This window comes from Delftia sp. Cs1-4, from assembly GCF_000214395.1.
In the GTDB taxonomy this organism is placed as follows: Bacteria; Pseudomonadota; Gammaproteobacteria; order Burkholderiales; family Burkholderiaceae_C; genus Comamonas; species Comamonas acidovorans.
Genome location: NC_015563.1, coordinates 6,429,942 through 6,484,516 on the forward strand (window position 1 = coordinate 6,429,942; position 54,575 = coordinate 6,484,516).

Annotated in this window: 52 protein-coding genes and 1 pseudogene (2 of these 53 cut by a window edge); 29 read left to right on the top strand and 24 right to left on the bottom strand. The window is 68.8% G+C overall.

What is annotated here, in order from left to right; all coding sequences use genetic code 11:
• From DELCS14_RS30285 to DELCS14_RS28270, 5 genes are all read left to right on the top strand, one after another.
• Window positions 1-297: the 3' portion of a helix-turn-helix transcriptional regulator gene (locus DELCS14_RS30285; RefSeq protein ID WP_013804623.1), read on the top strand. It extends 24 nt beyond the left edge of the window; the window shows 297 of its 321 coding nt (coding positions 25-321); its start codon lies beyond the left edge, outside the window; the stop codon is at window positions 295-297.
• Window positions 281-1,534, top strand: coding sequence for a type II toxin-antitoxin system HipA family toxin (locus DELCS14_RS28255; RefSeq protein ID WP_013804624.1), 1,254 nt, complete (start codon window positions 281-283; stop codon window positions 1,532-1,534). Before DELCS14_RS30285 ends, DELCS14_RS28255 begins: the two co-directional genes overlap by 17 nt.
• Before the next feature lie 341 nt (window positions 1,535-1,875).
• The gene (locus DELCS14_RS28260; RefSeq protein WP_227472475.1) at window positions 1,876-3,330 is read left to right on the top strand and encodes a SulP family inorganic anion transporter; all 1,455 of its coding nucleotides are present in this window, start codon (window positions 1,876-1,878) and stop codon (window positions 3,328-3,330) included.
• Window positions 3,331-3,726: 396 nt separating this feature from the next.
• Complete coding sequence (locus tag DELCS14_RS31375) at window positions 3,727-4,035, top strand: hypothetical protein (protein ID WP_228676829.1); 309 nt, start codon at window positions 3,727-3,729, stop codon at window positions 4,033-4,035.
• A 2-nt stretch (window positions 4,036-4,037) separates the two neighbouring features.
• The gene (locus tag DELCS14_RS28270; protein ID WP_013804627.1) at window positions 4,038-4,730 is read left to right on the top strand and encodes a hypothetical protein; all 693 of its coding nucleotides are present in this window, start codon (window positions 4,038-4,040) and stop codon (window positions 4,728-4,730) included.
• 33 nt (window positions 4,731-4,763) lie between these two features.
• Here the strand turns inward: DELCS14_RS28270 and paaE are convergent, their stop codons facing one another.
• From paaE to paaK, 6 genes are read right to left on the bottom strand one after another with little or no spacing between them, the layout of a single operon-like run.
• Window positions 4,764-5,861, bottom strand: coding sequence for a 1,2-phenylacetyl-CoA epoxidase subunit PaaE (paaE, locus tag DELCS14_RS28275; protein ID WP_013804628.1), 1,098 nt, complete (start codon window positions 5,859-5,861; stop codon window positions 4,764-4,766).
• The gene (gene paaD, locus DELCS14_RS28280; RefSeq protein WP_013804629.1) at window positions 5,858-6,427 is read right to left on the bottom strand and encodes a 1,2-phenylacetyl-CoA epoxidase subunit PaaD; all 570 of its coding nucleotides are present in this window, start codon (window positions 6,425-6,427) and stop codon (window positions 5,858-5,860) included. Before paaD ends, paaE begins: the two co-directional genes overlap by 4 nt.
• Window positions 6,427-7,215, bottom strand: coding sequence for a 1,2-phenylacetyl-CoA epoxidase subunit PaaC (gene paaC, locus DELCS14_RS28285; protein ID WP_013804630.1), 789 nt, complete (start codon window positions 7,213-7,215; stop codon window positions 6,427-6,429). The genes paaD and paaC overlap by 1 nt, the downstream gene beginning before the upstream one ends.
• A gap of 13 nt (window positions 7,216-7,228) precedes the next feature.
• Window positions 7,229-7,534 carry a 1,2-phenylacetyl-CoA epoxidase subunit PaaB gene (gene paaB / locus DELCS14_RS28290; protein ID WP_013804631.1) on the bottom strand — a complete coding sequence of 102 codons (306 nt, stop codon included), beginning with the start codon at window positions 7,532-7,534 and terminating at the stop codon, window positions 7,229-7,231.
• Window positions 7,531-8,553, bottom strand: a complete 1,023-nt coding sequence (gene paaA, locus DELCS14_RS28295; RefSeq protein WP_012202742.1) for a 1,2-phenylacetyl-CoA epoxidase subunit PaaA — start codon at window positions 8,551-8,553, stop codon at window positions 7,531-7,533. Before paaA ends, paaB begins: the two co-directional genes overlap by 4 nt.
• A 45-nt stretch (window positions 8,554-8,598) precedes the next feature.
• Window positions 8,599-9,918, bottom strand: a complete 1,320-nt coding sequence (paaK, locus tag DELCS14_RS28300) for a phenylacetate--CoA ligase PaaK (protein ID WP_013804632.1) — start codon at window positions 9,916-9,918, stop codon at window positions 8,599-8,601.
• Window positions 9,919-10,066: 148 nt separating this feature from the next.
• Between paaK and paaN the strand changes: the two genes are divergently transcribed.
• Window positions 10,067-11,725, top strand: a complete 1,659-nt coding sequence (gene paaN, locus DELCS14_RS28305) for a phenylacetic acid degradation protein PaaN (RefSeq protein WP_013804633.1) — start codon at window positions 10,067-10,069, stop codon at window positions 11,723-11,725.
• Window positions 11,726-11,740: 15 nt separating this feature from the next.
• On the opposite strand, the gene DELCS14_RS28310 is transcribed toward paaN, so the two are convergent.
• Window positions 11,741-12,376, bottom strand: a complete 636-nt coding sequence (locus DELCS14_RS28310) for a TetR/AcrR family transcriptional regulator (RefSeq protein ID WP_013804634.1) — start codon at window positions 12,374-12,376, stop codon at window positions 11,741-11,743.
• Window positions 12,377-12,567: 191 nt separating this feature from the next.
• Here DELCS14_RS28310 and DELCS14_RS28315 point away from each other — a divergent pair, with 191 nt between their 5' ends.
• Both DELCS14_RS28315 and DELCS14_RS28320 read left to right on the top strand, forming a co-directional pair.
• The gene (locus DELCS14_RS28315) at window positions 12,568-13,251 is read left to right on the top strand and encodes a response regulator transcription factor (RefSeq protein WP_013804635.1); all 684 of its coding nucleotides are present in this window, start codon (window positions 12,568-12,570) and stop codon (window positions 13,249-13,251) included.
• Window positions 13,252-13,256: 5 nt separating this feature from the next.
• Window positions 13,257-15,260: an ATP-binding protein gene (locus DELCS14_RS28320; RefSeq protein ID WP_013804636.1), complete on the top strand. Its 2,004-nt coding sequence runs from the start codon at window positions 13,257-13,259 to the stop codon at window positions 15,258-15,260.
• Here the strand turns inward: DELCS14_RS28320 and DELCS14_RS28325 are convergent.
• On the bottom strand, window positions 15,229-16,788 hold the full coding sequence (locus tag DELCS14_RS28325; RefSeq protein WP_013804637.1) for a serine hydrolase: 1,560 nt from the start codon (window positions 16,786-16,788) through the stop codon (window positions 15,229-15,231). The genes DELCS14_RS28320 and DELCS14_RS28325 overlap by 32 nt on opposite strands.
• Before the next feature lie 141 nt (window positions 16,789-16,929).
• Entirely contained in the window at window positions 16,930-18,048 is a 1,119-nt protein-coding gene (gene mnmA / locus DELCS14_RS28330; protein ID WP_013804638.1) for a tRNA 2-thiouridine(34) synthase MnmA, read from the bottom strand.
• A gap of 102 nt (window positions 18,049-18,150) precedes the next feature.
• On the opposite strand from mnmA, the gene DELCS14_RS28335 reads away from it, so the two are divergent.
• A complete protein-coding gene (locus tag DELCS14_RS28335) occupies window positions 18,151-19,077 on the top strand; it encodes a LysR substrate-binding domain-containing protein (RefSeq protein ID WP_013804639.1) in 927 nt (308 codons plus the stop codon).
• Between the two features lie 2 nt (window positions 19,078-19,079).
• Here DELCS14_RS28335 and DELCS14_RS28340 read toward each other — a convergent pair whose 3' ends face one another.
• The 6 genes and pseudogenes from DELCS14_RS28340 to DELCS14_RS28365 all read right to left on the bottom strand — a co-directional run bounded on the left by DELCS14_RS28340 (window position 19,080) and on the right by DELCS14_RS28365 (window position 25,538).
• A complete protein-coding gene (locus tag DELCS14_RS28340) occupies window positions 19,080-19,862 on the bottom strand; it encodes an enoyl-CoA hydratase (RefSeq protein ID WP_013804640.1) in 783 nt (260 codons plus the stop codon).
• An 11-nt stretch (window positions 19,863-19,873) separates the two neighbouring features.
• Window positions 19,874-20,878 carry a tripartite tricarboxylate transporter substrate binding protein gene (locus DELCS14_RS28345; RefSeq protein ID WP_013804641.1) on the bottom strand — a complete coding sequence of 335 codons (1,005 nt, stop codon included), beginning with the start codon at window positions 20,876-20,878 and terminating at the stop codon, window positions 19,874-19,876.
• Window positions 20,879-20,914: 36 nt separating this feature from the next.
• The gene (locus DELCS14_RS28350; RefSeq protein ID WP_013804642.1) at window positions 20,915-22,081 is read right to left on the bottom strand and encodes a CoA transferase; all 1,167 of its coding nucleotides are present in this window, start codon (window positions 22,079-22,081) and stop codon (window positions 20,915-20,917) included.
• Window positions 22,082-22,129: 48 nt separating this feature from the next.
• Window positions 22,130-22,915, bottom strand: coding sequence for a citryl-CoA lyase (locus DELCS14_RS28355; RefSeq protein ID WP_013804643.1), 786 nt, complete (start codon window positions 22,913-22,915; stop codon window positions 22,130-22,132).
• A 31-nt stretch (window positions 22,916-22,946) separates the two neighbouring features.
• Window positions 22,947-24,446, bottom strand: a complete 1,500-nt coding sequence (locus tag DELCS14_RS28360) for an AMP-binding protein (RefSeq protein ID WP_013804644.1) — start codon at window positions 24,444-24,446, stop codon at window positions 22,947-22,949.
• A 56-nt stretch (window positions 24,447-24,502) separates the two neighbouring features.
• Window positions 24,503-25,538: pseudogene (locus DELCS14_RS28365) on the bottom strand (tripartite tricarboxylate transporter substrate binding protein).
• A 153-nt stretch (window positions 25,539-25,691) separates the two neighbouring features.
• On the opposite strand from DELCS14_RS28365, the gene DELCS14_RS28370 reads away from it, so the two are divergent.
• The 5 genes from DELCS14_RS28370 (at window position 25,692) to DELCS14_RS28390 (ending at window position 31,304) form a co-directional block, all read left to right on the top strand.
• Window positions 25,692-26,498, top strand: a complete 807-nt coding sequence (locus tag DELCS14_RS28370) for an IclR family transcriptional regulator C-terminal domain-containing protein (RefSeq protein WP_013804645.1) — start codon at window positions 25,692-25,694, stop codon at window positions 26,496-26,498.
• Window positions 26,499-26,598: 100 nt separating this feature from the next.
• On the top strand, window positions 26,599-27,561 hold the full coding sequence (locus tag DELCS14_RS28375; RefSeq protein ID WP_012202727.1) for a LysR substrate-binding domain-containing protein: 963 nt from the start codon (window positions 26,599-26,601) through the stop codon (window positions 27,559-27,561).
• Window positions 27,562-27,648: 87 nt separating this feature from the next.
• The gene (gene tcuA, locus DELCS14_RS28380) at window positions 27,649-29,073 is read left to right on the top strand and encodes an FAD-dependent tricarballylate dehydrogenase TcuA (RefSeq protein WP_013804646.1); all 1,425 of its coding nucleotides are present in this window, start codon (window positions 27,649-27,651) and stop codon (window positions 29,071-29,073) included.
• A gap of 5 nt (window positions 29,074-29,078) precedes the next feature.
• Window positions 29,079-30,281 carry a tricarballylate utilization 4Fe-4S protein TcuB gene (gene tcuB / locus DELCS14_RS28385; RefSeq protein WP_013804647.1) on the top strand — a complete coding sequence of 401 codons (1,203 nt, stop codon included), beginning with the start codon at window positions 29,079-29,081 and terminating at the stop codon, window positions 30,279-30,281.
• 42 nt (window positions 30,282-30,323) lie between these two features.
• Window positions 30,324-31,304, top strand: coding sequence for a tripartite tricarboxylate transporter substrate binding protein (locus DELCS14_RS28390; protein WP_012202724.1), 981 nt, complete (start codon window positions 30,324-30,326; stop codon window positions 31,302-31,304).
• A 15-nt stretch (window positions 31,305-31,319) separates the two neighbouring features.
• Here the strand turns inward: DELCS14_RS28390 and DELCS14_RS28395 are convergent, their stop codons facing one another.
• From DELCS14_RS28395 to DELCS14_RS28405, 3 genes are all read right to left on the bottom strand, one after another.
• Complete coding sequence (locus DELCS14_RS28395; protein ID WP_012202723.1) at window positions 31,320-31,823, bottom strand: carboxymuconolactone decarboxylase family protein; 504 nt, start codon at window positions 31,821-31,823, stop codon at window positions 31,320-31,322.
• Window positions 31,824-31,970: 147 nt separating this feature from the next.
• Window positions 31,971-32,957: a tripartite tricarboxylate transporter substrate binding protein BugE gene (locus DELCS14_RS28400; RefSeq protein WP_013804648.1), complete on the bottom strand. Its 987-nt coding sequence runs from the start codon at window positions 32,955-32,957 to the stop codon at window positions 31,971-31,973.
• A gap of 51 nt (window positions 32,958-33,008) precedes the next feature.
• A complete protein-coding gene (locus tag DELCS14_RS28405) occupies window positions 33,009-34,238 on the bottom strand; it encodes an alpha-hydroxy acid oxidase (RefSeq protein WP_013804649.1) in 1,230 nt (409 codons plus the stop codon).
• Between the two features lie 111 nt (window positions 34,239-34,349).
• Between DELCS14_RS28405 and DELCS14_RS28410 the strand changes: the two genes are divergently transcribed.
• Together DELCS14_RS28410 and DELCS14_RS28415 are read left to right on the top strand one after the other, a co-directional pair.
• Window positions 34,350-35,267, top strand: coding sequence for a LysR family transcriptional regulator (locus tag DELCS14_RS28410; protein ID WP_013804650.1), 918 nt, complete (start codon window positions 34,350-34,352; stop codon window positions 35,265-35,267).
• A gap of 34 nt (window positions 35,268-35,301) precedes the next feature.
• A complete protein-coding gene (locus DELCS14_RS28415) occupies window positions 35,302-35,649 on the top strand; it encodes a helix-turn-helix transcriptional regulator (RefSeq protein ID WP_157158324.1) in 348 nt (115 codons plus the stop codon).
• A gap of 91 nt (window positions 35,650-35,740) precedes the next feature.
• On the opposite strand, the gene DELCS14_RS28420 is transcribed toward DELCS14_RS28415, so the two are convergent.
• Window positions 35,741-36,775: a LacI family DNA-binding transcriptional regulator gene (locus DELCS14_RS28420; protein WP_228676830.1), complete on the bottom strand. Its 1,035-nt coding sequence runs from the start codon at window positions 36,773-36,775 to the stop codon at window positions 35,741-35,743.
• A 178-nt stretch (window positions 36,776-36,953) separates the two neighbouring features.
• On the opposite strand from DELCS14_RS28420, the gene DELCS14_RS28425 reads away from it, so the two are divergent.
• The 6 genes from DELCS14_RS28425 to DELCS14_RS28450 are packed head-to-tail and all read left to right on the top strand — an operon-like array spanning window position 36,954 to window position 43,021.
• Window positions 36,954-37,943, top strand: a complete 990-nt coding sequence (locus DELCS14_RS28425; protein ID WP_013804653.1) for a substrate-binding domain-containing protein — start codon at window positions 36,954-36,956, stop codon at window positions 37,941-37,943.
• Window positions 37,944-37,956: 13 nt separating this feature from the next.
• Complete coding sequence (locus DELCS14_RS28430) at window positions 37,957-39,456, top strand: sugar ABC transporter ATP-binding protein (protein ID WP_013804654.1); 1,500 nt, start codon at window positions 37,957-37,959, stop codon at window positions 39,454-39,456.
• A complete protein-coding gene (locus tag DELCS14_RS28435) occupies window positions 39,449-40,483 on the top strand; it encodes an ABC transporter permease (RefSeq protein ID WP_013804655.1) in 1,035 nt (344 codons plus the stop codon). The genes DELCS14_RS28430 and DELCS14_RS28435 overlap by 8 nt, the downstream gene beginning before the upstream one ends.
• Window positions 40,480-41,517 carry an ABC transporter permease gene (locus tag DELCS14_RS28440; RefSeq protein ID WP_013804656.1) on the top strand — a complete coding sequence of 346 codons (1,038 nt, stop codon included), beginning with the start codon at window positions 40,480-40,482 and terminating at the stop codon, window positions 41,515-41,517. Before DELCS14_RS28435 ends, DELCS14_RS28440 begins: the two co-directional genes overlap by 4 nt.
• Window positions 41,514-42,383 (top strand): sugar phosphate isomerase/epimerase family protein, encoded by an 870-nt coding sequence (locus DELCS14_RS28445; protein ID WP_013804657.1) that lies wholly within the window; start codon window positions 41,514-41,516, stop codon window positions 42,381-42,383. Before DELCS14_RS28440 ends, DELCS14_RS28445 begins: the two co-directional genes overlap by 4 nt.
• Window positions 42,380-43,021, top strand: coding sequence for a nucleoside/nucleotide kinase family protein (locus DELCS14_RS28450; RefSeq protein ID WP_013804658.1), 642 nt, complete (start codon window positions 42,380-42,382; stop codon window positions 43,019-43,021). Before DELCS14_RS28445 ends, DELCS14_RS28450 begins: the two co-directional genes overlap by 4 nt.
• Before the next feature lie 22 nt (window positions 43,022-43,043).
• Here DELCS14_RS28450 and DELCS14_RS28455 read toward each other — a convergent pair whose 3' ends face one another.
• A complete protein-coding gene (locus tag DELCS14_RS28455) occupies window positions 43,044-44,645 on the bottom strand; it encodes a gamma-glutamyltransferase family protein (RefSeq protein ID WP_013804659.1) in 1,602 nt (533 codons plus the stop codon).
• A gap of 18 nt (window positions 44,646-44,663) precedes the next feature.
• Window positions 44,664-45,671 carry a tripartite tricarboxylate transporter substrate binding protein gene (locus DELCS14_RS28460; protein WP_013804660.1) on the bottom strand — a complete coding sequence of 336 codons (1,008 nt, stop codon included), beginning with the start codon at window positions 45,669-45,671 and terminating at the stop codon, window positions 44,664-44,666.
• A gap of 153 nt (window positions 45,672-45,824) precedes the next feature.
• Between DELCS14_RS28460 and DELCS14_RS28465 the strand changes: the two genes are divergently transcribed.
• The 4 genes from DELCS14_RS28465 (at window position 45,825) to DELCS14_RS31070 (ending at window position 48,526) form a co-directional block, all read left to right on the top strand.
• The gene (locus DELCS14_RS28465) at window positions 45,825-46,745 is read left to right on the top strand and encodes a LysR family transcriptional regulator (RefSeq protein WP_013804661.1); all 921 of its coding nucleotides are present in this window, start codon (window positions 45,825-45,827) and stop codon (window positions 46,743-46,745) included.
• A 453-nt stretch (window positions 46,746-47,198) separates the two neighbouring features.
• Entirely contained in the window at window positions 47,199-47,858 is a 660-nt protein-coding gene (locus DELCS14_RS28470; RefSeq protein WP_013804662.1) for a hypothetical protein, read from the top strand.
• Window positions 47,851-48,399, top strand: a complete 549-nt coding sequence (locus DELCS14_RS28475) for an ATP/GTP-binding protein (protein WP_013804663.1) — start codon at window positions 47,851-47,853, stop codon at window positions 48,397-48,399. Before DELCS14_RS28470 ends, DELCS14_RS28475 begins: the two co-directional genes overlap by 8 nt.
• Complete coding sequence (locus DELCS14_RS31070; protein WP_013804664.1) at window positions 48,389-48,526, top strand: hypothetical protein; 138 nt, start codon at window positions 48,389-48,391, stop codon at window positions 48,524-48,526. Before DELCS14_RS28475 ends, DELCS14_RS31070 begins: the two co-directional genes overlap by 11 nt.
• 56 nt (window positions 48,527-48,582) lie before the next feature.
• Here DELCS14_RS31070 and DELCS14_RS28480 read toward each other — a convergent pair whose 3' ends face one another.
• On the bottom strand, window positions 48,583-49,296 hold the full coding sequence (locus tag DELCS14_RS28480) for a Crp/Fnr family transcriptional regulator (RefSeq protein WP_013804665.1): 714 nt from the start codon (window positions 49,294-49,296) through the stop codon (window positions 48,583-48,585).
• 87 nt (window positions 49,297-49,383) lie between these two features.
• Here DELCS14_RS28480 and DELCS14_RS28485 point away from each other — a divergent pair, with 87 nt between their 5' ends.
• The gene (locus tag DELCS14_RS28485) at window positions 49,384-51,417 is read left to right on the top strand and encodes an alkyl sulfatase dimerization domain-containing protein (protein ID WP_013804666.1); all 2,034 of its coding nucleotides are present in this window, start codon (window positions 49,384-49,386) and stop codon (window positions 51,415-51,417) included.
• On the opposite strand, the gene DELCS14_RS28490 is transcribed toward DELCS14_RS28485, so the two are convergent.
• Complete coding sequence (locus DELCS14_RS28490; RefSeq protein WP_013804667.1) at window positions 51,411-52,142, bottom strand: uracil-DNA glycosylase; 732 nt, start codon at window positions 52,140-52,142, stop codon at window positions 51,411-51,413. The two genes, DELCS14_RS28485 and DELCS14_RS28490, sit on opposite strands and share 7 nt — an antisense overlap.
• A 233-nt stretch (window positions 52,143-52,375) precedes the next feature.
• Between DELCS14_RS28490 and DELCS14_RS28495 the strand changes: the two genes are divergently transcribed.
• Together DELCS14_RS28495 and DELCS14_RS28500 are read left to right on the top strand one after the other, a co-directional pair.
• A complete protein-coding gene (locus DELCS14_RS28495) occupies window positions 52,376-53,704 on the top strand; it encodes a HipA domain-containing protein (RefSeq protein WP_013804668.1) in 1,329 nt (442 codons plus the stop codon).
• Window positions 53,705-53,709: 5 nt separating this feature from the next.
• On the top strand, window positions 53,710-54,033 hold the full coding sequence (locus DELCS14_RS28500; RefSeq protein ID WP_013804669.1) for a helix-turn-helix transcriptional regulator: 324 nt from the start codon (window positions 53,710-53,712) through the stop codon (window positions 54,031-54,033).
• On the opposite strand, the gene trpC is transcribed toward DELCS14_RS28500, so the two are convergent.
• A protein-coding gene (gene trpC / locus DELCS14_RS28505; protein WP_013804670.1) for an indole-3-glycerol phosphate synthase TrpC crosses the window boundary here: on the bottom strand, window positions 54,030-54,575 show its 3' portion. Its footprint extends 258 nt past the window's final position; only the last 546 of its 804 coding nucleotides appear in the window; its start codon lies beyond the right edge, outside the window — the gene reads right to left on this strand; the stop codon is at window positions 54,030-54,032. The genes DELCS14_RS28500 and trpC overlap by 4 nt on opposite strands.

Below are 54,575 nucleotides of genomic sequence, written 5' to 3' on the forward strand. Positions count from 1 at the left end.
TCACAAATCGCGGCAGAGCTATCGTCACGGCTGCGCAAGCATCGCATCGCCCAAAAGTTCACTCAGGCGGAACTGGCCAGCCGTGTAGGCGTATCCAAGGCCACCATCGTCAACATGGAGGCAGGCAAGAACGTCTCATTCGAGACCGTGATCGCCGTTGTACAGGTGCTGGGCCTTGCCATTCAGCTTGAAGAGCTGTTTCTTTATCAACCACGCACGATTGAAGAGCTTGAAAGGATTTCAACTCTTCCTCAGCGGGTGCGTTCCCCGAAAGCTTCACATGGTTCAGAAGATTAATGTCTACTACGAAGGCTGGGGCGACAAATTCCATTGGGCTACCCTGGGTGCAGCCGACGCCAGAAGCAGCATTATTTTTGAATATACCGACGAGGCTTTTTCCAAGGGACTGGAGCTATCACCCTACCTTTTCCCGCTTGTAAAGGGACGCGATTTCTCCAGATCTCTACCAAGACACCAATTAGGTCTGCCAGGCCCTGTCTACGATTCTTTGCCGGATGGATGGGGTTTGCTCCTGATGGACAAACTATTCCAAAAGCGTGGTTTGGATCCTGCTCGGTTATCTGCGCTGGATCGATTGGCATATGTTGGCGACAGCGCACTAGGTGCAATGACATTTGCACCTGCTGATAGTTTCATGAAACAGCCTCAAGCAGATATTCCTATGGCAATGCTTGCACAAGAAGTGCAACAAGTGCTTGAGGACAAGGACACAGCTCTGCTCGCGCAACTTGCCCTGGTGGGTGGTTCGCCTCATGGGGCTCGGCCCAAGGCGCTGGTCTATCTGAATAGCGAGACACATCGCGCGAGCACCGTACCCATGGAGGGCGCTGAACCTTGGCTGGTGAAATTTCCCGCAATGAATGAACACTCCGAGGTTTGTGCCATTGAGGACCTCTACGTCAAGTCTGCCAGTGCATGCGGGCTTGAGGCGCCGCCTACCGTCAGCTTGGATCTGGGACAGGGGCTGTCTGCCTTTGGCATCAAACGCTTCGACAGAGAAGGCGATTACCGCGTTCCTGTCCACACCTTGGCTGCATTTGTTGGCGCTGATTTCCGGGTTGCCGGGTCCATCGGCTATATCACCTTGATGCAGGCAACACGATTCCTGACCAGAGATTCAAGGGAAGTGAAAAAAGCCTTTGAACGCGCTGTGTTCAACGTGATTTTCAACAATCGGGATGACCACGGAAAGAATTTCTCCTTCAGGATGGGAAAGGATGGCCATTGGAAGCTTGCCCCGGTTTATGACATAACCTTCAATCGAGGGCCGGGCGGCTACCATCAAATGGACGTAGCAGGCGAGGCATCCATTATTAGATTGGCGCATCTGCACCAGCTCGGCAAGGAAGCTGGAGTCAGCAAAAAAGAAACAATGGAAGTCATTTCGAGAGTTGCGCAGGAGGCATCTTTATTCTCTGCACGAGTGCAGGAATACGATGGCGCCATCCGCAGGCAAACAGAACAGAATATCTCGAGAATTCTTCAAGCGAATATCAAAGCGGCCACATCATAGGCGCCGCATCCATGGCGCCTTCATGATCGGCGCGGCGCTTCCCTCCCTCGCACACCCTCGTACAATCGCGCCCGTGATTTCAGTCCACCGGCACCGTCAACCAGGGGCTCGCCATGCGCGCAGCCGCGATGCCACGCGCCTTCACAGCTTCACGCTGGCCCGCATCGCGCGCGGCTCGCAGAGCCGGCGCTCGGGCTGCACCCGCCTGGCGCCGCCGTAGCACGGTCGAACCGTACAAGCCGCCAGGTTTCGGGCATCGCCCGACGCCCGGCATGTTCATTCCCGTCTACAAAATCCTGCCCCGCCCTGTCACATCCAGCGCGGCGGGGCTGGCCATTTCCATGTCGAAGCATCCCCATCCCTTTCGCGCCGAGTGGGCGCCCAGCATTCCGCGCGAGCTCATGGCCGGCGCCGTGGCCACCTTTGCGCTGATCCCCGAGGTCATCGCCTTTTCCTTCGTGGCTGGCGTCGATCCTGCCGTCGGGCTGTTCGCCTCCTTCATCATCAGCATCGTCATCGCCTTCACGGGCGCGCGCCCGGCCATGGTGTCGGCGGCTGCGGGCTCGGTCGCCCTGGTGGCGGCGCCGCTGGTGCATGCCCATGGCGTGCAGTATCTTTTTGCGGCCGGCATTCTTGCGGGGGCCGTGCAGATCCTGTTCGGCCTGCTGCGCCTGGGCGTGCTGATGCGCTATGTGTCGGGCTCGGTGCGCACGGGCTTCGTCAATGCGCTGGCCATCCTGATCTTCTCGGCCCAGATGCCGCACCTGATCGGCGCCAATGCCGCCACCTGGGCCATGGTGGGCGCCGGCCTGCTGATCATCTACGGCCTGCCCCGGCTGACCACGGCCGTGCCCTCGCCCCTGGTCTGCATCGTGGTGCTGACGGTGGCGGCGAATTGGCTGGACCTGCCCTTGAAGACGGTCGCCGACCTGGGCCTGCTGCCGGACGGCCTGCCCAGCTTCGGGCTGCCGCAGGTGCCGTGGTCGCTGGAGACGCTGCGCCTGATCGCCCTGCCCGCGCTGGCGATCGCCATGGTGGGATTGCTGGAGTCCATGATGACGGCCAGCGTGGTCGATGAACTCACGGACACGCCCAGCTCCAAGAACCGCGAGTGCAGCGGCATCGGCGTGGCCAACATCGCGGCCAGCCTGTTCGGCGGCATTGCCGGCTGCGCCATGATCGGCCAGACCGTGGGCAATGTGCGCTACGGCGGCCGGGGCCGGCTGTCCACGCTGTTCGCGGGCGCCTTCCTGCTGATCCTGATGGTGCTGCTCAAGCCCTGGGTGTCCCAGGTGCCGGTGGCGGCGCTGGTGGCCATCATGGTAATGGTGTCGGCCTCCACGCTGGACTGGGGATCGGCCCGCGCCCTGCTCAGGCATCCCAAGCTGTCCAGCGCCGTCATGCTGGCCACCGTGGTGGTCACCGTGGCCACGGACAACCTGGCCGCCGGCGTGGGCGTCGGCGTGCTGCTCAGCGGGGTGTTCTTCACCTTCAAGGTCTCAAGGCTGCTGTCCGTCGAGAAGACGCAGGACGGCGCAGGCCTGACCTACCGCGTATCGGGCCAGGTCTTCTTTGCCTCGGCCGACCAGCTGGTCGATGCCTTCGACGTGCGGGACATCGAAGGCCGGCCGGTGCGCATCGAACTGACCAACGCCCATTTCTGGGACATCACGGCCGTCAATGCGCTGGACAAGGTCTGCCAGCGCCTGCGCAAGCACGGCAGCACGGTCGAGGTGACGGGCTTGAACGAACACGGCCGGGCATTGGTGTCGCGGCTGGATATCGGCATCGAGTAGGAAACCTGTCCCGGGCATGGTTTCCCTGCGCTGGCAGACCGCTTGCTTTCCTGGGGCAGACGCGGTCTGCTCTTTCGCAAAGAGAAATCCGTCAAATATCAAATGGGGCATTCAGAAAGTTCTCTATTTCAAAGAGTTACTCTTTTGAAATAAAGATTTCAGCCCGCTCATTTAGGATCTGGACCGCTGTCACCTCCCCGAACCCGTCCCACCTCTTCCATGCGAATCAGATCCGTTATCTTGGGCCTTGTCCTCCTGGTCTTTGCCGCATCCGCATCCTGGTTGGCCGTGTATGGGTTTCTCATCTCCCAGGAGGACTACTCGCCTGAGCGGGGATCGCTCAGATATTACGTAGGCATCTCTTCCCTGATACGCAATGCGCCAGCAACAGGGACGATGGCGGAGCCCGCCTACTTCGGCTCCGTCGGTGATGGCAACAAGCCCCCGCAGTCCGAGATGACCTTCGAGACCAGCGCCAAGGACATCACCGAGGCCACTGCGGCCATCAACAGCTACCTGCGCCAGAAGGATTTCCACCAGAGATCCATCGATGCCGAAAATGCCGCCGCATCGTTTGTCCCCGAGGGAGAGCGCCTTGTCCAATACGCGCAATACGCGTCATCGGCCGGCGAAGTTGCCGTACTGGCGGTCACCCAGGCAATCGCAACAGGCCTGTGCAAGGTCACGCTCACCCATTACGACTGAACATGTCCAGCAGATCCCACATACCCCGAAGACTCATCTATACCTGCAACTGCGGATGGATTGACCTGGGCCACCTCCAATCGGTCGAGAGCCATCGCAATCGCTACGCCAGTGCGGCCTATCTCTGGAAAGACATACTGCATGAGCGCGGCATCGGGATTCCCGGTCACTCCGACAGCCATCTGATTCAATACAAGCAATCCATGGGGCGCTTTGGCCTGGCCCAGGAATTTGCCAAGTTCTATCTCGTCAAGAAAGGCCTGTCTCTTTCAGCGAAGCGCTCCGTGGCCCTGGCCATATTCATGGAGGTTTCCATGGGCTTCGAGAGCCTGCAGGCATCCATGTCGCTCCTCACAGACAGTGGATTCAGCCAGGAAGACCTCGTTTCCAACCTGATTGGCTTCTACATGGTCGTGCACGGGGCACTGGACTGGAAGAATCTGTGCAAGCCGGTTTCCACCGAGGCATCGCTGGCCGTCTGGGACGCCAACGGTCCCGTGGGAAGCCATAAAAACAAAGTCTTCCAGCCGCAGTTCCACGCCTGCGAGGAATGCAAGAGCAAGCACCATGTGCAGCTGCCGCGCTTTCCTTCCGCGTTTCAGTCCATACAGCCCGCATCCAAGGGTCTGCACTTCATCGAAGCATCTGATGGGCTGCCAGTGCCAAAGCACATGCTTTCGACACTGTTTCCCTGAGTCTTCCTGCCCTGCGCCAGAACGCAGGCGCCCTCACCGCTCATCGAACGACAGCACCACGCGCTCGGTCAGCGGATGCGCCTGGCAGGTCAGCACGAAGCCGCAGGCGACTTCGTTCTTGTCGAGGGCGAAGTTGCGCTCCATGCGCACTTCGCCCTCGACCACCTTGGCGCGGCAGGTGCCGCAGACGCCCGAGGTGCAGGAATAGGGAACTTCCAGCCCGGCCGAGGAGGCCGCGTCCAGGATGCTGGCCTGGCCGCGCGTGAAGGGGATCTCGCGCGAGAGGCCGTCGCGCACCAGGGTGATGCGTGCGGTGGCGGCGTCGCCGGGCTGGGCTTCGTGCACCACGGCGCCCACCGTGCCCTGGCCTGCGGCCGGCAGGGCCACGCCGAAGCGCTCGATGTGGATGCGTTCCTCGGCCACGCCGGCGGCCAGCAGGGCGGCCTCGGCCTCGTCGTTCATCTGGAAGGGTCCGCAGATGTAGACATGGTCGATGTGCGCGGCCGGCACCACGCCCTGCAGGAATTCGGCGATCTTGCTGCGGTCCATCACGCCCATGTTCAGCGGCAGGTCGGTGTGCTCGTCCGAGAACACATGCTGCAGCGACAGCCGCGACATGTAGCGGTTCTTGAGGTCCTCGATCTCCTCCTTGAACATGGTGGACTGCAGCTGGCGGTTGCCGTAGATCAGCGTGAAGCGGCTGGCGGGCTCGCGCGCCAGCACGGTCTTCATGATGGACAGGATGGGCGTGATGCCGCTGCCGCCGGCGATGCCCACATGGTGGCGCGCGGCCCCGGGCTCGATGGGCACGAAGAAGCGGCCCTGGGGCGCCATGACCTGCAGCGTGTCGCCGGGGCGCAGATGCTCGTTGATCCAGTTGGAGAACTGGCCGCCGCGCACCTTGCGCACGCCCACGCGCAGCTCGCCGTCATCCACGCCTGCGCAGATGGAGTAGCTGCGGCGCAGGTCCTGGCCGTCGATCTGGTGGCGCAGGGTGAGGTACTGGCCCTGGGTGAAGCCGAAGACCTCGCGCAGCGCGGGCGGCACGTCGAAGGAGACGACCACGGCCTCGGCCGTGTCGGGCGCAATGCTGCGCACGCGCAGCGGGTGGAACATCGTGGTCGTGGTCATATCGGCTTGAAGTGTTCGAAGGGTTCGCGGCAGTCCAGGCAGCGGTGCAGGGCCTTGCAGGCCGTGGCGCCGAAGGCCGACAGCCGCTCGGTGTGCGCGCTGCCGCAGTGCGGGCAGGCAACGGGCTCGGGCACGGCAATGCCCTGGCGGCGGCGCACCAGGCGGATGGGCGAGGTGCCTTCCGGCAGGCCGGAGTCGCCACAGCGCCCGGGCGGCGCGATGCCGTACTCGCGCAGCTTGCGCCGGCCGTCGTCGCTGATCCAGTCCGTGGTCCAGGCGGGGGCGCGGCGCAGCACGGCGCGCGCGGGTCCCAGGCCTGCGGCCTCGATGGCATCGAGCACGCTGCGCTCGATGACCTCGGTGGCGGGGCAGCCCGAGTAGGTGGGCGTGAGCACGATCTCCATGCCCTGGCCTTCGGGCAGGGCATGGACCTCGCGCACGATGCCCAGCTCGCAGACCGAGATCACGGGCACCTCGGGATCAGGCACGTCCTGCAGCGCGGCCCAGGCCAGGCGCTCGCGCTCGGCCAAGGCGGATGTGACGGCCACAAGCCGTGCGGCAGCCATCACCACACCCCGCCCGGATAGGCGCGCTGCAGGTGCTGCATCTCGGCCAGGATGAAGCCCATGTGCTCGCTGTGCACGCCGTTGCGGCCCGTGCTGCGGAAGGCGGATTCGGCCGGCATGTCCAGCGTGGCCTCCTGCAGCAGGGCGGCCATTTCGGCCTGCCAGGGTTCGCGCAGCTCGGACCAGGCCGGGCCCAGGCCGCTGGCGCGCGCGGCGGCGTCCGTGGCGTCGTCGGTGAACAGCTCGGCCGCGTAGCGCCACAGCTGGGCCAGGGCCGCCTCCATGCGCTGGCGCGATTCCTCGGTGCCGTCGCCCAGTCGCACCACCCAGTCGCCCGCGTGCTGCTCGTGGTAGCGCGCTTCCTTGAGCGCCTTGGCGGCGATGGCGGCCAGCTCGGCGTCGCTGGAGTGCACCAGGCGCTCCCACATCAGGCGCAGCCAGGTGGCGGCCATGGCGTTGCGCAGCACGGTGAAGGCGAAGTCGCCGCGCGGCAGCTCGGCCAGCGTGGCGTTGAAGTAGTCGCGCTCGTCGCGCAGAAAGGCGAGCTGGTCCTCGTCGTGCGCGCGGCCTTCAAGCTGGCCGGCGCGGGTCAGCAGCGCACGCGCCTGGCCGACCAGGTCCAGCGCCATGTTGGTCATGGCAATGTCCTCTTCGAGGATGGGCGCGTGGCCGCACCACTGGCCCAGGCGCTGGGCCAGGATCAGGCAGGTATCGCCCAGGCGCAGCAGGTACTGCACCTCGGGGCGGGCGTCGATGGCGATGGAGGAGGCGGAGGCGGAGGCGTTCATGGCAGCTCCCCGCTCACATGTGGTCCACCGAGGGCGGCAGCTGGTAGAAGGTCGGATGGCGGTAGACCTTGTCCTGGGCCGGGTCGAAGAACATGTCCTTGTCGCCGGGGTCGCTGGCCACGATCTGGTCCGAGCGCACCACCCAGACGCTCACGCCCTCCTGGCGCCGCGTGTAGACATCGCGCGCCATCTGCAGCGCCATCTGCGGGTCGGCCGCGTGCAGGCTGCCGCAGTGCTTGTGGTCCAGGCCGGCCTTGCTGCGGACGAAGACTTCCCACAGCGGCCATTCGTTGGTGATGTTCTGTTCGGCGGTGGTCATGCGGCCTCCTTGCGGGTCTGGTTTCTCTGTGTCTGCTTGCGGGCATGGGCCAGGGCGGCCTCGCGCACCCAGGCGCCCTCATCCCAGGCCTTGACGCGGGCGCCCAGGCGCTCGCGGTTGCAGGGGCCGTCTCCGGCGATCACGCGCCAGAACTCGTCCCAGTCGATGGGGCCATGGTCATGGGCCTGGCGGGCCTCGTTCCATTTCAGGTCGGGGTCGGGCAGGGTCACGCCCAGCACCTTGGCCTGGTCCACCGTGGCGTCGATGAACTTCTGGCGCAGCGCGTCGTTGGAGATACGCTTGATGCCCCAGCGCATGGACTGCGCGCTGTTGGGAGACTGGTCGTCGGGCGGGCCGAACATCATGATGGACGGCCACCACCAGCGGTTGACGGCGTCCTGCACCATGGCCTTCTGCGCCTCGGTGCCCTGCTGCATCATGGTCAGCAGCGCCTCGTAGCCCTGGCGCTGGTGAAAGCTCTCCTCGCGGCAGATGCGCACCATGGCGCGCGCGTAGGGCGCATAGGAGCAGCGGCAGATGGGCACCTGGTTCATGATGGCCGCGCCATCCACCAGCCAGCCGATGGTGCCCATGTCGGCCCAGGTCAGCGTGGGGTAGTTGAAGATGGAGCTGTACTTGGCCTTGCCCGTGTGCAGCGCGTGCAGCATCTGGTCGCGGCTGCTGCCCAGCGTCTCGGCGGCGGCGTAGAGGTACAGGCCATGGCCGCCCTCGTCCTGCACCTTGGCCAGCAGGATGGCCTTGCGCTTGAGCGTGGGCGCGCGGCTGATCCAGTTGCCCTCGGGCAGCATGCCGACGATCTCGCTGTGCGCGTGCTGGCTGATCTGGCGCAGCAGCGTCTTGCGGTAGTTGTCGGGCATCCAGTCCTTGGCCTCGATGAATTCGCCGGCATCGATGCGCTCGTCAAAGCGCTGCTGCAGGCGCATTTCGTCGGCCGAGCGCACGGCCTTGCCGCCATCGCCCGCTTCCTTGCCCATGGTGTCCATGGCCTGGGTGTACATGTGCGATCTCCTTGAATGAAATGGTTGACGACGGCCGGCGGTGCCTCAACGCGGCCGCTTGTCGTACACACGCCGGGCCTTGCCGGTCTGCGTGCGCTCGATGGTGTCGGGATCGAAGACGCGCACCGCCGTGGAAATGCCCACCAGGGTCTTGATGCGCTGCTGCACCCACTGCGCGATCTCGCCGCGCTCGGCATCGCCCAGGCCGCGCCGCTGCGGCTGCAGCTCGCAGTGCACCTCGACGGTGTCCAGCAGGCCTTCACGGCTGATGTGCATCTGGTACAGGCCCGTGAGGCTGGCATTGGCCAGCACGATTTCCTCGATCTGGGTCGGAAAGACGTTGACGCCGCGGATGATCATCATGTCGTCGCTGCGCCCCACGATCTTGCCCATGCGCCGGAAGCTGCGCGAGGTCGGCGCAAGCAGCCGTGTCAGGTCCCGCGTGCGGTAGCGCACGATGGGCATGGCCTCCTTGGACAGCGACGTGAAGACCAGCTCCCCCTCGCTTCCATCGGGCAGCACCTCGCCCGTGTCCGGGTCGATGATCTCGGGGTAGAAATGGTCTTCCCAGATCACCGGCCCGTCCTTGCTCTCCACGCATTCGCTGGCCACGCCCGGGCCCATGACTTCGGACAGGCCGTAGATGTCCACGGCATCCAGCCCCGCCTTGCCCTCGATCTCGCGGCGCATGGCCTCGGTCCAGGGCTCGGCGCCGAAGATGCCGATCTTGAGCGAGCTCTCGCGCGGGTCCATCCCCTGGCGCTGCATCTCCTCCACGATCACCTGCATGTAGCTGGGCGTGACCATGATGATGTCGGGCCGGAAATCCTGGATCAGCTGCACCTGCTTTTCGGTCTGCCCGCCCGACATGGGCACCACGGTGCAGCCCGCGCGCTCGGCGCCGTAGTGCGCGCCCAGCCCGCCCGTGAACAGGCCATAGCCATAGGCCACATGCACCATGTCGCCGGGCCGCCCGCCCGCCGCGCGGATGGAGCGCGCCACCAGATTCGCCCAGTTGTCGATGTCATTCAACGTGTAGCCCACGACCGTGGGCTTGCCCGTGGTGCCCGAGGAGGCATGCACGCGCGCCACCTTCTGGCGCGGCACGGCGAACATGCCGAACGGGTAGTTCTCGCGCAGGTCCTTCTTGGTGGTGAAGGGAAAGCGGGCCAGGTCGGACAGCGTGCGCAGGTCGGACGGATGCACGCCCTTCTCATCGAAGGCGCGGCGGTAGTGCGGCACGTTGTCGTAGGCATGCTGCAGCGACCAGCGCAGGCGCTGCAGCTGCAACGAGGCGATCTCGTCGCGGCTGGCGGTTTCGATGGGGTCGAGTTCGCCGGGGGCGGGGCGCAGGTCTTTGTTCATCGGGGTTCTGGCGTCGTGAGGCAAAAGGTTCAGAATAATTGACCGACCGGACGGTAGGATTATAAGATGCAGCTTTCTTGAGCAACAAGGCTTGTTGTCCGGTACTAACCCTGATAGCGACGCCACATTCCAAACCAGGAGACATCCCATGCCCACCCACGCCCTCTACGAACGCCACCGCCCTCTGCTCGACGACGCGCTGCAGGCCCTGTCCCGCCGGGGCCACTGGTCGCCCTTCCCCGAGGCGCCCTCGCCCAAGGTGTATGGCGAGACCGCCCAGGCCCAGGGCCATGCCGCCGTGCAGGCGCTGTTCGGCAAGGACTATCCGCTGCGCCAGCCCGGCGAACGCGCCCGCGTGGCCACCGAGCAGTCGCCCTATGGCGTGGCCCTGGACATCCGCTACCCCGAGTGCGATGCCCAGGCACTGGTGGATGCCGCCCAGGCGGCCGAGCCCGCATGGCAGGCGCTCGGACCCCAGGGCCGCACCGGCGTGCTGCTGGAGGCGCTGACGCGCATCCACCAGCGCAGCTTCGAGATCGCGCATGCGGTGATGCTGACCACGGGCCAGGGCGCGATGATGGCCTTCCAGGCCGGCGGCCCCCATGCGCAGGACCGCGCCCTGGAAGCCATTGCCGTGGCCTGGAAGGCCATGGCCGACGTGCCTGCCGAGGCCGTCTGGGAAAAGCCCCAGGGCAAGCATGCGCCCGCCGTGCTGCACAAGCGCTTCGAGATCGTGGGGCGTGGCGTGGCCCTGGTCATCGGCTGCGCCACCTTCCCGACCTGGAACACCTACCCGGGCCTGTTCGCCGCGCTGGCCACGGGCAACCCCGTGATCGTCAAGCCCCACCCCAACGCCGTGCTGCCGGCCGCGCTCACCGTGAGCGTGCTGCGCGATGTGCTGACCGAGCAAGGCCTGGACCCCAACCTCGTGACCCTGGCCGTGAGCGACAAGCCCGAATTGACCCAGGCCCTGGCCACGCATGCGGCCGTGGCCTCCATCGACTTCACCGGCGGCAATACCTTCGGCCAGTGGCTGCAGTCCAACGCGCCGCAGGCACGCCTGTATGCCGAGATGGCCGGCGTGAACCTGGTGGTGATCGAGTCCACCGATGCCTACGCAGGCATGCTGCGCAATCTGGCCCTGTCACTGTCGCTGTACAGCGGCCAGATGTGCACCACCACGCAGAACCTCCTGATTCCGGCCGGCGGCATAGAGACTGACCAGGGCCACAAGAGCTTCGAGCAGGTCGGCGCCGATCTGGCCGCCGCCATCGACCAGTTGCTGGCCGATCCCAAGGTGGCCTTCACCGTGCTGGGCGCCATAGGCTCTGCGCAGACCGTGGAGCGCGTGGAACAGGCCGCCACCGTGGGCCGCGCCGTGCGCGCCTCGCAAAAGCTCACCCATCCCGAGTACCCGCAGGCCGAGGTGCGCACGCCCGCGCTGCGCGCGCTGGACGTGGCGGACGCCGCCATCTACGAGCGCGAATGCTTCGGCCCCGTCTCCTACCTGGTGGCCGTGCCCTCGGCCCAGGCCGCGCGCGAGCTGGCCGAGCGCAGCGTGCGCGCGCATGGCGCGATGACCCTGGGCCTGTACTCCACGGATGCGGCCTTTGTCGATGCCGTGGCGGCCTCGGCGCTGCGCTCGCGCGTGGCCCTGTCCATCAACCTCACGCAGGGCGTGATGGTCAACCAGTCGGCAGGCTTCTCGGACTTCCACGCCACGGGCGGCAATCCCGCGGCCAATGCCAGCTACACCACGCTGGCCTTCGTGGCCGACCGCTTCGTGGTCGTGCAGCGCAGGTGGTAAGGGACCGGGCCGAGCCTAGGCCTGGCGGGCCTTGCGCGGCTTCTTGGCGTCCGGCACGCTGACCGCGCGCACGCCGCCGAAGAACAGCTGGGACACCATGGTGCCAATGGCGTCATGGTCCAGCGTGCCGCCCGGCTTGAGCCAGGTGAAGGTCCAGTTGATCATGCCGAACAGCAGCATGGCCAGGGGCTTGCCCAGGGCGCTGTCGGCGGGCTCGCCGCGCACCTGGGCAATGGTCTGCGCAAAGGCGGCGACCACGCGGCGCTCCACGTCCAGGATGCGCTGCTGGTCTTGCTCGCGCAGGAAGCGCACGTCCTCGGTCAGCACGCGGTGGGCATTCTGGGCCTGGGCGTACTCCTGGCCGAAGCCGCGGATCAGCGCATGCAGGCGCTGCTCGGGATCGGCATGGGCCTGCAGGGTGTCGTTGACCAGGGCTTCGAGACGCAGCACATGCTCTTCGGCAATGCGCACGGCCAGGTCGTGCTTGTCGATTACATAGTGGTAGAGCGTGGCCTTGGAGACGCCGCAGGCCGCAGCCACCTCGTTCATGGAGGTGCCCGCATAGCCGCGCTGCGCGAACAGCTGGGCGGCGTGGGAGAGGATCATTTCACGCTGGCCATCGTAGCCAGCAGGGTCACGTACGCGTGCCATGCGGCGGCGTCCTTTCGGTAGGTGTCGTTGCCAGGGTCCGCCCGTGCGGCCCGGGCCGGAATTATGGACGGCGCAGCGGCGCGCACCCCCGCGATTACCAGTTTTCAGGGATATGCAAAGATGCGGGCTTCGCCCACAGTCGGGCGGCCATCCTGCCCCTTTTTACGCCCGCCGCTGCGCACGCCTTTTCCATGCCCGCCCACCTGCTTGTCCCAGAGTCCACGCTTCCGGCCCCGGTGCTGGTGGTGGAGGACGAGCCGCTGATCCGCCAGCGGCTGCAGTCCGTGCTGGGCCAGCTGGGCTACACGCCCGATGCCCTGCTGTTCGCCGGCTCCCTGGCCCAGGCCCGCGCCTGCCTGGCCGAGCCCGTGGCCCTGGCCCTGGTGGACCTGGGCCTGCCCGACGGCAGCGGCATCGACCTGATCGCCGAGATGCGCAGCGCAGACCCGGCCGTGGGCATCCTGGTGATCTCGGCCTGGAGCACGGAGGACGCCATCCTCGCGGCACTGCGCGCAGGCGCCACCGGCTATGTGCTCAAGGAACGCGACGACCTGGAAGTGTCGCTGTCCATCCGCAGCGTGCTGCGCGGCGGCGCCCCCATCGACCCCTTCATCGCGCGCCGCGTGATCGCCGAGCTGCAGGGCGCGGCACCCGCCACGCCGGAGAGCAGCGGCACCGAGTCCACGCTGAGCGCGCGCGAAAGCCAGATCCTGCGCCTGGTGGCCGATGGCCTGACCAACCGCGAGATCGCCGAGCAGCTGCACCTGTCGCGCTACACGGTGGAATGCCACATCAAGCACATCTACCGCAAGCTGGCCGTGTCCTCGCGCACGCGCGCCGTCAACACGGCACGCGTGCGCGGATTGCTGGGCTGACGGCCATGGGCGGGTGGCGCCGGTGGTTCGGCCCGGTGCGGCGCCTCGCCCTGGGCCAGGCCCTGGGCCTCGCCCTGGGCCTGGCGGTCCTCCTGTGCAGTCCCTGCGCCTTGGCCCAGGCCTGCCTGCCGCAGATCCTGTCCATCCAGTCCGCCAAGGCCGCAGGCCAGGGACCGCCGCCCATGGCCAGCGCGGTACGCGATTGGCACAACGTGACCCTGCCCGACCACTGGCTGGACCGCTGGCCCGGCTACAGCGGCGCCGTCTGGTACCGCATCGACTGGCAGCGCGGCTGCGCTCACCCTCCTGCCGCTTCTGCCACCGCTCCCGCCGCCGCCGATCCCGTGGCGCTGGCCCTGCACTCCATGGTCATGGCCGGCGAGGTCTTCGTGAACGGCGACCTGCTGTGGCGCGACCGGCACCTGGTCGAGCCCCTGTCGCGCAGCTGGAACATGCCGCGCTTTTGGCTGCTGCCCGAATCCGCCCTGCATGCGGGCACCAACAGCGTTTGGATACGCGTGCACGGCCTGGCCGAGCAGACGCCCGGCCTGGGCGAGGTGCGCCTGGGCGAGCCCGAGGCGCTGCGCCAGTGGCACGAGCAGACCTGGTGGAACCAGCGCACGCTGTTTGCCATGAACATCGTGGTCTCGCTGGTGCTGGGCGTGCTGTTCGCCTTTGCCTGGCTGCAGCGGCGCGCCAGCAAGGCCTTTGGCTGGTACGCGCTCAATGCCTTCTGCTGGGCGCTGTTCCTGGCCAATATCCTGGCCACCGAGGCCTGGCCCTTCCCCGACACCCTGGCCGTGGCACGCGGCAATTTGCTGGTCTTTTTGCTGTTCGGCCAGAGCTTTTGCCTGTTCACCTGGCGCTTCGGAAAACTGCACCTGCCCCGGCTGGAAAAGCTGCTGTGGGCGCTGACGCTGGCCGGCATGGCCGCCGCCATCTTCGCGCCCTGGTGGCTGGTGGACGGCGTGCTGCACATCGGCCTGGTGTACTTCGGCATCTGCGTGGCCGTATCGCTGCACTTTCCGCTGCACGCCTGGCGCACGCGCGAGCCAGGCCACCTGGTCTACGCGGCCTGCCTGCTGGTCTTCCTGTGCGCGGGCCTGCACGACATGCTGGCGCTCAAGAAGGTGATCGGCCCCGCCACGCCCTGGATGCCCTATACCGCACCGCTGACCATGCTGGCCCTGTCCATGGTGCTGGGCCGGCAGTTCGTGCTCAGCATGCGCCGCATCGAGCAGTTCAACCAGGAGCTGACCGACAGCGTGGCGCGTGCCTGCGACGAGCTTGGCGGCACGCTGGCGCGCGAGCATGCGCTGGCGCTCAGCCACTCGCGGCTGCAGGAACGGATGCAGCTGGCGCACGACCTGCACGACAGCCTGGGCGGCTCCCTGGTGCGCTCCATCGCCATGGTGGAGCAGGCCGGCACCCCCATGCACAACCGCCAGTTCCTGTCCGTGCTCAAGCTGCTGCGCGACGACCTGCGCCAGATGATCGACAGCGGCACCAGCGTCTCCGTCACCGTGCCGGACACGCCCCAGGCCTGGATCGCGCCGCTGCGCCACCGCTTTGCCAGCCTGTTCGACGCGCTGGACATGCAGTCCGACTGGCAGGTGCCTGCCGCCTGGCCGCAGCCGCCCGGTGCGCTGCAGTGCCTGGCGCTGACGCGCGTGCTGGAGGAAGCACTGGCCAATGTGATCAAGCACAGCCGCGCCCAGTGCGTGCAGGTGCAGCTGCAGTGGCCCGAGCCGCATTGGCTGATGCTGCGCATCACCGACGACGGCGCAGGCTTTGACGTGGCCGCCGTGCAGCAGGCCGGCATGGGCGTGGGCCTGCGCAGCATGCAGGCGCGCCTGCAGCGCCTGGGCGGCCATCTGGACATGGATTCAGAGCCCGGCGCCACCGTGCTGGCCGCCTGGCTGCCCGTGCCCGGCGATCACCTCCCCGACAGCATGGGCAGCACGGCGCACGGCGTCCTCAGCGGGAAAAGCGCCCTATCCCCGCACTGACGCCGGCCGGGGTCAGCACATCGTCGAAATACTCCAGCGTGAGCTGGTTGCCGTCGAACGTGGCCTTGGACAGGCTGCCCGGCGAATCGCCCTCGGGCACGAAGCTGAAGACTTCGCCATCCCAGTGGCTGAGCAGCATGCGCTGCGAACCCAGGCTGACCTGCAGCCCCCCGCCACCCGTCTGCAGGCTGACCTGGGCCGGCCCGTAGAAGCGGTTGGCGTAGCTGCCCACATAGGCGCCCAGCGGCCGGGGCGGGCGCGGGAAAGGGGGCCGGGTCTTGCCTACCAGCTCGCCATGCGGCTGCATGATGGGTGCCAGCCGCTTCGTCCAGATGCTCTCCCAGTCCTGGCGCTGGCGGCCCCATTCGACCTGGTCCAGGAACTGCGAGACCACGATCTCGGGCACGCCGATGGGCATGCCGTTGGTCAGCACCACGATGCCCAGCTTGAGCTCGGGCATGACGGTGAAGCTGGTCGCGCTGCCCGTGCCGAAGGCACCCGAGTGGCTGTAGGTGGTGCGCCCCGCCTCGGACACGCCCACGTTGAAGCCGAAGCCGTAGTAGCGCGCAGGCTCGCCGCTGCCGGCCGGCGACTGCAGCATCTGCGGCGACAGCGCCGTGCGCAGCGCCTGCGCATCGACCACCTGGCGGCCCTCGAAGCGGCCCTCGTCCAGCAGCATGGTCATCCAGCGCGCCATGTCGCGCACCGTGGAGCTGACGCCGCCGGCGGCCGACTGCGCATCGGGCCGGCGCACCGGCCCCGCCTGCCATACGCCGTTGACGCGCAAATGGCCGGCCGCGCGGTTGGCGCGCGCCTCGAAATCGGCAAACAGCGAACTGGTCTGCGTCATGCCCAGCGGGCCGTAGACGGCCTGCTGCGACAGCGCCGCCCAGGACTGGCCCGCGATGGCAGCCACCGCCTCGGCACCCGTGGTCAGGCCGAAGTTGCTGTAGGCGTACTGGGTGCCCACGGGCCGCAGCGGCAGGTAGCGCAGGCGCTCCAGGATCTGGCGCTGGCTGTAGCCCAGCTCCTCCAGCGCATCGCCGGCCTGGGCGGGCAGGCCCGAGCGGTGGGCATACATGTCGCCCACGGTGATGCGCTGGGCGGCATCTGCGTCCTCCAGCGTCCACCAGGGCAGGCCCTGCTGCACGCGCGTGTCCCAGGACACGCGGCGCTGGCCCACCTGCTGCGCCACCACGGTGGCGCCCACGGACTTGGAGACGGAGGCGAGCTGGAACACCGTGTCCGCATCCACGGCCAGCGACGAGCCCAGACGGCGCACGCCCATGCCCTGGGCATAGACCAGGCGCCCTTCATGCACCACCGCCACGGCCACGCCGGGCACGCCCGTGCGCCGCATCTGCGCGCGCACCTGGCCGTCGAGTTGATCGAGCGCACGCTTGACGCGGTCCGTCACGGGCGGATCGATGGGATCGCCCCAGGACACCTCGCCGTTGCATCCGGCCGTGGCCACGGCGCCCAGGGCCGCTCCCAGAAAATGCCGGCGCGCAAGAATCGATGAAGCCATGGGGTCTCCTGTGGTGCTGTCGTGAAGAACAAAAGGAAAAAGAAAAAGGGGCGGTTGTGCCGCCCCCCGTGACGATAGCAAAACGCGCCGGGCCGAATCCTGCCCGGCGTCAATCCGCATCAGTGCCGCGTCAGTGCTGCATCAGTGCGGATCCACTGCCGCGATGATGCCGCCGCCCAGGCACACGTCGCCGTCGTAGAGCACGGCCGACTGGCCGGGCGTGACGGCCCATTGCGGCTCGGGAAAATCCAGCCGGAAGCCCTCGGGCGTGGCGCCCGAGATCAGGGCCGGCGAGTCGGGCTGGCGGTAGCGCGTCTTGGAGCCGTAGGCCTTGCCCTCGGCGGGCGCGTGGCCGGCCACCCAGCTGACCTGGTCGGCCAGCAGCGACTGCGACAGCAGCCAGGGATGGTCATGGCCCTGCACCACGCGCAGCGTGTTGGTATCCAGCTCCTTGCGCGCCACGAACCAGGGCTCATGGTCGCCGCCGCCGCGCGGCGCGCCCTTTTCCTTGACGCCGCCGATGCCCAGGCCCGAGCGCTGGCCCAGCGTGTAGAACGACAGGCCCACATGCTTGCCCAGCTTGCGGTTGCGGTCGTCGAGGATGTTGCCGGGCTCCTTGCTGATGTAGCGGTTCAGGAAGTCGCGGAACGGCCGCTCTCCGATGAAGCAGATGCCCGTGGAGTCCTTCTTCTTCGCGTTGGGCAGGCCGATCTCCTCGGCAATGCGGCGCACCTCGGTCTTCTTCAGCTCGCCCACGGGGAACATGGACTTGGACAGCTGGGCCTGGTTGAGGCGGTGCAGGAAGTAGCTCTGGTCCTTGGCCGGGTCCAGCCCCTTGAGCAGCTCGAACAGCTGCGTGCCGGGGTTCTGACGCACGCGGGCGTAGTGGCCCGTGGCGATCTTCTCGGCGCCCAGGCGCATGGCGTGGTCCAGGAAGGCCTTGAACTTGATCTCGGCATTGCACAGCACGTCGGGGTTGGGCGTGCGGCCGGCCTGGTACTCGCGCAGGAACTCGGCGAAGACGCGGTCCTTGTACTCGGAGGCGAAGTTCACATGCTCGATCTCGATGCCGACCACGTCGGCCACGGCGGCGGCATCGACGAAATCGACATTGGACGAGCAGTATTCGCTGTCGTCGTCATCTTCCCAGTTCTTCATGAAGATGCCGACCACTTCATGGCCCTGTTGCTTGAGGAGATGGGCCGTGACAGCGGAGTCCACACCGCCCGACAGGCCCACCACGACGCGGTGTTTAGTCATGGCAGCGATTATCCCAGCGCCCTTCAAAGGCTGCGCGCCACGGGCTTTGCAGCCCTGCGCCAGCAGGAATAATGGCCCTCTTGCCCCCTAGGAAACGCCCGCATGCGCTACGACCTGACCGATCTCAAGCTGTTCATGGCCATCGCCCAGGCCGGCAATCTCTCGCGTGCCAGCCAGGCGCGGCACCTGACGCCCTCGGCCGCCAGCCAGCGCCTGCGCAATCTGGAGCAGGCCCTGGGCTGCCAGCTGTTCACGCGCGAGCACAAGGGCATGCGGCTGACCGAGGAAGGCCACGCCATGCTCGAGCATGCGCGCGGCGTGTTCGCCGCCATCGACGGCATGGAGGCCGAGGCCGCCCTGCTGGGCAGCAGCCTGCAGGGCAAGGCAACGCTGGCGGCCAACAGCTCCTCGCTGCACGGCTTCATCGGCCCGCACATCGGCGAGTTCCTGACCGCATTTCCCGAGGTGAACCTGACCCTGGTGGAGCAGACCAGCGAGACGATTGCCGCCAGCGTGGCCGAGGGCGAGGCCGACCTGGGCATCTACGCGGGCGAGCCCATGGCGGGCGCCGTGGCCTGCGAGACCTTTGCGCTGGACCGCCTGGTGGTGATCGCCCCGCCCGGCCATCCGCTGGTGCCCCAGCCGGGCGAGAGGCAAGACGACGGCGAAGGCCCTTCCTGCCGGTTCTTCGACACCCTGTCCCATGCCTTCGTGGGCATGGCGCTGACCAGCAGCAACTACGCCTTTCTGCGCGAGCTGGCCAAGCGCCATGGCCGGCCGCTGCGCTGCCGCATCCATGTGGACGATTTCACCTCCATCGTGCGGCTGGTCTCGCAGGGCGTGGGCCTGGCCATCATTCCGCACAGCATCTACCGCAGGCTCGGCACCGCGCATGCGGTGGCCTGCCTGCCGCTGGAGGAAACCTGGGCACGGCGCCCGCTGCAGCTGGTGCGCTCCAGCGAACGGCCGCTAACGCCCACCGCGCAGCGGCTGCGCAGCTTTCTGAAAGGGCTGGCCGACAAGGCCTAGGTTCAGGGCTGGGGCTGGGCTTGGGCCTTGGCCTGCTTGCGCTCCAGGAAGGCATTCATGTGGTGCTGCGGCTCGCCCGTGTTGAAGGCCGCGCCGAACTCGGCCACGCTGTCGGTGATGGCCGAGTCCACGCCCATGCCCTCCCAGCGGCGCAGCAGGCGCTTTTGCTGGCGCAGCGCCTCGATGCCGATCCCGCCCAGCCCCTCGGCAATCTGCGCGATGCGCGCATCGAGCTGGTCGCCGGGCACGCATTCGTTGAGCAGGCCCCAGCGCTCGGCCTGCAGGGCACCGATGTTCTCGCCCGTGAGCAGCAGCCAGCTGGCGCGCGTGCCGCCGATCTGCGCGGGCATCATGGCCGCGTGGATCACCGAGGGAATGCCGACCTTGACCTCGGGCATGCCCACCACGGCATCATCGGCCGCGATGCGCAGGTCGGCCGCCATGGCCAGCTCCAGCCCGCCGCCCAGCGTGTGGCCCTGCAGCCGGGCGATCACGGGCACGGGAAAATGCCGCACCGCGTTGCACAGGTCGCGCAGCCCGCTGATGAAGGCGCGTGCCGAGGCGGCGTTGAGCGACGCCATCTCGCGGATGTCGGCCCCCGCCACGAAGGCGCGCGTGCCCGATCCGCGCAGCACCAGGCAGTGCAGATCGGGGCGCTCGGCCAGCTCGGCCAATTGCGCGGTCAGCGCGCGGATCACGGGCGTGCCCAGGATGTTCAGCGGCCCGCCGCCGGTGATGGTGAGCACGGCGGTCTGCGGGGTGGGAAAGGTCACTTGTGCATGCACGGCAGATCTCCTCAAAGTTTCTCGAATCCGATGTCGCGGATCAGCTGGGACCAGGCGCGGTTGGAGCGCTCCACCGTCTGCCTGAACTGCGCAGGCTCCTGGAAGTCCACGACGGCGCCCTGCTGCTCGATGGTCTTGATCAGCTCGGGCTTTTGCAAGGTCTTGCGCATGGCTTCGCTGAGCCTGGCAAGAATGGCGGGATCGAGCCTGGCAGGCGCGCCCAGGCCATACCAGGACATGTCGTTCATGGGCTTGAGACCGGCCTCGGCATAGGTGGGCACGCCCGGCAGGGCCGGAAGGCGCACGGGGCTGGACACGGCCAGCGCACGCAGCTGGCCGCCCGCGATGAGCGCACCGGAAGACGGCATGTTGTCGAACACCACATCGAGCTGCCCCGCCATCAGGTCGTTGAGCGCCGGCCCCAGGCCCTTGTAGGGCACATGGGTGAGGGTGGTGCCCGTGGTGCTGCCGAACAGCGCACCGCTCAGGTGGCTGAGCCCGCCATTGCCCGAGGAGCCGTAGTTGAGCCGGCCCGGCGCGGCGCGCGCCGCGTCGCTGACGTCCCTGGCGCTCTTGTAGGCCGAGCCTGCGCTGACCACCATCACGCCCGGCACGTTGGCGATGTTGGTGATGGGGGTGAAGTCCTTCACCGGGTCATACGCAGGCTTGGCGTAGACGTTGGGGTTCACGGCATGCGAGCTCTCCACCATCATCACCAGGGTGTACCCGTCGGCCGGCTGCTTGGCCGCATAGGCCGAGCCCGTGCTGCCGCCCGCGCCGGGGCGGTTTTCCACCACCACGGGCTGGCCCAGCGTCTCGCCCAGGTAGCGGGCCGCCACGCGCGCGATCACATCGGTGGCGCCGCCCACCGCATAGGGCACGACCAGGCGTACGGGCCGCTCGGGATAGCTTCCTGCCCCCGCCGCCCCGGCCGCCCCCGCTGCATATGCCAGCGGCATCCCCGCCAGCGCGGCGGCTGCCACGGCGGCCTTCAGTGCTTTCATGCGTTTCGTCATCCTTGTCTCCTTCTTGGCTTGTCGATGTCTAGGGATTCAGAAGTCCTGCGGCGCCGCACCGAGCACGGGCGGCGGCGGCACCTGGGCGCCGCCGCCGGCCGGCACCATGGGGTTGCGCACCAGCTTCAGCGTGCCCAGCTGCGGGTGCTCCACCGTCTGCAGCATCTGGCGGTGCCGTACCTGCGGATGGGCGAAGACCTGCTCCATGGTGTTGATGCAGCCCCAGGGCACCTGGGCGGTGTCCAGCGCATCGGTCAGGGCCTGCAGCGGCCAGCGGCCCAGCGCCGCGCGCAGCAGCGGGCGCAGTTGCGCCATGCCGGTCAGGCGCGCGGCATTGGTGGCAAAGCGCGCGTCCAGGTGCCAGTCCGTGCCCAGCACGGAGCACAGGGCGGCGAACTGCCCGTCATTGCCGATGGCCAGGATGAAATGCCCGTCTTCGCAGGCAAACACCTCGTAGGGCGCGCAATTGGGATGGGCGTTGCCCGTGCGGCGCGGGTTCTCGCCGCTGACCAGGTAGTTGGCCGCCTGGTTGGCATTCATGGCCACGGCCACGTCCAGCAGCGCCAGGTCGATGTGCTGGCCGCGCCCCGTGCGCTGGCGCTGCACCACGGCCGCCAGCACGGCGCTGGTGGCATACATGCCCGTCATCAGGTCCACCACGGCCACGCCCGTGCGCAGCGGGCCCGCGCCCTCCTCGCCATCGGCCACGCCCGTGTAGCCCATGAGGCCGCCCAGGCCCTGGAACACATAGTCGTAGCCGGGCTTGTGCGCAAACGGGCCGCTCTGACCAAAGCCCGTGATCGACAGGTAGATCAGCCCGGGGTTGATGGCGGCCAGCGCCGCGTAGTCCAGCCCGTGGCGCGCCAGCGCGCCGGCCTTGTAGTTTTCCACCAGCACGTCGGCATCGCGGATCTGGCGCAGCAGCCAGGCATGCGAGGCCGGCTCGGTGAAGTCCAGCGCCACCGACTGCTTGCCGCGGTTGCAGGACAGGAAGTAGGCCGACACGGCCTCGCCACCGGGCGCCTGCACGAAGGGCGGGCCCCAGGCGCGCGTGTCGTCGCCCGTGCCGGGACGCTCGATCTTGAGCACCGATGCGCCCAGGTCGGCAAGGTTCTGGGTGCACCAGGGTCCCGCCAGGATGCGGGACAGGTCCACCACGCGCAGGCCGTCGAGGGCGCTGGACAATCCATGGTTGTGTTGCATGGGGGTGATGGTCGCGGCAGGGGGGCTGGCGGTCCATCGGTCATTGCTTCATGCTGCGTTCGCGGAAACTGCATGCCCCGCGTAGGGGATGGCTTCCTCCACCGTTTCCCAGATGAACCGGCCCGACGGGCTTTGCTGCTCCTCCACCACATGCGCCACCAGCCCGGCCGCCCGCGAGATGACGGCAAAGCCGCGCATCACGGCCGTGGGCACGCCGATCTCGCCCAGCAGGGCGGCCACGGCCCCCGTGGCATTGATGGTGATGGGCCGGCCCGCTGCGGCGTCCACGGCGGCAGAGAGGATTTCGAGCGCGCGGATTCTGCTGCCCGCCAGTTCGGGTTCGGCGCGGCCCATGTCCAGCAGCTTGTAGGCGCGCGGGTCCACGGGCTTGTGCAGGTGGTGGCCGAAGCCGGGCACGGGGCTTTTCAACGCCTTGTGGTGCCGGGCGATGGCGCGGGCCTCGGCGTCAGGATCGGCGGCGGCGGCGATGCGGTCGAGCAGCGCGGCGCAGTTCTCCATGGTGCCCACGAAGGAGCTGCCCACGGCCAGCAGGCCGGCCGAGACGGCGCCCTGCAGGTTTTCGGGCGCGCTCATGTAGATGAGGCGCGTGGCGATGGCGCTGGGCGTGAGGCCATGCTCCATGAGCACGATGAGCACCACATCGGCGATGCGCAGGTCCACGGGGCGCGGCGTGCGGCCCAGGATCTGCATCAGCATCACCTCGGTGAAGGTCTTCTTGCCCATCAGGTCCTCGACCAGGTCGGCATCGCGGTAATGCAGGCTGGTGAGGGTGTGGGTGCACAGGCGGGTGACGGGGGGTTGGTGCGTGGCCATGGCCAGGGTCTCCTTGTGATGGTGTGCGGGATCAGCGGGGTGCCAGCGCAAGCTCGCGCACGGCCGTCTTGAGCAGCTTGCCCACGGGCGAGCGCGGCAGGCTGGCGTGAAAGTGGATGCGCTTGGGTGTCTGCACGGGGCCCAGGCGCTGGCGCACGAAGGCGATCAGTTCGGCCTCGTCCGGCCGCTGGTCGGGGCGCAGTTCGGCGCGCAATTGCACGGCGGCCTGCACGGCCTCGCCCCAATGGTCGTCGGGGATGCCGAAGACCACGCACTCGTGCACGGCCGGATGCTGGCCCAGGGCGTTTTCCACATCCACGGGATAGACGTTGAAGCCGCCCGTGATGATCAGGTCCTTCAGGCGGTCCTTGAGGTGCAGGTAGCCCTGCGCATCGATCAGGCCCCGGTCCCCCGTGTGCAGCCAGCCGTTCACCAGGGTCTCTGCCGTCTTGCCGGGCAGGCGCCAGTAGCCGCTCATCAGCAGATCGCCGCGCGCCACGACCTCGCCCACCTCGCCCCGGGGCAGCAGGCGGCCGTCGGGCGCCATGATGGCCAGGTCGCTGAACCAGGTGGTCCGGCCCACGGAGGTCCACAGGCCTTCGTCCTCGAAGTCCTCGGGCCGCATGGCCGTGAGGATCTGCGGCGCCTCGGTCTGGCCATAGGTGGTGGCCAGCACGGGGCCGAAGAAGGCGCGCACCTGGCGGATTTTCTCGGGCGGCATGGCGGCGCCGCCGTAGATGAGGCGGCGCAGGCCGGGGAAGTCCGCACGGCTGGCGCCCGGCAGCGCCATCAGCATGTAGATCAGGGTGGGCGGCATGAAGCACACGGTGCCGCCGCGCAGGGCAAAGGCGCTGCGCACGGCCTCGGCACCCGCACCGTCGAGCAGCACATGGCAGCCGCCCTGCGCCAGGATGGGCAGCAGGTAGGTGGACGTGCCATGCGTGATGGGCGCGGCCATGACGTAGCGGTCATGCTCATCGAACCCCCAGGCCTGGATCTGGTTGGCAATGCCGGCCATCCAGGCGCGGCAGGGCTGCATCACGCCCTTGGGCAGGCCCGTGGTGCCGCCCGTGAACTTGATGGCCTGGATGGCATCGGCGGGCAGGTCGGGTGTCACAGGCAAAGCGCCGGCCTGCGCCTGCTCCAGGGCCGCCGTGCCCTCGCCCAGCACCAGGTGGATGCCCGGCGCCCCTTGCACCAGTGCAGCGCCACCCGCATCGCACAGCACGATGGAGGGCTCGGTGGCATCGATGATGCGGCGCACCTCGGACTGCGTGCTCTTGGGATTGAGCGGCACCCAGACCTTGCCGCTGGCCATCACCGCCAGCAGGGCGGCGACATGGTCTGCGCTGTTGCCCGCGCAGATGCCCACGCGGCTTTGCACGGCGGGCTCCAGCGCCTGCAGGCCGGCCGCCAGCGCGGCCACCTTGCGGGCCAGCGCGTCATAGCGCATGCAGCCGCCCGGTGCGTCGATGGCGATGCGCTGCGGCCAGCGCTCGGCCGCGCGCCAGAAAAAATCAATGGGTTGCATGGGGGTCGTCTCCTTGTGGGGCGGTTGTGTTGAGCTTTTGCCGAACGTGTGTCGAACTACTGGGCGGTGGCGCCCGAGGCCTTGACCACCTCGCGCCAGCGCTTGATCTCCGACGCCGCAAAGCTGCGCATCTGCGCCGGGGTGCCGGGCTCGGGCGTGGCGGCCATCTCGCCCAGGCGCTGGCGCAGCTCGGGTGCGGCCAGGGCGGTATTCAGGGCATGGTTCAGGCGCTCGATCACGGCGGGCGGCGTGCCCGCAGGGGCGGCCAGGCCGAACCACGACTGCACGTCAAAGCCCGCATAGCCCGACTCCGCCAGCGTGGGCACATCGGGCAGCAGCGCCGAGCGCCGAGCGCCGGGCGCTGGTGATGGCGATCGCGCGCAGCTTGCCGGCCTGCACATGGGGCAGGGCCGAGGGCGCGTTGTCGAACATGGAATCCACCTGCCCGCCCAGCAGGTCGGTGATGGCCGGTGCGCTGCCCCGGTAGGGCACGTGCAGCATGCGCAGGCCCGAGAGCTGACGGAACATCTCGCCCGACAGGTGGATCGACGAGCCGCTGCCCGACGAGGCGAAGCTGATGCCCTGCGCACTCTGCCGGGCATGGCGCACATAGTCGGCCACGTTCTGTATGGGCAGGCGCGGGTTGACCACGAGGATGTTGGGAATCTTGGCGATCAGGCCGATAGGCTCGAAGTCCTTGACCGGGTCATAGCCGAGCCGGGGATAGAGCGAGGCATTGATGGTGTTGGCAATGGTGTAGACATACAGCGTGTAGCCGTCCGCAGGCGCCCGCGCCACGGCCTCGGCGCCCACATTGCTGTTGGCGCCCGTGCGGTTGTCCACCACCACGCTCTGGCCCAGCTGCTCGCCCATCCGGGCGGCCACCAGGCGTGCGATCACATCGGTGGCGCCGCCGGCCGCATAGCCCACCACCAGCCGCACGGGCCGGGCCGGCCAGGACGCCGGCTGCGCCAGCACGGGCGCTGGCGCCAACGCCACGGTCGCGGCGGCCATGCCGGCCAGTGCGCAGGTGAAGGAACAGGCCAGCAGGCGCCGGCGCGCCCACGGATTGAAACGGGCAGGGGTGGTCATGTCTTGTCTCCAGGTGATCGTTCTGATGTCTGCTTATGTCTGCTTATGTCCGCTTATGTCTGCCTGTGTGGGCTTTCGACGGCCTGCGGCACACTGCGCGCTGCACGCAGGCCCTTTTCTGCCCTGCCTGCAATCACCGGGAAATTCTTTTCCATGCCTTCGCGCAGCACCAATCCAAACGTCCGGCCAGCGGACATTCCAGTCTCCGCCGACGATGCCGGCAGCCGCACGCTGCGCCGTGGCCTGCAGGTGCTGGACGCCGTGCTGGCCGCAGGCCGCGAGGGCCTGCGCGTCGCTGACCTGTGCCGCGCCACGGGGCTGGAGCGCGCCACGGTGTACCGCCTGCTGTCCACCCTGGTGGACAGCGGCTATGTGGCGCACAGGGGGCGCTTCGGCTATGCGGCCGGCCACCGGCTGGCGGCCACGGCCGCCAGCGCAGGCCAGCCCAACATGGCCGTGCGGCTGCAGCCCGTGCTGGAGCGCGTGAGCGCGGGCTGCGCGGACGCGGCCTTTGCCATCGTGCGCGAAGGCGCGGCATCGCACTGCATCGCCCGCCATGTGGGCACGCATCCGGTGCAGATCCTGGTGATCCAGGTGGGCACGCGCCAGCCGCTGGGCGTGGGAGCGGCGGGCCTGGCCCTGCTGGCCGCCCTGCCCGATGCCGAGGTGCAGGCCGCGATGGCGGCCAACGCGCCCGTGCTGGAGCAGTACGGCGGCATGACGCCCGAGCGCATGGCCCTGCTGGTGAAGGCCACGCGCCAGCGCGGCTGGTCCGTCATCGGCAACCACGCCACGCGTGGCGTGTTGGCCGTGGGCATGGCGGTGCGCAATGCCGAAGGCGAGCCCGTGGCCGCCGTCAGCGTGGCCTCCACGCTGGAGCGCATGCCCGGCGAGCGCCAGAAGCTGATTGCGCGCTCGATAGGCGAGGCCCTGGCGGCCCTGCTGCCGCGCGGCATCTGAGGCCAAGCCCCCGGTGCAGCGGCCCGCCCGGTCTGCACCGAGAATCTGCGCCGACGATCTGCACCGACAATCGCCGCTGCCATCCACAAGCGCCGCCCCCATGGAACTGAGACAACTCCGCTACTTCGTCCGCATCGTCGAACTGGGCTCCATGAGCCGCGCCGCCCTGGACCTGGACATGGTCCAGTCCGCGCTGAGCCAGCAGGTCAGCCGCCTGGAAAGCGAGCTGTCCACCCGGCTGCTGCAGCGCACGCCGCGCGGCGTGGTGCCCACCGAGGCGGGCGTGGCCTTCTTCCGCGAGGCCCAGCTCACGCTGCGCCATGCCGAGCAGGCCGTGCGCAGCGCGCAGCAGGCGCGGCTGTCGGGCTCGGTCAGCGTGGGCCTGGCGCCCACCACCTCGGCCATGCTGGGCCTGCCCATGATGCAGGCCATGCGCGCGCGCTACCCCGATGTGCGCCTGCACATGGTGGAGGGCATGTCCGGCCACCTGACCGACATGCTCAATGCGCGCGCGCTGGACATGGCCGTGCTGTTCGACGCCCGCCTGCACGGCGGTCAGGCCCGCGCAGGCGGGCGGCGCTGGCAGGTGCACCCGCTGATCGAGGAAGAGCTGTTCCTGATCCGCGCGCGTGGCCACCACCCCGAGCCGCTGCCGCCGCAGATGGCGCTGGCCGACCTGGCCGGCGAATCGCTGATCCTGCCCACGGGCCTGCACGGCCTGCGCAGCACGCTGGACACGGCCTTCTCGCAGGCGCGCTTCACGCCGCATCTGGTGCTGGAGGTGGACTCGCTGTCCATGGTCATGGCGGCCGTGGATGCAGGCCTGGGCAGCACGGTGCAGCCCTGGGCCTCCATGGGCCGCTATGCCGATGCCGCGCAGCGCTTCGAGTGGTCGCGTATCACGGACAAAGATGCCCTGCGCACCAACTTGCTGTGCAGCCTGTCCGAGGATGAGCTGTCGCCCGCCGCCCTGGCCGCGCGCGTGGTGCTGATCGACTGCGTGCGCCAGCTGCTGCGCGGCGGCGCCTGGGCTGGCACGGCCCTCATCCATCACGAAGACTGATACCCCCATGCCGGCGGGCCCCTGCCCGCCGCGCGGCGTTCTCCCTACATTCGCAATCCCCACGATGGCGAATGCAAGGAGAACTCCATGGACCCCGATGTCCTGGTCATAGGCGGCGGCAATGCCGCCCTGTGCGCGGCCCTGATGGCGCGCGAGGCAGGCCGCAGCGTGCTGCTGCTGGAGGCGGCGCCGCGCGACTGGCGCGGCGGCAATTCCGGCCACACGCGCAACCTGCGCTGCATGCACGACGCGCCCCAGGACGTGCTGGTCGAGGCCTACCCTGAGGAGGAGTTCTGGCAGGACCTGCTCAAGGTCACGGGCGGCATCACCAACGAGCACCTGGCGCGCATGGTGATCCGAGCCTCCTCCACCTGCCGCGACTGGATGCGCCGCCACGGCGTGCACTTTCAGCCGCCGCTGTCGGGCGCCCTGCATGTAGCGCGCACCAATGCCTTCTTCATGGGCGGCGGCAAGGCCCTGGTCAATGCCTACTACCGCAGCGCCGAACGGCTGGGTGTGCAGGTGCGCTACGCGTCGCCCGTGGACCGGCTGGAGATCGAGGACGGCGAGTTCAAGGCCGCCTGGGTGGGCGAGCAGCGCATCACCGCAAAGACCTGCGTGCTGGCGGCGGGCGGCTTCGAGTCCAACCGCGAGTGGCTGCGTGAGGCCTGGGGGCAGAACGCGCGCGGCGAGTGGCCGTCCGACAACTTCCTGATCCGCGGCACGGCCTTCAACCGCGGCGTGCTGCTGCGCCACCTGCTCGAAGACCATGGCGCCGACCGCATCGGCGACCCCACCCAGGCCCACATGGTGGCCATCGACGCGCGCGCGCCGCTGTACGACGGCGGCATCTGCACGCGCATCGATTGCGTCTCGCTGGGCGTGGTGGTCAACCGCGAGGCCGAGCGCTTCTACGACGAGGGCGAGGACTTCTGGCCCAAGCGCTATGCCATCTGGGGCCGCCTGGTGGCCCAGCAGCCGGGCCAGACCGCCTGGTCCGTCATCGACGCCAAGGCCATTGGCCGCTTCATGCCGCCGGTCTTCCCGGGCGTGCGCGCCGACTCCCTGCCCGAGCTGGCACGCAAGCTGGGCCTGGACGAGGAACGCTTCATGCAGACCCTGGATGCCTACAACGGCGCCTGCCGCGTCGGCCACTTCGACCACACGGCGCTGGACGACTGCCACACCGAGGGCCTGGTGCCCGCCAAGACCCACTGGGCCCGCCCCATCGACACGGCGCCCTTCTACGGCTACCAGCTGCGCCCCGGCGTGACCTTCACCTACCTGGGCCTGGAGACCGACGACACGGCGGCCGTGCGCTTTGCCGGCCAGCCCAGCACCAGCCTGTTCGTGGCCGGCGAAATGATGGCCGGCAACGTGTTGGGCAAGGGCTATACGGCCGGCGTGGGCATGTCCATCGGCACGGCCTTCGGCCGCATCGCGGGCCGCAACGCAGCCCTGGCCGCCACGGGCCACCCCGCCGTGCGCGGCGCAGTGACAGAGAAGGCTTGACCGAGATGCAGACCCTGAACGCCCTGGCCCAAGAAGCCCAGGACCTGGCCGCCGGCCGGGTCATTCCCATCCTGCCGGTTTCCACCGAAACGGCCGCCGAAGGCGAGGTGGCGCGCGCGCTGCAGATCTGCAACGCCTGCCGCTACTGCGAAGGCTTTTGCGCGGTCTTCCCGGCCATGACGCGGCGGCTGGAGTTCGGCAAGGCCGATGTGCACTACCTGGCCAACCTGTGCCACAACTGCGGCGCCTGCCTGCATGCCTGCCAGTACGCGCCGCCGCATGAATTCGCCATCAACATCCCCAAGGCCATGGCCGAGGTGCGCGGCCAGACCTATGTCGACTACGCCTGGCCGCCCGCCCTGGGGCGCCTGTACCAGAGGAACGGGCTCACGCTGTCGCTGGCCCTGGCCGCAGGCCTGTCGCTGTTCCTGGTGCTGGCCGTGGCCCTGCAGGGCGGCCTGGGCCGGCTGTGGGGCGCCGACCTGGGCGCCAACTTCTACAACCTGTTCCCGCACAACCTGCTGGTGGGCATCTTCGCGCCCGTGTTCCTGTTCGTGGTGCTGGCACTGGCCATGGGCGTGCGCCGCTTCTGGAAGGACGTCAAGCCCGCCACCGGCGGCGTGGACGTGGGCACGCCGGCGGCGGCCGAGGCCGCGCACGACGTGCTGCGCCTCAAATACCTGGACGGCGGCCACGGCGAGGGCTGCCACAACGAGGACGATGCCTACACCCTGAGCCGCAGGCGCTTTCACCACCTGACCTTCTACGGCTTCCTGCTGTGCTTTGCGGCCACGGCGCTGGCCACGGTCTACCACTACGTGTTCGGCTGGGCGGCGCCCTACGAATTCCCCAGCCTGCCCAAGCTGCTGGGCGCGGTGGGCGGCACCAGCCTCATGCTGGGCACCGCAGGCCTGTGGCGCCTGAACCGCAGGCGCCACCCGCTGCATGGCGACGCGCGCCAGAAACCCATGGACCTGGGCTTCATCGCCCTGCTGTTCCTGGTCGCCGCCAGCGGCATGGCGCTGTGGCTGGGCCGCGGAACGCCGGCGCTGGCCCTGCTGCTGTGCCTGCACCTGGGCGCGGTGATCGCCCTGTTCGCCACCCTGCCCTACGGCAAGTTCGCGCACGGCGTGTTCCGCACGGCATCCCTGCTGCGCCACAACACCGAAAAGCGCCAGCCCAGCCCCATCGGGCTGGGCGCCGACTAGCCGCATCCGCCCCGATTCCCAGCCAATGACGGAGACAACCCCATGATGAACAAGCGCAACTTCCTGCACGCCACCGCCCTGGCCGCCTCCCTGCTCGCACTGGCCGCCAGTGCGCAGGCCCAGGACTTTCCTCCCAAGAAGCCCGTGTCCCTGGTCGTGGGCTTCGCCGCCGGCGGCGCCGCAGATGCGGCCGCGCGCCTGATCGCCAAGAAGCTGGGCGAGAACATCGGCCAGAGCGTGGTGGTGGAGAACAAGGGCGGCGCGGGCGGCAACATCGCCCACCAGCAGGTGGCCAACGCGGCGGCCGACGGCTCGGTGCTGCTGTTCGGCTCGGTGGGGCCGCTGACCATTGCGCCGCACCTGATGAAGCTGCCCTACGACCCCTTCAAGGACCTGGCGCCCATCTCGGGCGGCGTGAACTTTCCCAACGTGCTGGTGGTGCACAAGGGCGCGGGCGTGAAGACCCTGGCCGAGTTCGTGGCCAAGGCCAAAAAGAACCCGGGCACGGTGGACTACGCCTCGACGGGCGCGGGCTCGGCCTCCCACCTGGCAGGCGAGCTGTTCAACCAGCGCGCGGGCATCGACATGGTGCATGTGCCCTACAAGGGCGGCGCGCCCGCGCTGCAGGACCTGCTGGGCGAGCGCGTGACCAGCTACTTCGCCGCGCCGCCCACGGCCCTGCCCCACATCGAGGCCGGCAAGCTGATCCCGCTGGCCACCACGGGCCTCACGCGCCCGGCGTACATGCCCGACATCCCCACGGTGGCCGAAGCCGGCTATCCCGGCTTCGAGGCGCTGAACTGGTATGCCTTCGTGGCACCGGGCAAGACGCCCAAGCCGATGCTGGACCGCTGGAACACCGAGATCGTCAAGGTACTCAATGACCCGGGCGTCAAGGAGGCGCTGAACAAGCACGGCCTCACCCCCCAGCCCACCACGCGCGCCGAGTTCGCGGCCTTCATGAAGAAGGAATACGAGCAGTGGGGCAGGCTGGTGAAGGAGCGAAAGCTCTCGGCGGAGTGAGCGGCTTGCAGGCGTTCAGAGCTTGATCGGCTTGCGTGCCACGGGCGCTGCAAAGCCCGCGCACAGGCGGTTCCAGACATTGATGCTGCCGATGGCATAGGTCAGCTCCACCATCTCGCGCTCGCTGAAATGCGGGCGCAGCGCCTCGAAGTCCTGCTGCTCGGGATGGGCCTGGCTCAGGCGCGTGCAGCGCTCGGCCCAGTTCAGGGCGGCGCGCTCGCGCCCGTCGTAGAAATCCACCTCGGGCCAGGTGACGATGCTGTTGATGCGCTGCAGGTCCTCGCCCCGGGACAGCAGTTCGCGCGTGTGCATGTCCACGCAGAAGGCGCAGCCGTTGATCTGCGAGACGCGCAGGAACACCAGCTCCAGCAGCTGGATGCCCAGGCTGGACTGGTTGAGCAGCGCGTTGATGCCGGCCTGGGCCTTGTACAGCTCGGGGGCGACGGCCTGGAAGTTCAGGCGCGGCGTGGGGGCGGCAAGAGGACGGGCGCCGGTGGCAGCGGAGGACGAAGCGGTCATGGAAAACACTCCTTGAGGGATGTAGCAGCCGGCCGGAATGGCGGGCCCATACCTTCAAGACGCGCGGGGCGTGCGCGTTGTGACAGCGTTGGTGAAAATTTTTTCGCAGCCCCGGACCCCATCCCCCATTCCCGCCCTGGCTGGCGCTCAATCCGCCACGATGCGCCGCTCCGTGGCGATCTTGCGGTACAGGGCGTTCTCGGCCGCGATCTCGCGTGCGAACTCCTCGGGGCGGTTGCCGATCACGCGCGAGCCCGTGTCCTCGATCTGGCGGCGCACCTCGGGGCTGGCCAGTGCGCGCTGGGCGGCCGCATGCAGGCGCGCCACGATCTCGGGCGGCAGCCCCTTGGGGCCGTAGATGCCATAGAAGGCGCTGCGGTTGACCGGCTCCAGCCCCAGCTCCTTGAAGGTGGGCACCTGCGGCAGCTGGGCCAGGCGCTCGGGCGCGGCCACCGCCAGCGCGGTGAGCCGGCCCGCCTTGATGAAGGGCAGGGCCGAGGGCAGGTTGTCGAAGACGATGGGCACCTGGCCCGCCACCGCATCGTTGAGCGCAGGGCCCGATCCCCGGTAGGGCACATGCGTGAGCGACAGCCCCGAGCGGCTGGACATCAGCTCCATCAGCATGTGGCCTATGGAGCCCGTGCCCGCCGTGCCGTAGGCATGCTTGCCGGGGTTCTTCTTGACCTCGTCCACGAAGGCCGCAAAGCTCTGCGCCTTGAAGCCCGGATGCACAGCCAGCACATTGGGCGTGGCCGCAATGTTGATGATGGGCGTGAAATCGGTGAGCGGGTTGTAGGGCAGGCGCGGGTTGATGGCCGGATTGGTGGCCGTGGTGGACACGGTGGCCACGCCCAGCGTGTAGCCGTCGGGCTGGGCACGCGCGGCCTCGTGCGCGCCGATGGCGCCTCCGCCGCCGCCCTTGTTGTCCACCACCAGCGGCTGGCCCAGGGCCTCGGCCATGCGCGGCGCGATCGCTCGCGCCACGATGTCGGTGGTGCCACCGGCCGCAAACGGCACGATCAGGCGCACCGGGCGCGTGGGATAGGCGCCGGCATCGGCCGCCATGGCGGCCGGTACGACACCAGCGGCCAGCAGCAGGGCGCACAGGCTGCGGCGTGAAGTGAAGTGGTTCATGGAATGTCTCCTGGGAATGGCTGTGTTTTGAACGGACGGTGGAGGTTTCTGTCAGGCCGATGCGCGGCGCACGATATGCGAGCGGTCCAGCGCGCCGCAGGAGGAGGCGCCCAGCATGGCCAGGTTGCGGTCCACCTCGTCGCGCAGCAGGCCGATGGCGTGCAGCACGCCGGCCTCGCCGCCCACGGCGGCGGCATAGTTGAAGGGCCGGCCCACCAGCACCATGCGCGCGCCCAGCGCCACGGCCTTGAGCACATCGGAGCCGCGCCTGAAGCCCCCGTCGATCAGCACCGGATAGTCCGGCCCCAGGGCCGCCACCACGTCCTCAAGAATGCGCATGGCCGACACCGCGCCGTCGAGCTGCCGCCCGCCATGGTTGGACAGCACGATGCCATCGGCCCCCACGCGCCGCGCCTGCAGCGCGTCCTCCACGCTGAGCACGCCCTTGATGACCAGCGGCCCCTTCCAGCGGCGGCGGATGGCCTCGATGTGGCGCCAGCTCAAGTGGTCGCGTGCCGAAAAGTCGCGCATCACGCTGGACGACATGATGGGCGCGCCGCGCGTGGCAAAGGAGTTCTCGAAATGCGGCATGCCGTGGCGCAGCAGCGTGCGCAGGAAGGTGCCGGCCACCCAGCCCGGGCGCACCATGCCGTCCCAGGCCAGGCGCAGGCTGGGCTTGAGCGGCGTGGAAAAGCCGGTGCGGATGTTGTTCTCGCGGTTGGCGGAGATCGGTATGTCCACCGTCACCACCAGGGTGCGAAAGCCTGCGCGCTCCACGCGGTCGATCAGCGCGTCGATGCGGGCCTGGTCACCAGGGATATAGGCCTGGAACCAGGTGGCCGGGCTCTCGCGCGCCACCTCCTCCATGGGGATCAGCGAAGTGCCGCTCATCACCGACACAATGCCCGCGCGCTGGGCCGCGCGCGCCAGCACCAGGTCGCCCCGGTAGGTGGACAGCGCATTGATGCCCATGGGCGCAATGCCGAAAGGGCTGGCATAGCGCTCGCCGAACAACTCCACGGCCTGCGAGCGCTGCGACACATCGGCCAGCACGCGCGTGGTCAGGCCCCATTCGCCGAACACCTCGCGGTTGTCGCGCAGCGAGGCGTTGTCCTCTGCCGCCCCGGCGATGTAGCCGAAGATGGGCCGGGGCAGCCTGCGGCGCGCGGCCTCCTCGAAATCATGCAGCGACAGCATGCGGCGCAGCACGGCCGGGGCGCGCGGCGCCGGCAGGGCGGATGCCGAAGGCGTGGAGGCAGAGGAGGAAGCGATGGCGGCCATGGTGCGGACCTCGGAATGTTCAGGAACCGGCGCCACTGTAGGCCGCGCATCCATTGAATGAAAGTGGATTATTTAGAATGCACTTGTTCGCTTTTTGCCAATGACAAACCCATGTCCACACCCTCGGTCAAGCAGCTCGAAGCCTTCTGGTGGGCCGCCACCTGCAGCAACTTCGCCACGGCAGCGCAGCGCGTGCACCTGTCCGTGTCCTCGCTGTCCAAGCGCATCACGGAACTGGAATCCGCGCTGGGCCAGCCGCTGTTCGACCGCAGCGGCCACCGCGCCGTGCTCACGGATGCCGGCCAGCGCCTGCTGCCCGCCGCGCTGGAGGTGCTCAACGCCATGGCCGCGCTGGGCCAGGCCCTGGACACGCGCGAGGCGCTGGCCGGCCATTGCCGCTTCGGCGTGGGCGACCTGTCGGCGCTGACCTGGCTGCCGGCCTTCGTGGCCGCCGCACGCCAGGCCCATCCGCAACTGGTGCTGGAGCCCCATGTGGACGTGGGCGGCGTGCTGGAGCAGCGCCTGGACGACGGCGAGCTGGACTTTGCCGTCATCGCTGGCCGCTCCTCGCGCAGCAGCCTGCTGTCCCGCCCCGTGGGCGCCGCACGCTTTGCCTGGGCCGTGGCCCCCGGCCTGGCAGGCGCGGGCCGCCTGGGCGCCACGGCCCTGCTGCAGCGCCATGCGCTGGTCACCCTGCCCCCGCAGGCCGGCACCACGCGCCTGCTGGACGACTGGCTGCTCGCCCAGGGCGCCAGCGTGCGCGAGCGCATCCTGTGCAACAGCTGGGGCGCCGTGGCCGGCATGCTGCGCGCCGGCCTGGGCGTAGGCTTCCTGCCCACCGGCTGGATCGCCGCCCTGGGCCTGCGCGCCGTCGGGGGCGCCCATCCCAAGGCTGCCCTCGCGCCTCTGCACTACGCCTTCCAATGGCGACGCGGCGACGCCCGCGCCCTGATCCCGGCCATGCAGCAACTGGCGCAGGCGCAAGTGGATTTCACGGTGATGCCGGGGTTGGTGGGCGCAGGGCGATGAAGGCAAGGCAGCGGACTATCCGCATGTCTGCGGTATGACCTGGGATCAAGAATCGACGCGACCGGTTTTCCGCAATGTCAAACAACACTTTGTGGGCAAAGTTCTGCACACTCGCCCCATGCCTGAAAGCTCCCTCAACCAGATCCTTGCCGACAACCTGGCCCTCCACATGGAGAAAAAGGGCTTGAAGCAAATGGCGCTGGCCAAAAAATGCGGAGTGGGCCAGACAACGATCAGCCTGTATCTGAGCCCGGATCGGCGCAAGCCGGGCAAGGATGGCAAGGCCGGCTCCGCCAAGCTCACCGAAGTGGAAATGCTGGCAAGGGCCCTGGAAGTGGAGCCATGGGAATTGCTGCGGCCAGCCGGCAGCGGCAATCCGTGAGCGCGCAGGCAAAGCAGCGACGTGATCCACGTCAGCCACATTGCGCAGCAAGACACTGCTGGCGCGCACTGAGCCAGCCGAGGTTTCGCGCCTATGGCGTGGGATGCACGCCCTCCCCCCACTCCACCAACTGCGGCCGCACCTGCACCACCTGCCCCGCGCGCAGGCCTTCGCCGTCGATGGCGCGGAAGGCCTCGGCCATCAGGCCTTCGACGTTCTGGCGCACCATGTGCACCGGAAAGCGCAGGCATTCGGCATAGGGGTCCCAGTCGTAGCTGCCAAAGCTGCATTGCGCCAGTTCCGCATCGGGCAGTGCGCGCAGGAAGCGGATGGCGCCCTGCAGCGTGATGCCCGATGAAAACAGCAGGGCGCGCGGCAGGCCACCCAGGCGCTGGTAGAGCGCTGCCATGGCAAGGCGGGCCGCTTCGGGGTCGTAGCCGCAGCAAATGATGTGCTCGTCCGCCACCGGCGTGTGGGGCGCCAGGGCTTCGCGAAAGCCGGCCAGGCGCTGCTCGGTGGCGTACTCCTTGCGGACGCCGCCCAGAAAGCAGATGGCGTCCTGCGGCGCACCTGCCGGGGGCCTGGAGCGCGCCAGCAGCAGGCGCGTGAGTTCGGCCGCACCCCAGCGGTTGTCGCTGGTGACGGAGGGCGCCTTCTTCCCGGGCAGATCCACGTTGACATGGCGCACGCCGGCCTTGCGGCATTCGGCGCTGATGGCGTCGGGCCGGGTGGCGCCCGTGACGATGAGGTGCTCCACGCGAAAGGCGATCAGCGAGCGCACGGTCTCCACCTCCAGCGCGCCGTCACGCAGCGTGCTGACCACCAGCGGGCACAGGCCGCGCGCGTGGGCCATGCGCTCGAAGGCCTGGGACAGCGCGCCGAAGAAGCGGTCCTCGTGCGTGGGAATCACCATGCCGATCAGCCCCGAGCGCTGGCGGCGCAGGCCACTGGCCTGGCGGTTCACGGCAAAGCTGTGTTCCTGGGCAAGCTGCTGCACGCGGCGCGCGGTCTCCTCGCTGATGCGCCGCGACTGCCAGCTGCCGTTGAGGATGGCGCTGACCGTCGAGGCCGAGGTGCCGGCCAGTTCGGCCAGGTCGTAGATGGTGGAGGTTCGGGGGCGGTTCACGGTGCTCTGCAGGGGGTTGGGACGGGAGCGCTCGGCGGCCATCGTAGCCGCTGCGGCAGCGATTCGGGCGGACCGGCACCGGCACGCAGCAGCGGCCCGGGAAATCCCGCATCGGCAATGGAAGTCCATCTGTCTATAGTTTGCGCAATCGATTGTGCAAAACAGAGGGAGGAGCGCCATGTTCCATGGATTCAGCCGGTTCTCGAGGGCACTGCTGGCCTACACCCTGGCGGTGCTGGCAGGCGCGGCCAGCGCCGAGGATGTGTCGGTGGTGGCCAAGGTCGGGGGCATTCCGTGGTTCAACGCCATGGAGGCCGGCATCCGCAAGGCAGGCCGCGAGCTGGGCATCTCCAGCGGCATGGTCGGCCCCACCGAGGCCGATGCGGCCCAGCAGGTGCGCGCGGTCGAGGACCTGATCGCGCGCCGCAGCAAGGTCATCGCCGTGGTGCCCAACGATGCCAGGGCACTGGAGCCCGTGTTCCGGCGTGCGCGCAGCGCGGGCATCAAGGTGCTCACGCACGAGTCGCCCGACCAGAAGGGCGCCGACTGGAACATCGAGCTGAGCAGCGTCGCGGGCTTTGGCGAGCGCCACATGGACAGCCTGGGCAAGGCCATGGGTGGCGAAGGCAAGTACGTGGTCTTCGTGGGCTCGCTGACCGTGCCGCTGCACAACGCCTGGGCCGATGCGGCCATCGCCCACCAGAAAAAGCAGTGGCCGAAGATGCAGCTGGTGTCCGAGCGCTTCGGCGTGGCCGAGAGCCTGGACGACTCCTACCGCAGCGCCCAGGACCTGATGCGCGCCCACCCTGACCTCAAGGGCTTTCTGGCCTTCGGCAGCCAGGGCCCCATTGGCGCGGGCCGCGCGGTGGCCGATGCGCGCAAAGCCGAGCGCATTGCCGTGGTGGGCTCGTTCTCGCCGGGCCAGGGCGCCAAGCTGGTGCGCGACGGCGTGATCCGCGAGGGCTTCATCTGGAACCCCGCGCTGGCCGGCGAGGTGATCGTGCATGTGGGCAAGATGCTGATCGACGGCCGCGAGCCCACGGACGGCATGGAGATACCGGGCCTGGGCACGGTCCAGGTGGACCCCGAGCGCCGCAACATCCAGGGCCAGAAGCTGGAGCCGATCAACCGGCAGACCATAGACCGGCTGGTCAGCCTGGGCCTGTGAGCCGCGCGCTGCCATGGATGCCACCACAACGGCACTGGTCCGCATGCAGGCGGTCACCGTGCGCTTTGGCGACGCCACCGCGCTGCATGCGCTGGACTGGGACGTGATGCCCGGCGAGGTGCACTGCCTGATGGGCAGCAACGGCAGCGGCAAGAGCACGGCGATCAAGGTGCTCAGCGGCGTGCACGCGCCGCAGCCGGGCGCGTGCATCGACATCGGCGGACAGCCCGTGCAGCGGCTGGACCCGGCGCTGGCCAAGTCCCTGGGCATTCAGGTGATCTACCAGGACCTGTCGCTGTTTCCCAACCTGAGCGTGGCCGAGAACATCGCCTTCGACCAGGCCATGGGCCGCTGGTGGGCGCCCGTGCGCCGCAGGCGCCAGCGCGAGGCGGCCCAGGCCGTGATGCGGCGCCTGGGCATTGCGCTGCCGCTGGATGCGCGGGTGGGCGACCTGCCCATTGCGGGCCGCCAGCTTGTGGCCATCTGCCGGGGCATGGCGGCCCGGGCCAGGCTGCTGTTCATGGACGAGCCCACGGCCTCGCTCACGCGCGCCGAGGTCGATGCGCTGCTGGCCGTGGTGCGCCGGCTCCAGGCCGATGGCATGGCCATCGTCTTCGTGAGCCACAAGCTGGACGAGGTCATGGAGATCGCCGACCGCGTCACCGTGCTGCGCGACGGGCGCAAGCTGGGCACCTGGCCCGCCGCGCAACTGTCGGGCAGGCAACTGGCCACGCTGATGACCGGGCAGGAAGTGGATGAGCGCCTGCATGCGCGCGACATGTCCGCCGCGCCCGTGCTGCTGGAAGTGCGCGGCCTGGGCCGCGACGGCGACTACGAGGACGTGAGCTTCGATGTGCGCGAGGGCGAGATCCTGGGCCTGACCGGGCTGCTGGGCGCGGGCCGCACCGAGCTGGCCCTGGGCCTGTTCGGCATGCGCCGGCCCGACCGCGGCAGCATCCGCCTGGGCGGCCGCACGCTGGCGCTGCGCAGCAACCGCGACGCCATGGCGGCGGGCATTGCCTATGTGCCCGAGGACCGCCAGTCCATCGGCCTGAACCTGCGCCAGTCCGTGCAGGACAACCTGGTGCTGGCCATGCTGCCGCGCCTGTCCGGCCCGCTGGGCTGGCTGCCCGCCAGTCGCCGCGCCGCCACTGCGGCCCAGTGGCGCGACCGCCTGCACATGCGCCTGCCCGCGCTGGACGCACCCGTGCACCAGCTGTCGGGCGGCAATGCCCAGCGCGTGGTGCTGGCCCGCTGGCTGGCGACCGCGCCACGCCTGCTGATCCTCGACTCGCCCACCGTGGGCGTGGACATCGGCAACCGCCAGGGCATCTTCGAGATCGTGCACGGGCTCGCCGCACAGGGCATGGCGGTGATCGTCATCTCGGACGAGGTGGCCGAGGTCCATGCCCACTGCGACCGCGTGCTGCACATGCGCGGCGGGCGCATGGCCGGCGAGTTCGTGCCGGGGGTGCATTCCGAAAGCCAGATCGAGGAGGCCGTCCATGCCTGAACACGCACACGCGCTGCTGCACCACCCCGTGGCCCGGCTGGGCCTGGCCATTGCCGCCATGGCCCTGCTGTTCGGCGCCCTGGCGCCGGGCTTCTGGACGCTGGGCAACTGGATGGACGTGGCCGAGGGCGCATCGGTCACCGCCATCATGGCCGTGGGCCTGCTGGTGGTGCTGGTCGCGGGCGGCATCGACATCTCGTTTGCCGCCACGGCCACGGTGGCGCAGTACCTTGCGGCCCTCGCGGCCACACGCCTGGGCTGGGCACCGGCGGCCAGCATCGCGCTGGGCCTGGCCACGGGACTGGCGCTGGGCGCATTCAACGCCCTGCTCATCCACCGCCTGCGCGCCACCTCCATCATCATCACCATCTCCACGCTGAACCTGTACTTCGCGCTGCTGATGCATGGCACGGGCGGCCGGTCCATCTACGACCTGCCGTCGTGGTGGAGCGATTCCGTGGTGCTGGCCCGCTTCGCGGGCACCGACGGCACAGACCCCGTGCGCCTGACCCTGCCCATCGCCGTGGCCGCTGCGGCCGCCCTGCTGACCGCGCTGCTGCTGAGCCGCAGCGCGCTGGGGCGGCGCCTGTACGCCTTCGGCGGCAACCCCGAGGCCGCGCACCGCATGGGCATCGGGCTGGGCGCCATCCAGGGCGTGGCCTATGGCTGGCTCGGCATGATGGCGGCCATCGCAGGCCTGGTGCAGGCGCACCGCGTGGGCGAGTCGGTGCCCAACGCCCTGGTCGGCACGGAGCTGTTCGTGCTCGCGGCCGCCGTGTTGGGCGGCGCCAGCCTGTTCGGCGGCACGGGCAGCGTGGGCGGTGTGCTGATGGGCGTGCTGCTGCTGGCCGTGCTGCGCAACGGGCTGAACCTGCTGGGCGTGTCGCCGTATTTCTTCCAGGTGCTGCTGGGCGCCGTGGTACTGGCCTGCGCCGCCGCAACGGGACTGCGGCGCACGCAGCGACGCAACCAGCAGCGCAGCGCTGACGCCACCCCTGCAGCGCCTTTGGCGGGGGCCGCGCCATGAACCGCAGCACTGGCGCGCCGCTGGGCCTGATCGCGCTGCTGGCGCTGCTGTGCGCCGTGTTCACGCTGCTGCTGCCCGGCAGCTTCGCCACCCTGGGCACGCTGCAATCGGTGCTGCTGCAAATCCCCGAGCTGGGCCTGCTGGCACTGGCGCAGATGCTGCCGCTGGTCAGTGGCGGCATCAACCTGGCCGTGGTCGCCAGCGCCAACATGGCGGGCCTGGCCATGGCCTGGGTGCTGGTGGGAGGCCTGTCGGCGCTGGGCCTGGACCTGTCGGGCCATGAGGGCCTGCTCATCGCCGCGGCACTGACCGTGGGCGCCCTCGCCAGCCTGCTGGTGGGACTGGCCAGCGGCTGGCTGGTGGCGCGCGTCCATGCGCATCCCATCCTCGTCACGCTGGGCACCATGTCGCTGATCAACGGCCTGTGCGTCTGGCTCACGCGCGGCAAGCCCATTGCAGGCTTTCCCGAGGCCTTCCAGGCCCTGGGCTCGGCCCAGTGGCTGGGCCTGCCGCTGCCGTTCTGGATCTTCGCGGCCGTGTGCCTGCTGGTGGGCCTGTACCTGGGCAGCACGCGCCACGGGCTGGCCATCCGCATGGTCGGCTCCAATGCCGAGGCCACGCGCCATGCGGGCATCGATACGCGCCGCGTGCTGATCGGCGTCTACACCCTGTCCACGCTGCTGTGCTGGATCGCGGCCGTGCTGATGATGGCGCGCTTCAACTCGGCCAGTGCGGGCTACGCCCAGTCCTACCTGCTGGTCACGGTGCTTGCGGCCATCCTGGGCGGCACCGATCCCATGGGCGGCTTCGGCAGGGTGTCGGGGCTGTTCGTCGCCCTGCTCATCCTGCAGGTGCTGTCCAGCGGGGTGAACCTGCTGGGCGCCAATGCCCAGCTCACGCAGGCCCTGTGGGGCGCCACCATGATCGCCGCCGTGGCCGCGCGCCACCTGCTCGCGCGCTGGCGGGGCCGTGCCCGGGCACCCGCCGAACCCTCCCCTTCACTCTCTCGCAGCGTCCACCCGGAGCCCCTATGAACCCCCTCGGCATCCACGCCCTTGTATGGGCCGGCGACCTGTCGCCGGCCTCCACCCGCCATGTGATCGAGCAGACGCGCCAGGCCGGTTACGACCTGGTCGAGCTGTCCCTGCACGGCCCCCGGCTCATGGACCTGGCGCTCACGCGTGATCTGCTGCAGGAGCATGGCCTGGGCGTGGGCTGCTCGCGCGGGCTGACCTTCGAGGCCGATGTCTCCAGCGAAGACCCCGCCGTGGTCGCGCTCGGCCTGGCGCTGCTGCAAGAGGGCGTGGACATCACGGCGCGCCTGGGCGGACGCTATTTCGGCGGCATCCTCTACGGCGCCATGGCGAAATACGGCCACCCCTGCACGCCGCAGGGCCGGCGCAACGCGATCGAGGCCGTGCGGCGCATTGCCGACTTCGCGGGCGAGCGCGGCGTCACGCTGGGCCTGGAGGTGGTCAACCGCTACGAAAGCAATCTGCTGAACACGGCCACGCAAGCGCTGGAGTTCATCGACGAAGTCGGCCAACCCCATGTCTGCGTGCACCTGGACACCTACCACATGAACATCGAGGAAGCCGACCTCGCCGCGCCCGTGCTGGCCTGCGGACAGCGGCTGGGCTATGTGCACATCGGCGAGAACCACCGCGGCTACCTGGGCGCGGGCCACATCGACTTCGCGCAGTTCTTCGGTGCGCTCGCGCAGATCGGCTACCAGGGCACCGTCACCTTCGAGAGTTTCTCGTCGGCCATCGTCAACGAGCAGTTGTCGAACGCGCTGGCCATCTGGCGCCCGATGTGGGAAGACGGCATGGACCTGGCCCTGCACGCACGCGGCTTCATGGCAGACGGGCTGGCCAGCGCGCAGCAGGCACGCGCATGACGGCCATCCTGCCGCCCGAAGCCCTGGCGCGTGCGTTTGCGCTGGCACGCTCCGGCCCCCGCCGCCTGCTGGGCCTGGCGGGCCCGCCCGGCGCAGGCAAGAGCACGGCCTGCGCGGCCCTGCTGCAGGCGCTGGGCCCGCTGGCGGCGGCCGTGCCCATGGACGGCTTCCACCTGGCGCAGTCCGCGCTGCAGCGCCTGGGCCGCGCGCAGCGCAAGGGCGCGCCCGACACCTTCGACTCGGCCGGCTACGTGGCGCTGCTGCGCCGCCTGCACACGCCCGTGGCCGGTGAAACGGTTTACGCCCCCGAATTCCGGCGCGCCATCGAGGAGCCCATTGCAGGCGCCATCGCCATCGCGCCCGGCGTGCCCCTGGTCATCACCGAAGGCAATTACCTGCTGATGGAGGAACAGGATGCGCCGGGCACACACTGGCATGCCGTGCACGCGCTGCTGGACGAGGTCTGGTACGTGGACATGGACGACCGCCTTCGCATCGAACGCCTGACCCGCCGCCACGAACTCCACGGCCGCAGCCCCCAGGCCGCACGCGACTGGGTGGCGCAGGTGGACGAGCCCAATGCGCGCCGCATTGCGGCAACGCGGGGGCGGGCGGATTGGGTGTTGCGCTGGGGGTGAGGCTGCCGGACACAGCCCCCGCTCAGAACGCCACCACGCCCCCATCCTTGCGCGGGTCCGATCCGCCGATGTAGTGGTCGCCGTCGCGCAGCACCAACTGCGCGCCGCCGAAGGCGAAGACGCCATGGCCTTCCTCCACCGTGACCTCATGGCCGCGTGCGCGCAGGGCGGCGACGACCTCGGCGTCGAAGGCCGGCTCCACAGCCACGCCCTTGCCGCCCGTCACGCGCCAGCGCGGTGCGTCGGCGGCGGCCTGGGGGTTCTGGCCGTAGCGCAGCACGCGCAGGGCCATCTGCAGGTGGCCCTGGCTCTGCATGGGGCCGCCCATCACGCCAAAGGCCATCTGGGGCGTGCCGTCGGCGTTCATCGCAAAGGCCGGGATGATGGTGTGCGAGGGGCGCTTGCGCGGCGCGACCTCGTTGGCATGGCCGGCTTGCGTGGTGAAGCCGTGGCCGCGGTTTTGCAGGCTGATGCCGGTGCCCGGCACGACCACGCCCGAGCCGAAGCCCATGTAGTTGGACTGGATGAACGAGACCATCATGCCGCTGGCATCGGCCGCCGCCAGGTAGACCGTGCCGCCCGGGCGCGGTGCGCCGTAGGTGGGCGCGCTGGCGCGCTCGCGGTCAATGAGCGCCGCGCGTTCGCGCAGGTAGCCGGCGTCGAGCAGATGGGCGGATTCGACGCGCATGTGGTCGCCGTCGGCGTTGTATTCGTGCAGGTCGGCCAGGGCCAGCTTCATGGCCTCGACCTGCAGGTGCACGGACTCCACGCCGTCCAGCGGCTCTGCGCCCACGCCCAGTGCGTCCAGCATGCCCAGCGCCATCAGCGCGGCAATGCCCTGGCCGTTGGGCGGGATCTCGTGGATCACCGAGTCGCCAAAGGTCTGCGACACCGTGCCGACCCAGTCGGCCTGGTGGGCGGCCAGGTCGGCCTCGGTCATGGCGCCGCCGCAGGCCTTGGCGTGCTCGGCCATCGAGCGCGCCAGTGCGCCACGGTAGAAGGACTCGCCCTTGGTGGCGGCGATCTCCTCCAGCGTGCGCGCATGGGCTTCGCTGCGGAAGACCTCGCCCGCCTTGGGGGCCTTGCCATCGGGCAGGAAGCATTCGGCAAAACCGGGCTGGTCGCCGAGCTTGGCGCCGCCCAGCGCCCACAGCGTGGCGATGGTGGGCGAGACCGCAAAGCCGTCGCGCGCATAGCGGATGGCGGGCTGGGCCAGTTGCTCGAACGGCAGCTTGCCGAAGCGGCGCGACAGCTCCACCCAGGCCGAGACGGCGCCGGGCACGGTGACGGCGTTCCAGCCCTTCTCGGGGATGCCGCCCAGCCCGGCGAAGTACTCGGGCGTCCAGGCCTCGGGCGAGCGGCCCGAGGCATTGAGGCCGTGCAATTCCTTGCCATCCCACAGGATGCAGAAGGCATCGCTGCCCAGGCCGCAGCCCGAGGGCTCGACCACGGTCAGCGCCATGGCCGTGGCAATGGCCGCATCCACGGCATTGCCGCCGGCCAGCAGCATGGACAGGCCGGCCTGCGCGGCCAGCGGCTGCGAGGTGGAGACCATGTTGCGGCCCAGCACCGAAGAGCGGTGCGAGGCGTAGGGAAGTGTCCAGTCCTTGATGGTGCTTGTCATGTCTCGATGGGGAAAAGGTTAGTCAAGGGTGATTTTGTTTTCTTTGATGACCTGCGCCCAGCGCGCGCTGTCGGCCTGCACCATGGCAGCGAACTGCGCGGGCGTGCGGGGCGATGCGGCCTCCACGCCCTGCTTGGCCAGGCTGGCCACCACCTCGGGATTCTGGATGGCCTTGTTGAAGGCCTGATTGATCCGCGCCACCAGCTCGGGCTTCATGCCGGCCGGGCCATAGACGCCGAACCAGGTGACCGAAGAATAGCCAGGCAGGCCGGACTCGGCCACCGTGGGCAGGTCGGGCGCCAGCGCGCTGCGCTTGTCGCCGGTCACGGCCAGTGCGCGCAGGCGGCCGCTGGCCACATGGGGCATGCCGGTGGGAATGGAGTCGAACAGCAGGTGCACCTGGCCAGCGGCCAGGTCGGTGATGGACTGGGCCGTGCCCTTGTAGGGCACATGGGTCAGCTGCAGGCCCGCGCGTGCCGCGAAGGCCGCCGCGTTCAGGTGGACGATGGTGCCGTTGCCGCTGCTGGCGTAGTTGAGGGCGCCCGGATGGGCCTTGGCATAGGTGATCAGCTCCTGCACATTGCGCACGGGCAGCGAGGGCGTGACCAGCAGGATGCTGGCCGCGCCGCCGATCTCGGCAATGGGCGTGAAATCCTTGTCGGCCTTGTAGGCCAGACGGGTCATCAGATGCGGCGAGATGGCATGCGTGCTGCTGGTGGTGAACAGCAGCGTGTAGCCGTCCGGCGAGGCCTTGGCGGCCTCGCCCGTGCCGATGGTGCCGCCCGCGCCGGGGCGGTTGTCGATGACCAGCTGCTGGCCCAGGTCCTGGGACATGCGCTGCGCCACCACGCGCGCCACGAGGTCGGTGGCGCCGCTGGCCGGAAAGGGCACGACCAGGCGCACCGGGTGCGAGGGCCAGGACGCCTGGCCCTGTGCCACGGCGGGCAGGGCGATGGCGCCAGCCAGGGCACAGGCTGCAGCCACGATGGCGCGGCGTGGAAGTAAAACGCTGGGCAATGCCTTCATGGGCACACTCCTGGACAGGGGTTGGACGGCTGCAGCCGCTGCTCCCCAGCAACGCCGCAACAGGCCATCGTAGAACCCTCTCCCCTTTGCCGCCATCAGCAAATTTGCAAACCTGCGTTGCCTCTGCGGCAAATTGATGACAATCGGGGCGACATGCCCGACGCCCGCCACCTTCTTTTGCAGGACACCGCGCTGCGCTACTTCCACGAAGTGGCGCAATGCGGATCGCTGACCGAGGCCTCGGCGCGGCTGCATGTGGCGGCCTCGGCCATCAGCCGCCAGATCGCGGCGCTGGAGTCGCTGCTGGGCACGCCGCTGTTCGAACGCCACCCGCGCGGCATGGTGCTCAATGCGGCCGGGGAGATCCTGGCCGACCATGTGCGCCGCGCCGGCCTGGACGCCGAGCGCGCGCTGGGCGAGATCGAGGCCCTGCAGGGGCTGCGCAGCGGCCGCGTGCGCATCGCAAGCTCCGACGCCTTTGCCAACGAGTTCCTGCCGCGCCTGTGCGCAGCGTTCCAGCGCGCGCATGCCGGCATCGTCTTCGAGGTGATGGTGCTGCCCACGCCTGCCGTGCCAGAGGCCGTGCGCAGCGGCACGGCCGACATCGGCCTGTGCTTCAGCCGCGCGCCTGAAAAAGGCATTGCCGTGGCCTGCCGCGTGGCGGCGCCCCTGGTGGCCCTGGTCGCACCCGGCCATGCCTTGGCCCAGGCCCGCCGCCTGTCGCTGGCCCAATTGGTACGCCACCCCCTGGCACTCACACCGGCCGATACTGCCGTGCGCCAGTTGCTGGACGCGGCCTGCAGCCGCCAGGGCCTGATGCTGATGCCCGTGATGGAGAGCAACCACGGCAAGACCCTGCTGAACTTTGCAGCCCAGGGCGCCGCCGTGGCCGTGGCCAGCGAGATCGCCGCGCGCCACATGGTGGCCACAGGCGCACTGGTGGCCGTGGCGCTCAGCGACCGGGGCATGGACCTGCGCGACATCGAGGTGCAGACCCTGGCCGGCCGCACGCTACCGCATGCGGCGCAGTCTTTCCTGGAAATGCTGCAGCTCAGGCTGCCCACCTCCTGGTAATCCACCTGGCGCCCTGGCATGGAACGCCCAGACACAAAACACGGCAAGCCTGCTGAATTGGCAATGCATTCCAAGGTCTTGGTTACAACAACCAGATAACTCCTGTTTTTCAGCGTCGCCATGGCTCCGAAAATCCGGAAGCGACAAAAAAACCGCTCAGAGAGTCTGAAGTCTCGCTGCAGGAACGCAATGCGATAGGACTGATCCGAATACATATCGGACGATTCCGAATCACGCTGGCGAACTGCCCGCTCCCGCTCCAAGCGCTTCCTATGATTCGCCCGCATCTCCTTTGAAATCATTGGCATGCGCGGCTTGCTTTGCCGTGCGGCGCATTCAGGACAGGAAACGGCAACGTGATGGGCACAAGGAAACAGGCAGGCCGGAGCCTGCGGGCAAGGCAACTGCAATTGCGGTTGCGGTTGCGGCTGCAATTGCTGAAGGCAATGCGGCATGGATGAGCGTCACACGCTCACCTTCACGCTGCGCGGCCTCGATGACCGCGACGCCAGGCTGTTCCGCTCCTTCGTGCGGCTGGTGGACCACCGCACGCAGCACCGCTGGGAATGGACGGAATCCTCGGCCGACCTGGTGGTACTGCATGAAGGCGTGCACGAGCCGCCGTCCAGCCAGGTGACGCTGCGCGTGGGCCGTCAGCCCCAAAGCACCCGCCCCACGGGGGACTACCTGAGCCTGCCCCTGCGCGCCGACGCGGTGGAGGACTGCCTCAATGCCATGGGCCTGCGCGCCCTGGCCGTGCGCCAGACGGCGTCCGGGCAACGCATGGTGGCGGCCCCCCACCCGGCAGCGGCGACCGACATGCTGGTGCAGCTGCTGCGCTGGCCCCCCCAGCGGCTGCTGACAAGCGCGCACCACATGCGCCTGGCCACGTTGATGACGGGCCGGCCGACCACCTTGCAGGCGCTGTGCCGGCGCTCGGGCCTTGCGCCAGAGATCTGCGCGGCCTTCCTGAACCGCCTCGATGCCATCGGCCTGCTGCGCTGGACCACCACGGCACCCCGCAGCAGTGCTGCCCCGGGTCCCGCCCAGGGCATTCTCGACCGCATCCGCCAGCGGCTTGCCCAATTGACGAGAGCCTCCGTGCATGAGTGAACTGAAGATCCTGATTTGCGGAACCGCGGGCGCGGGCAAGACCGCCGCCATACGCGCCGTCAGCGAGATCGCGCCGGTCAGCACCGACGTGTGCAACACCGGCGCAGCAGTGGACAAGGCCCTGACCACCGCCGGCATGGACTACGGAGAACTCACCCTGGACAACGGCGAAAAACTGTACCTGTACGGCACGCCGGGCCAGGAGCGCTTCGACTTCATGTGGAACATCCTCTCGCACGGCGCGCTGGGGGTGATCCTGCTGATCGACAACAGCCGGCCCGACCCGCTGGGCGACCTGGATACCTACATCAATGCCCTGTCCGCCACGCTGCGCACCACGGCCTGCGTGGTGGCCGTGTGCCGCATGGACCGGCATGGTCGGCCCGACCTCGAAGGATTTGCCCTGCACCTGCAGTCGCGTGGCCTGCTGTGCCCGGTGGTGCCGGCCGATGTGCGCGAGCGCGCGCAGGTGGTGGCACTGATCGAGTTGCTGCTGCTGCAGATCGAAGCCCTGTCGCAGGACAGCCCCCATGCAGAATGACCCCGCCCTGAAGGCGCGCGCCCACCACGAGGGCCTGTTCCTGTACCTGGTGCTCGACAAGGCCAAGGCCCATCTCGCACTGGCGCGGCGCAAGGTGCAGGACGTGGAAGGCGTGCTGGTGGTCTGAAGCAGGCGGCCTGCAGCGCGTAGCGCCGCCTTGATGGACCCTCTAACCGGGCCTTCTCAGAACCGCTCGGCGCACAGCGCCTGCCACTGCAGGATCTCGATCTCGCCGCGCTGCACGCGGATGAGGCCCCGCGCCTGCAGGCCCTGCAGCAGCACGTTGGTGGTCTGGCGCGAGATCGACAGCATGCGCGCCAGCTGCTCCTGCGTGATATCCAGGCGCGGCCGGGCCGGCACATCGTCCAGCCGCTCGCCGTAGCCACGCGCCATGGCCACCAGGCGGCGCGCCAGGCGCTGGGGCGCGGGCAGCAGGGCCAGATCCTCCAGCGCCGCGAAGGCCGCCCGCATGCGCCCCGACATCAGCACGCCCAGGTCATGCCAGTGCGCGGGGTGCTGCTGCAGCCAGTCCAGCAGCGGCTGGCGCGGCACCTGCAGCACCACGCTGGGCTCCATGGCGTGGGCATCGTGGGTGCGCGGCGAACCGTCGAACAGCGCGATCTCGCCAAACCAGGTGGCCGGGCCCATGCGCGTGAGCAGGGCCTCGCGCGCATGCTCGCTCTGGCCACCCACCCCGGAAAAACCGATGCTGCCCCGGACCACGGCGAACAGCCCACCCTCCAGCGCATCGCCGCGCAGGAACAGGGCCTCGCCCGTCTCCAGGCTGCGCGGCTGGGCCAGCGCCAGCAACAAATCGGCAAACTGCGGCGCCAACGCGCTGAACCAGCGGCCGGCGCGCAGCGTAGGCAGGTAGGAAAAGGCGTGGGCAGTTTGCATGAGAGGGGATGTCGGGTGGCTGACAGACACAGCCGGCGGGCCTGCGTATTTTCGCCGCTGACATCGAACATGCCAGGAGACCTTTCCATGCAAGCCTCACACCCCCTGCCCCGCGCGCTGGCGCGCCCTTCCCGCCTGCTGGCCAGCCTGGCCACAGCCGCTTTGCTGGGCGCCTGCGCCCACGGCAGCCTGCCCGTCTCCGACATGGCCAGGCCCCAGCCGGCCAGCGCCGCCACGCGCGCGGCCCAGCAGGCGGCCTTGGCACAGCAGCCGCTGGACGATGCGCAGGCCATGGAGGACGCCCGGCGCGGCCTGATCGCACCGGCCGACACCCTGGTCGTGCGCAATGCCCAGGGCCGTCCCATCTGGAGCATGCAGTCCTATGCCTTCCTGGAGCAGGACCAGGCGCCCGACACCGTGCACCCCGCGCTGTGGCGCCAGGCCCAGCGCAACCGCGTCAGCGGCCTGTTCCGGGTGACCGACAGGCTCTACCAGGTGCGCGGCCTGGACCTGTCGAACATGAGCATCATCGAGGGCGAGACCGGCCTGATCGTGGTCGATCCGCTGATGTACACCGAGACCGCCCAGGCCGCCATGGACCTGTACTTCCAGCACCGCCCGCGCAAGCCCGTGGTGGCCGTCGTCTACTCGCACAGCCATGTGGACCATTTCGGCGGCGTGCGCGGCGTGGTGCGCCAGGAAGAGGTGGATGCGGGCCGCGTGCAGGTCATCGCCCCGGCGGGCTTCATGGCCGAGGCCGTGGGCGAGAACGTGATCGCCGGCCACGCCATGGGCCGGCGCGCGCTCTACCAGTTCGGCATGCTTCTGCCGCGCGATGCCAGGGGACAGGTGGACGCAGGGCTGGGCAAGGCGGGTGCGCCCGGCACCATGGGGCTGATCGCGCCCACGCGCGTGATCGACAAGCCGCGCGAGACCCTGCGCATCGACGGCGTGGACATCGAGTTCGCGCTCACGCCCGGGGCCGAGGCGCCGGCCGAGATGATCATGTACTACCCCCAGCTCAAGGTGCTGAACATGGCCGAGATCGCCGTGCACACCCAGCACAACCTGCTGCCGCTGCGCGGCGCCCAGGTGCGTGACGCGCTGGGCTGGTCGCGCCACCTGAACGACGCCCTGCACACCTATGGCGGCAAGGCCGAGATCCTGATCGCCCAGCACCACTGGCCGGTCTGGGGCCAGCCCCGGCTGCAGCACCTGCTGGCCGGCCAGCGCGACACCTACAAATACCTGCACGACCAGACCGTGCGCCTCATGAACCACGGCTACGTGGGCTCGGAGATCGCCGAGATGCTCAAGATGCCCGAATCCCTGGCCCGCGACGGCGCAACGCATGCCTTCTACGGCCACCTGCGCCACAACATCCGCGCCATCTACCAGCACTACCTGGGCTACTACGAAGGCAACCCGGCCCAGCTGGAGGCGCTGCCGCCCGTGCCCGCCGCACGCAAGACCGTGGAATACATGGGTGGCGCCGATGCCGTGCTGCGCCGTGCGCAGGCCGACTACGAACGCGGCGAATACCGCTGGGTGGCGCAGATCGCCTCGCAGCTGGTCTTTGCCGACCCGGCCAACCAGGCAGCACGCCGCCTGGCGGCCAATGCCTATGAACAGCTGGGCTACCAGATGGAATCGGCCACGGCCCGCAACGCCTTCCTGCAGGGCGCGGCGGAACTGCGCCAGGGCGTGCCCCAGCTGCCCAGGCCCGGCAGCACCGCGCGCGACCTGGTGCGCAGCCTGCCGCTGGAGATGTTCTTCGACTACCTGGGCGTGCGGCTGGACGCGGGCAAGGCCGCAGGCCAGCGCATCGTGCTCAACTGGACTTTCACCGACACCGGCGAGCAGCGCAGCCTGAACCTGGAGAACAGCGCCCTCACCCAGAGCCCGGGCCTTGCGCCCGCCGCCCATGCCAGCCTGCGCCTGACGCGCGCCACGCTGGACGCCATTGCAGGCCAGGAGACCACGATGGCCGAGGCCATCAAGAGCGGCCAGCTGCGCATCGAGGGCGACGCCTCCAAGGTAACGGCGCTCATGTCCATGCTGGACCGCTTCGACAGCGTGTTCCCCATGGTGGAGCCACGCCCCGAACGAGCTGCTCAGTAACCGTGCTGAGCGCGGAAGTCGCGCGCCTTGCCGAAGTGCCCGTTGCCGATGAAGGGCACGGGCGGGCGCAGCGCCGACAGCGGCGAGGGATGGTTGCTGGTCAGCACCAGATGGCCCCGGTCGGCCGGAATGAAGGCGCGCTTGGACTGCGCATGGCTGCCCCAGAGCATGAAGACCACGGGCCGCTCGCCCTGGGCGATGTGCCGGATCACCGCATCGGTCAGCAGCTCCCAGCCCTTGCCCGAGTGGCTGGCCGCCTGGCCTTCCTCCACCGTGAGACAGGTGTTGAGCAGCAGCACGCCGTTCCTGGCCCACTTGACCAGGCTGCCGCCCGGGTTAGGGAACGGCGGGAAGGGCACGCCCAGGTCACGCTGCATCTCCTTGAAGATGTTCTGCAGCGAGGGCGGCATGCGCACGCCCGGCGCCACCGAGAACGACAGGCCTTCGGCCTGCCCCCGGCCGTGGTAGGGGTCCTGCCCCAGGATGACCACGCGCACTTCCTCGGGCGGGGTCAGCTCCAGCGCGCGCAGCGGCTGGGGCGGAAAGATCACCGCGCCGGCTTCCAGGCGCTGGTGCAGAAAGGTCAGCAGTTGCTGGCCTGTGGCACCCGCGAAGAAGTCCTCGACCAGGGGCTGCCAGTCGGGCGCAACGGGCCAGTCGGCGGGATCGGCGGATTGGAGTTGGTCGGCTTGCGCCGGGGCGATTGCGTCGTCTTGAAGGGCCATGGCGGATGGGGGCACCGCCGCCACATGCCGAGGCAGCAGCCTCCCTCAAAAAAGTACAGCTGAAATGCATGGGCGCAAGCGCCATGCCTGTTGGATCACGGCAAGCATACCTTTCCCTGCGGCGGGGAGGTACGTCCGCGTCCAATGGCGCCCCAAAGACAGACAATGGTTACACGGAAAAACATACGAAAAACCTTGAGTCAGCCCAATGCTTTACCTAGAATTTCGTGTAAATGACCGCAAACTGCACTCTACAACTGCACCACTGCAGCGCCTGGCACGACGTCGCGAGCGTGGACCTGCGCGGGCAGCAAGGAGAAGGCTGGAAGGCCAGCACCTACTCGGGCTATACCGTGGACTGGGCGGTCCAGCATGCGGGCGCCACCGATGCCCGCGCCCTTTGTGCCCGTTGGCCTGTAGGGCTGGAGCCCCTGCAGCAGGTGCATTGGCCAGTCTTTCTGATCGACATGCTGCCTCAAGGCTTTGGTCGGCGCGAGCTGCTGCAACGCCTGGGCCAATCTCCCCTGGCAGGTGCGGTTGCCGACTGGCAGTTGCTGCTGGCCGGGGCAGGTAACCCCATAGGAAACCTGCGCGTCAAGGAAGCGGCGCAATGGCTGGGCAACCATGCGGGGGGCATGCGCGGGTTCACCGACGAGGAGGTTGCGCAACGCGGCGACGAGTTCTCCGAGTACCTTGCCTCGCATGGCCTGTTTGTTGCCGGGTCCTCCGGGATACAAGGCGAGTGGCCCAAGGTGCTGCTGACACGCGCCCAGGATGGTCTGCTGTATCTGGACCACACCCTTGCGGACGAGCAGGCGGTGCAGCACTACATCGTCAAGTTCGGACGCGGCACCGACCCGCAGCTGGCCTGCATCCTCAGGCATGAGGCCACCTATATGCGTCTGGCCGCCGATCTGGGACTGCGGGTGCATGCACCGCTGGAGTTGCACCAGCGTGCGCTGTTCATACGACGGTTTGACCGGCAGGTGCGCCAGGGCGCGGTCACGCGACTGGCGCAGGAAAGCATTGCCACGCTGACCGGCATGCCAGGCTTCGAAGCCGTGCCCGACCATGACACGGTCTGCCTGGAGCTGATGCGGCACTGCAGCCACCCGCAGCAGGAAGTGCTCGAATACATCAAACGCGACATTGCCAACCTGGCCCTGGGCAACAAGGACAACCACGCGCGCAACACCGCCGTGCAGCGCGGTTTCGATGGCCGCATCGCGCTCACGCCCCTGTACGACTTTGCGCCCATGTATCTCCACCCGGACGGCATTGCCCGACGCATCCGCTGGCGGGATGAACAGGGCGGCCGGCCCGATTGGGGCCGTGTGCTGGATAGCGTCTGTGCGCTGGCCGCGCAGCTCCCTCGAAAACGCCGGGGCACGCAGTCGGAGCCGTTGCAGCGCGATCCACTGGTGAAAGGCCTCAAGGCCATGATTCCCGCGCTGGAGCGCATCGCCGCAGACGGTCTGGCGCTAGGGCTGGAGCCCGAGGTTCTCGACCACCTGCGTCCCGCCCTCCTGGCACGTGCGCAGGAGCTCGCTGCGCTGCGCTGAAGACCATGGACAAGCGTTTCACCCCCATTCCCATTGCCCAGCAGCTGGAGCTGCGCAGGCAGGCCATTGACGATGTGCTGGCCCACCCCGAATGGTCTTTGCCGCAGGCCGTGCGGCATCTGAAGAAGACCATGCGGCTGACCACGACCGAGATGGCCAAGCTTTGCGGCGTTTCCTATAGAACGCTGCAGGACATCGAGCAGGAGCGCAGCGAAGGCAGCGTGCAGACCATGAACCGCATCTTGGCCATGCTGGGGCTCAAGCTCGGGGTGGTGCGCATCGTGCGGACCCCGGATTCACCGGCCGGCCCGCACAACGACGCGTCTTAGGCAAACAGCTTGGCCAGCGCCTCTCCCGGCTCCTTGGCGCGCATGAAGGCCTCGCCCACCAGGAAGCTGTGGATGCCGGCATCGCGCATGGCCTTGACGTCCTCGCGGCTGCCGATGCCCGACTCGGTGACCAGCAGGCGGTCGGCGGGCACGTTCTTTTGCAGGTCCAGCGTGGTCTGGATGCTGACCTCGAAGCTGCGCAGGTTGCGGTTGTTGATGCCCACCAGCGGCGTCTTGAGCCGCAGGGCGCGGTCCAGCTCGGCGCCGTCATGGACCTCGACCAGCACGGCCATGTCCAGGCTGTGGGCGATCTGTTCCATCTCGGCCATCTGCGCGTCGTCCAGGCAGGCGGCGATCAGCAGCACGCAGTCGGCGCCCATGGCCCGCGATTCGTAGATCTGGTAGGGATCGACCATGAAATCCTTGCGCAGCACGGGCAGGTGGCAGCTGGCGCGCGCCTGCTTGAGATAGTCCACGCTGCCCTGGAAGAACTGCTTGTCGGTCAGCACCGAGAGGCAGGCGGCGCTGACGCCCTTGCCGTC

Bases quoted from the DNA above. Each gene is read 5' to 3' on its own strand.
- DELCS14_RS28255 (WP_013804624.1), top strand. From the start codon at position 281: ATGGTTCAGAAGATTAATGTCTACTACGAAGGCTGGGGCGACAAATTC.
- DELCS14_RS28260 (WP_227472475.1), top strand. From the start codon at position 1,876: ATGTCGAAGCATCCCCATCCCTTTCGCGCCGAGTGGGCGCCCAGCATT.
- DELCS14_RS31375 (WP_228676829.1), top strand. From the start codon at position 3,727: ATGGCGGAGCCCGCCTACTTCGGCTCCGTCGGTGATGGCAACAAGCCC.
- DELCS14_RS28270 (WP_013804627.1), top strand. From the start codon at position 4,038: ATGTCCAGCAGATCCCACATACCCCGAAGACTCATCTATACCTGCAAC.
- paaE (WP_013804628.1), bottom strand. From the start codon at position 5,861: ATGACCACGACCACGATGTTCCACCCGCTGCGCGTGCGCAGCATTGCG.
- paaD (WP_013804629.1), bottom strand. From the start codon at position 6,427: ATGGCTGCCGCACGGCTTGTGGCCGTCACATCCGCCTTGGCCGAGCGC.
- paaC (WP_013804630.1), bottom strand. From the start codon at position 7,215: ATGAACGCCTCCGCCTCCGCCTCCTCCATCGCCATCGACGCCCGCCCC.
- paaB (WP_013804631.1), bottom strand. From the start codon at position 7,534: ATGACCACCGCCGAACAGAACATCACCAACGAATGGCCGCTGTGGGAA.
- paaA (WP_012202742.1), bottom strand. From the start codon at position 8,553: ATGTACACCCAGGCCATGGACACCATGGGCAAGGAAGCGGGCGATGGC.
- paaK (WP_013804632.1), bottom strand. From the start codon at position 9,918: ATGAACAAAGACCTGCGCCCCGCCCCCGGCGAACTCGACCCCATCGAA.
- paaN (WP_013804633.1), top strand. From the start codon at position 10,067: ATGCCCACCCACGCCCTCTACGAACGCCACCGCCCTCTGCTCGACGAC.
- DELCS14_RS28310 (WP_013804634.1), bottom strand. From the start codon at position 12,376: ATGGCACGCGTACGTGACCCTGCTGGCTACGATGGCCAGCGTGAAATG.
- DELCS14_RS28315 (WP_013804635.1), top strand. From the start codon at position 12,568: ATGCCCGCCCACCTGCTTGTCCCAGAGTCCACGCTTCCGGCCCCGGTG.
- DELCS14_RS28320 (WP_013804636.1), top strand. From the start codon at position 13,257: ATGGGCGGGTGGCGCCGGTGGTTCGGCCCGGTGCGGCGCCTCGCCCTG.
- DELCS14_RS28325 (WP_013804637.1), bottom strand. From the start codon at position 16,788: ATGGCTTCATCGATTCTTGCGCGCCGGCATTTTCTGGGAGCGGCCCTG.
- mnmA (WP_013804638.1), bottom strand. From the start codon at position 18,048: ATGACTAAACACCGCGTCGTGGTGGGCCTGTCGGGCGGTGTGGACTCC.
- DELCS14_RS28335 (WP_013804639.1), top strand. From the start codon at position 18,151: ATGCGCTACGACCTGACCGATCTCAAGCTGTTCATGGCCATCGCCCAG.
- DELCS14_RS28345 (WP_013804641.1), bottom strand. From the start codon at position 20,878: ATGACGAAACGCATGAAAGCACTGAAGGCCGCCGTGGCAGCCGCCGCG.
- DELCS14_RS28350 (WP_013804642.1), bottom strand. From the start codon at position 22,081: ATGCAACACAACCATGGATTGTCCAGCGCCCTCGACGGCCTGCGCGTG.
- DELCS14_RS28355 (WP_013804643.1), bottom strand. From the start codon at position 22,915: ATGGCCACGCACCAACCCCCCGTCACCCGCCTGTGCACCCACACCCTC.
- DELCS14_RS28360 (WP_013804644.1), bottom strand. From the start codon at position 24,446: ATGCAACCCATTGATTTTTTCTGGCGCGCGGCCGAGCGCTGGCCGCAG.
- DELCS14_RS28370 (WP_013804645.1), top strand. From the start codon at position 25,692: ATGCCTTCGCGCAGCACCAATCCAAACGTCCGGCCAGCGGACATTCCA.
- DELCS14_RS28375 (WP_012202727.1), top strand. From the start codon at position 26,599: ATGGAACTGAGACAACTCCGCTACTTCGTCCGCATCGTCGAACTGGGC.
- tcuA (WP_013804646.1), top strand. From the start codon at position 27,649: ATGGACCCCGATGTCCTGGTCATAGGCGGCGGCAATGCCGCCCTGTGC.
- tcuB (WP_013804647.1), top strand. From the start codon at position 29,079: ATGCAGACCCTGAACGCCCTGGCCCAAGAAGCCCAGGACCTGGCCGCC.
- DELCS14_RS28390 (WP_012202724.1), top strand. From the start codon at position 30,324: ATGATGAACAAGCGCAACTTCCTGCACGCCACCGCCCTGGCCGCCTCC.
- DELCS14_RS28395 (WP_012202723.1), bottom strand. From the start codon at position 31,823: ATGACCGCTTCGTCCTCCGCTGCCACCGGCGCCCGTCCTCTTGCCGCC.
- DELCS14_RS28400 (WP_013804648.1), bottom strand. From the start codon at position 32,957: ATGAACCACTTCACTTCACGCCGCAGCCTGTGCGCCCTGCTGCTGGCC.
- DELCS14_RS28405 (WP_013804649.1), bottom strand. From the start codon at position 34,238: ATGGCCGCCATCGCTTCCTCCTCTGCCTCCACGCCTTCGGCATCCGCC.
- DELCS14_RS28410 (WP_013804650.1), top strand. From the start codon at position 34,350: ATGTCCACACCCTCGGTCAAGCAGCTCGAAGCCTTCTGGTGGGCCGCC.
- DELCS14_RS28415 (WP_157158324.1), top strand. From the start codon at position 35,302: ATGACCTGGGATCAAGAATCGACGCGACCGGTTTTCCGCAATGTCAAA.
- DELCS14_RS28425 (WP_013804653.1), top strand. From the start codon at position 36,954: ATGTTCCATGGATTCAGCCGGTTCTCGAGGGCACTGCTGGCCTACACC.
- DELCS14_RS28430 (WP_013804654.1), top strand. From the start codon at position 37,957: ATGGATGCCACCACAACGGCACTGGTCCGCATGCAGGCGGTCACCGTG.
- DELCS14_RS28435 (WP_013804655.1), top strand. From the start codon at position 39,449: ATGCCTGAACACGCACACGCGCTGCTGCACCACCCCGTGGCCCGGCTG.
- DELCS14_RS28440 (WP_013804656.1), top strand. From the start codon at position 40,480: ATGAACCGCAGCACTGGCGCGCCGCTGGGCCTGATCGCGCTGCTGGCG.
- DELCS14_RS28445 (WP_013804657.1), top strand. From the start codon at position 41,514: ATGAACCCCCTCGGCATCCACGCCCTTGTATGGGCCGGCGACCTGTCG.
- DELCS14_RS28450 (WP_013804658.1), top strand. From the start codon at position 42,380: ATGACGGCCATCCTGCCGCCCGAAGCCCTGGCGCGTGCGTTTGCGCTG.
- DELCS14_RS28455 (WP_013804659.1), bottom strand. From the start codon at position 44,645: ATGACAAGCACCATCAAGGACTGGACACTTCCCTACGCCTCGCACCGC.
- DELCS14_RS28460 (WP_013804660.1), bottom strand. From the start codon at position 45,671: ATGAAGGCATTGCCCAGCGTTTTACTTCCACGCCGCGCCATCGTGGCT.
- DELCS14_RS28465 (WP_013804661.1), top strand. From the start codon at position 45,825: ATGCCCGACGCCCGCCACCTTCTTTTGCAGGACACCGCGCTGCGCTAC.
- DELCS14_RS28470 (WP_013804662.1), top strand. From the start codon at position 47,199: ATGGATGAGCGTCACACGCTCACCTTCACGCTGCGCGGCCTCGATGAC.
- DELCS14_RS28475 (WP_013804663.1), top strand. From the start codon at position 47,851: ATGAGTGAACTGAAGATCCTGATTTGCGGAACCGCGGGCGCGGGCAAG.
- DELCS14_RS31070 (WP_013804664.1), top strand. From the start codon at position 48,389: ATGCAGAATGACCCCGCCCTGAAGGCGCGCGCCCACCACGAGGGCCTG.
- DELCS14_RS28480 (WP_013804665.1), bottom strand. From the start codon at position 49,296: ATGCAAACTGCCCACGCCTTTTCCTACCTGCCTACGCTGCGCGCCGGC.
- DELCS14_RS28485 (WP_013804666.1), top strand. From the start codon at position 49,384: ATGCAAGCCTCACACCCCCTGCCCCGCGCGCTGGCGCGCCCTTCCCGC.
- DELCS14_RS28490 (WP_013804667.1), bottom strand. From the start codon at position 52,142: ATGGCCCTTCAAGACGACGCAATCGCCCCGGCGCAAGCCGACCAACTC.
- DELCS14_RS28495 (WP_013804668.1), top strand. From the start codon at position 52,376: ATGACCGCAAACTGCACTCTACAACTGCACCACTGCAGCGCCTGGCAC.
- DELCS14_RS28500 (WP_013804669.1), top strand. From the start codon at position 53,710: ATGGACAAGCGTTTCACCCCCATTCCCATTGCCCAGCAGCTGGAGCTG.